General features: G+C 71.3%; 60 protein-coding genes (1 of these 60 running past the window's edge). 37 read left to right on the top strand and 23 right to left on the bottom strand.

Annotated elements, in window-relative coordinates:
• The 8 genes from AC1DU4_RS04855 to AC1DU4_RS04820 all read right to left on the bottom strand — a co-directional run.
• Positions 1-1,319 carry the 5' portion of an Ig-like domain-containing protein gene (locus AC1DU4_RS04855; protein ID WP_477837935.1) on the bottom strand. It extends 145 nt beyond the left edge of the window, so the window shows 1,319 of its 1,464 coding nt (coding positions 1-1,319); its start codon is at positions 1,317-1,319; the stop codon falls past the left edge of the window.
• 157 nt (positions 1,320-1,476) lie between these two features.
• Positions 1,477-2,361, bottom strand: a complete 885-nt coding sequence (locus tag AC1DU4_RS04850; RefSeq protein ID WP_477837934.1) for an Ig-like domain-containing protein — start codon at positions 2,359-2,361, stop codon at positions 1,477-1,479.
• 161 nt (positions 2,362-2,522) lie between these two features.
• Positions 2,523-3,125 carry a hypothetical protein gene (locus tag AC1DU4_RS04845; protein ID WP_477837933.1) on the bottom strand — a complete coding sequence of 201 codons (603 nt, stop codon included), beginning with the start codon at positions 3,123-3,125 and terminating at the stop codon, positions 2,523-2,525.
• 141 nt (positions 3,126-3,266) lie between these two features.
• Positions 3,267-3,980 carry a hypothetical protein gene (locus AC1DU4_RS04840; protein ID WP_477837932.1) on the bottom strand — a complete coding sequence of 238 codons (714 nt, stop codon included), beginning with the start codon at positions 3,978-3,980 and terminating at the stop codon, positions 3,267-3,269.
• 654 nt (positions 3,981-4,634) lie between these two features.
• On the bottom strand, positions 4,635-5,591 hold the full coding sequence (locus AC1DU4_RS04835; protein ID WP_477837931.1) for a LysR family transcriptional regulator: 957 nt from the start codon (positions 5,589-5,591) through the stop codon (positions 4,635-4,637).
• 97 nt (positions 5,592-5,688) lie between these two features.
• Positions 5,689-6,732 carry a tocopherol cyclase family protein gene (locus tag AC1DU4_RS04830; protein WP_477837930.1) on the bottom strand — a complete coding sequence of 348 codons (1,044 nt, stop codon included), beginning with the start codon at positions 6,730-6,732 and terminating at the stop codon, positions 5,689-5,691.
• A gap of 102 nt (positions 6,733-6,834) precedes the next feature.
• The gene (locus AC1DU4_RS04825) at positions 6,835-7,242 is read right to left on the bottom strand and encodes a PaaI family thioesterase (protein ID WP_477837929.1); all 408 of its coding nucleotides are present in this window, start codon (positions 7,240-7,242) and stop codon (positions 6,835-6,837) included.
• 60 nt (positions 7,243-7,302) lie between these two features.
• On the bottom strand, positions 7,303-7,704 hold the full coding sequence (locus tag AC1DU4_RS04820; RefSeq protein ID WP_477837928.1) for a PaaI family thioesterase: 402 nt from the start codon (positions 7,702-7,704) through the stop codon (positions 7,303-7,305).
• A gap of 53 nt (positions 7,705-7,757) precedes the next feature.
• Here AC1DU4_RS04820 and AC1DU4_RS04815 point away from each other — a divergent pair, with 53 nt between their 5' ends.
• The 3 genes from AC1DU4_RS04815 to AC1DU4_RS04805 all read left to right on the top strand — a co-directional run bounded on the left by AC1DU4_RS04815 (position 7,758) and on the right by AC1DU4_RS04805 (position 9,964).
• Positions 7,758-8,399, top strand: a complete 642-nt coding sequence (locus tag AC1DU4_RS04815) for a cysteine hydrolase family protein (RefSeq protein ID WP_477837927.1) — start codon at positions 7,758-7,760, stop codon at positions 8,397-8,399.
• A 226-nt stretch (positions 8,400-8,625) separates the two neighbouring features.
• The gene (locus AC1DU4_RS04810; RefSeq protein WP_477837926.1) at positions 8,626-9,000 is read left to right on the top strand and encodes a VOC family protein; all 375 of its coding nucleotides are present in this window, start codon (positions 8,626-8,628) and stop codon (positions 8,998-9,000) included.
• A gap of 136 nt (positions 9,001-9,136) precedes the next feature.
• A complete protein-coding gene (locus tag AC1DU4_RS04805) occupies positions 9,137-9,964 on the top strand; it encodes an alpha/beta fold hydrolase (protein WP_477837925.1) in 828 nt (275 codons plus the stop codon).
• A gap of 84 nt (positions 9,965-10,048) precedes the next feature.
• Here the strand turns inward: AC1DU4_RS04805 and AC1DU4_RS04800 are convergent, their stop codons facing one another.
• Positions 10,049-10,924 carry an RNA polymerase sigma-70 factor gene (locus AC1DU4_RS04800; RefSeq protein ID WP_477837924.1) on the bottom strand — a complete coding sequence of 292 codons (876 nt, stop codon included), beginning with the start codon at positions 10,922-10,924 and terminating at the stop codon, positions 10,049-10,051.
• Positions 10,921-12,081: an NAD(P)/FAD-dependent oxidoreductase gene (locus tag AC1DU4_RS04795; RefSeq protein ID WP_477837923.1), complete on the bottom strand. Its 1,161-nt coding sequence runs from the start codon at positions 12,079-12,081 to the stop codon at positions 10,921-10,923. The genes AC1DU4_RS04800 and AC1DU4_RS04795 overlap by 4 nt, the downstream gene beginning before the upstream one ends.
• 133 nt (positions 12,082-12,214) lie before the next feature.
• Here AC1DU4_RS04795 and mshA point away from each other — a divergent pair, with 133 nt between their 5' ends.
• The gene (gene mshA / locus AC1DU4_RS04790; protein ID WP_477837922.1) at positions 12,215-13,540 is read left to right on the top strand and encodes a D-inositol-3-phosphate glycosyltransferase; all 1,326 of its coding nucleotides are present in this window, start codon (positions 12,215-12,217) and stop codon (positions 13,538-13,540) included.
• On the top strand, positions 13,537-14,097 hold the full coding sequence (locus AC1DU4_RS04785) for a type III secretion system chaperone family protein (protein ID WP_477837921.1): 561 nt from the start codon (positions 13,537-13,539) through the stop codon (positions 14,095-14,097). The genes mshA and AC1DU4_RS04785 overlap by 4 nt, the downstream gene beginning before the upstream one ends.
• Before the next feature lie 31 nt (positions 14,098-14,128).
• Here the strand turns inward: AC1DU4_RS04785 and AC1DU4_RS04780 are convergent, their stop codons facing one another.
• On the bottom strand, positions 14,129-15,196 hold the full coding sequence (locus AC1DU4_RS04780) for a DNA polymerase IV (protein WP_477837920.1): 1,068 nt from the start codon (positions 15,194-15,196) through the stop codon (positions 14,129-14,131).
• A gap of 113 nt (positions 15,197-15,309) precedes the next feature.
• On the opposite strand from AC1DU4_RS04780, the gene AC1DU4_RS04775 reads away from it, so the two are divergent.
• The 5 genes from AC1DU4_RS04775 to AC1DU4_RS04755 all read left to right on the top strand — a co-directional run bounded on the left by AC1DU4_RS04775 (position 15,310) and on the right by AC1DU4_RS04755 (position 21,441).
• Positions 15,310-16,056, top strand: coding sequence for a phosphoglyceromutase (locus tag AC1DU4_RS04775; RefSeq protein WP_477837919.1), 747 nt, complete (start codon positions 15,310-15,312; stop codon positions 16,054-16,056).
• Positions 16,057-16,213: 157 nt separating this feature from the next.
• A complete protein-coding gene (locus tag AC1DU4_RS04770; protein WP_477837918.1) occupies positions 16,214-17,488 on the top strand; it encodes a sensor histidine kinase in 1,275 nt (424 codons plus the stop codon).
• Positions 17,485-18,174, top strand: a complete 690-nt coding sequence (locus AC1DU4_RS04765) for a winged helix-turn-helix domain-containing protein (RefSeq protein ID WP_477837917.1) — start codon at positions 17,485-17,487, stop codon at positions 18,172-18,174. Before AC1DU4_RS04770 ends, AC1DU4_RS04765 begins: the two co-directional genes overlap by 4 nt.
• 167 nt (positions 18,175-18,341) lie before the next feature.
• Positions 18,342-19,673 carry an MFS transporter gene (locus AC1DU4_RS04760; protein WP_477837916.1) on the top strand — a complete coding sequence of 444 codons (1,332 nt, stop codon included), beginning with the start codon at positions 18,342-18,344 and terminating at the stop codon, positions 19,671-19,673.
• Between the two features lie 82 nt (positions 19,674-19,755).
• A complete protein-coding gene (locus AC1DU4_RS04755) occupies positions 19,756-21,441 on the top strand; it encodes a class I adenylate-forming enzyme family protein (protein WP_477837915.1) in 1,686 nt (561 codons plus the stop codon).
• Between the two features lie 45 nt (positions 21,442-21,486).
• Here the strand turns inward: AC1DU4_RS04755 and AC1DU4_RS04750 are convergent, their stop codons facing one another.
• From AC1DU4_RS04750 to AC1DU4_RS04735, 4 genes are all read right to left on the bottom strand, one after another.
• A complete protein-coding gene (locus AC1DU4_RS04750) occupies positions 21,487-22,383 on the bottom strand; it encodes a LysR family transcriptional regulator (protein WP_477837914.1) in 897 nt (298 codons plus the stop codon).
• Position 22,384: 1 nt separating this feature from the next.
• Positions 22,385-23,260, bottom strand: coding sequence for a LysR family transcriptional regulator (locus AC1DU4_RS04745; protein ID WP_477837913.1), 876 nt, complete (start codon positions 23,258-23,260; stop codon positions 22,385-22,387).
• 112 nt (positions 23,261-23,372) lie between these two features.
• Positions 23,373-23,732 (bottom strand): hypothetical protein, encoded by a 360-nt coding sequence (locus AC1DU4_RS04740; protein WP_477837912.1) that lies wholly within the window; start codon positions 23,730-23,732, stop codon positions 23,373-23,375.
• Positions 23,733-23,837: 105 nt separating this feature from the next.
• A complete protein-coding gene (locus AC1DU4_RS04735) occupies positions 23,838-24,623 on the bottom strand; it encodes a DUF3109 family protein (protein ID WP_477837953.1) in 786 nt (261 codons plus the stop codon).
• A gap of 66 nt (positions 24,624-24,689) precedes the next feature.
• Here AC1DU4_RS04735 and AC1DU4_RS04730 point away from each other — a divergent pair, with 66 nt between their 5' ends.
• From AC1DU4_RS04730 to AC1DU4_RS04720, 3 genes are read left to right on the top strand one after another with little or no spacing between them, the layout of a single operon-like run.
• Positions 24,690-25,640: a Ppx/GppA family phosphatase gene (locus AC1DU4_RS04730; protein WP_477837911.1), complete on the top strand. Its 951-nt coding sequence runs from the start codon at positions 24,690-24,692 to the stop codon at positions 25,638-25,640.
• Positions 25,637-27,004, top strand: a complete 1,368-nt coding sequence (locus AC1DU4_RS04725; protein WP_477837910.1) for a hypothetical protein — start codon at positions 25,637-25,639, stop codon at positions 27,002-27,004. Before AC1DU4_RS04730 ends, AC1DU4_RS04725 begins: the two co-directional genes overlap by 4 nt.
• Before the next feature lie 10 nt (positions 27,005-27,014).
• Entirely contained in the window at positions 27,015-27,896 is an 882-nt protein-coding gene (locus tag AC1DU4_RS04720) for a sugar phosphate isomerase/epimerase family protein (RefSeq protein WP_477837909.1), read from the top strand.
• Positions 27,897-27,939: 43 nt separating this feature from the next.
• Here the strand turns inward: AC1DU4_RS04720 and AC1DU4_RS04715 are convergent, their stop codons facing one another.
• Positions 27,940-28,359 (bottom strand): hypothetical protein, encoded by a 420-nt coding sequence (locus tag AC1DU4_RS04715; RefSeq protein ID WP_477837908.1) that lies wholly within the window; start codon positions 28,357-28,359, stop codon positions 27,940-27,942.
• Between the two features lie 132 nt (positions 28,360-28,491).
• Between AC1DU4_RS04715 and AC1DU4_RS04710 the strand changes: the two genes are divergently transcribed.
• The 7 genes from AC1DU4_RS04710 to AC1DU4_RS04680 all read left to right on the top strand — a co-directional run bounded on the left by AC1DU4_RS04710 (position 28,492) and on the right by AC1DU4_RS04680 (position 34,069).
• Entirely contained in the window at positions 28,492-29,139 is a 648-nt protein-coding gene (locus AC1DU4_RS04710) for a MerR family transcriptional regulator (protein WP_477837907.1), read from the top strand.
• The gene (locus AC1DU4_RS04705) at positions 29,136-29,996 is read left to right on the top strand and encodes a thioesterase family protein (RefSeq protein ID WP_477837906.1); all 861 of its coding nucleotides are present in this window, start codon (positions 29,136-29,138) and stop codon (positions 29,994-29,996) included. The genes AC1DU4_RS04710 and AC1DU4_RS04705 overlap by 4 nt, the downstream gene beginning before the upstream one ends.
• A 51-nt stretch (positions 29,997-30,047) precedes the next feature.
• Positions 30,048-30,884, top strand: coding sequence for a pyrroline-5-carboxylate reductase (gene proC, locus AC1DU4_RS04700; protein WP_072842617.1), 837 nt, complete (start codon positions 30,048-30,050; stop codon positions 30,882-30,884).
• 190 nt (positions 30,885-31,074) lie between these two features.
• The gene (locus AC1DU4_RS04695) at positions 31,075-31,308 is read left to right on the top strand and encodes a helix-turn-helix domain-containing protein (protein ID WP_072842822.1); all 234 of its coding nucleotides are present in this window, start codon (positions 31,075-31,077) and stop codon (positions 31,306-31,308) included.
• 186 nt (positions 31,309-31,494) lie between these two features.
• Positions 31,495-31,596, top strand: a complete 102-nt coding sequence (locus tag AC1DU4_RS04690) for a 30S ribosomal protein bS22 (protein WP_003402602.1) — start codon at positions 31,495-31,497, stop codon at positions 31,594-31,596.
• 401 nt (positions 31,597-31,997) lie between these two features.
• Positions 31,998-33,029: an NAD-dependent epimerase/dehydratase family protein gene (locus AC1DU4_RS04685; protein WP_477837905.1), complete on the top strand. Its 1,032-nt coding sequence runs from the start codon at positions 31,998-32,000 to the stop codon at positions 33,027-33,029.
• Positions 33,026-34,069, top strand: a complete 1,044-nt coding sequence (locus AC1DU4_RS04680) for a lysophospholipid acyltransferase family protein (RefSeq protein ID WP_477837904.1) — start codon at positions 33,026-33,028, stop codon at positions 34,067-34,069. The genes AC1DU4_RS04685 and AC1DU4_RS04680 overlap by 4 nt, the downstream gene beginning before the upstream one ends.
• Before the next feature lie 60 nt (positions 34,070-34,129).
• Here the strand turns inward: AC1DU4_RS04680 and AC1DU4_RS04675 are convergent, their stop codons facing one another.
• A complete protein-coding gene (locus tag AC1DU4_RS04675) occupies positions 34,130-35,131 on the bottom strand; it encodes an HAD family hydrolase (RefSeq protein ID WP_477837903.1) in 1,002 nt (333 codons plus the stop codon).
• Positions 35,132-35,280: 149 nt separating this feature from the next.
• Between AC1DU4_RS04675 and AC1DU4_RS04670 the strand changes: the two genes are divergently transcribed.
• The 15 genes from AC1DU4_RS04670 to thrS all read left to right on the top strand — a co-directional run bounded on the left by AC1DU4_RS04670 (position 35,281) and on the right by thrS (position 46,009).
• Positions 35,281-35,541: a glutaredoxin family protein gene (locus AC1DU4_RS04670; protein ID WP_072842621.1), complete on the top strand. Its 261-nt coding sequence runs from the start codon at positions 35,281-35,283 to the stop codon at positions 35,539-35,541.
• A 168-nt stretch (positions 35,542-35,709) separates the two neighbouring features.
• On the top strand, positions 35,710-36,516 hold the full coding sequence (locus tag AC1DU4_RS04665; protein WP_477837902.1) for a redox-sensing transcriptional repressor Rex: 807 nt from the start codon (positions 35,710-35,712) through the stop codon (positions 36,514-36,516).
• Positions 36,513-37,916 (top strand): glutamyl-tRNA reductase, encoded by a 1,404-nt coding sequence (locus AC1DU4_RS04660; protein ID WP_072842623.1) that lies wholly within the window; start codon positions 36,513-36,515, stop codon positions 37,914-37,916. The genes AC1DU4_RS04665 and AC1DU4_RS04660 overlap by 4 nt, the downstream gene beginning before the upstream one ends.
• Positions 37,913-38,884 (top strand): hydroxymethylbilane synthase, encoded by a 972-nt coding sequence (hemC, locus tag AC1DU4_RS04655; RefSeq protein ID WP_072842624.1) that lies wholly within the window; start codon positions 37,913-37,915, stop codon positions 38,882-38,884. Before AC1DU4_RS04660 ends, hemC begins: the two co-directional genes overlap by 4 nt.
• 114 nt (positions 38,885-38,998) lie before the next feature.
• Positions 38,999-40,570, top strand: a complete 1,572-nt coding sequence (locus tag AC1DU4_RS04650) for a bifunctional uroporphyrinogen-III C-methyltransferase/uroporphyrinogen-III synthase (protein ID WP_072842625.1) — start codon at positions 38,999-39,001, stop codon at positions 40,568-40,570.
• 76 nt (positions 40,571-40,646) lie between these two features.
• Complete coding sequence (gene hemB, locus AC1DU4_RS04645; protein ID WP_477837952.1) at positions 40,647-41,621, top strand: porphobilinogen synthase; 975 nt, start codon at positions 40,647-40,649, stop codon at positions 41,619-41,621.
• Complete coding sequence (locus AC1DU4_RS04640; protein WP_477837901.1) at positions 41,618-42,256, top strand: hypothetical protein; 639 nt, start codon at positions 41,618-41,620, stop codon at positions 42,254-42,256. Before hemB ends, AC1DU4_RS04640 begins: the two co-directional genes overlap by 4 nt.
• Positions 42,253-42,684: a hypothetical protein gene (locus AC1DU4_RS04635; RefSeq protein ID WP_477837900.1), complete on the top strand. Its 432-nt coding sequence runs from the start codon at positions 42,253-42,255 to the stop codon at positions 42,682-42,684. Before AC1DU4_RS04640 ends, AC1DU4_RS04635 begins: the two co-directional genes overlap by 4 nt.
• Positions 42,677-43,162, top strand: a complete 486-nt coding sequence (locus tag AC1DU4_RS04630) for a hypothetical protein (protein WP_477837899.1) — start codon at positions 42,677-42,679, stop codon at positions 43,160-43,162. Before AC1DU4_RS04635 ends, AC1DU4_RS04630 begins: the two co-directional genes overlap by 8 nt.
• Positions 43,159-43,386: a hypothetical protein gene (locus AC1DU4_RS04625; protein WP_477837898.1), complete on the top strand. Its 228-nt coding sequence runs from the start codon at positions 43,159-43,161 to the stop codon at positions 43,384-43,386. The genes AC1DU4_RS04630 and AC1DU4_RS04625 overlap by 4 nt, the downstream gene beginning before the upstream one ends.
• Before the next feature lie 32 nt (positions 43,387-43,418).
• Entirely contained in the window at positions 43,419-43,700 is a 282-nt protein-coding gene (locus AC1DU4_RS04620; protein WP_072842629.1) for a metal-sensitive transcriptional regulator, read from the top strand.
• A 13-nt stretch (positions 43,701-43,713) separates the two neighbouring features.
• Positions 43,714-43,917 carry a heavy-metal-associated domain-containing protein gene (locus AC1DU4_RS04615; protein WP_477837897.1) on the top strand — a complete coding sequence of 68 codons (204 nt, stop codon included), beginning with the start codon at positions 43,714-43,716 and terminating at the stop codon, positions 43,915-43,917.
• Between the two features lie 46 nt (positions 43,918-43,963).
• On the top strand, positions 43,964-44,218 hold the full coding sequence (locus AC1DU4_RS04610; RefSeq protein ID WP_477837896.1) for a hypothetical protein: 255 nt from the start codon (positions 43,964-43,966) through the stop codon (positions 44,216-44,218).
• Positions 44,215-44,574, top strand: a complete 360-nt coding sequence (locus AC1DU4_RS04605) for a DUF4180 domain-containing protein (protein ID WP_477837895.1) — start codon at positions 44,215-44,217, stop codon at positions 44,572-44,574. Before AC1DU4_RS04610 ends, AC1DU4_RS04605 begins: the two co-directional genes overlap by 4 nt.
• Before the next feature lie 211 nt (positions 44,575-44,785).
• On the top strand, positions 44,786-46,009 hold the full coding sequence (gene thrS, locus AC1DU4_RS04600; protein WP_477837894.1) for a threonine--tRNA ligase: 1,224 nt from the start codon (positions 44,786-44,788) through the stop codon (positions 46,007-46,009).
• A gap of 28 nt (positions 46,010-46,037) precedes the next feature.
• Here the strand turns inward: thrS and AC1DU4_RS04595 are convergent, their stop codons facing one another.
• Positions 46,038-47,957, bottom strand: a complete 1,920-nt coding sequence (locus tag AC1DU4_RS04595; RefSeq protein WP_477837893.1) for an acyl-CoA dehydrogenase family protein — start codon at positions 47,955-47,957, stop codon at positions 46,038-46,040.
• A 145-nt stretch (positions 47,958-48,102) separates the two neighbouring features.
• Here AC1DU4_RS04595 and AC1DU4_RS04590 point away from each other — a divergent pair, with 145 nt between their 5' ends.
• Complete coding sequence (locus AC1DU4_RS04590; protein ID WP_477837892.1) at positions 48,103-49,581, top strand: flavin-containing monooxygenase; 1,479 nt, start codon at positions 48,103-48,105, stop codon at positions 49,579-49,581.
• A gap of 13 nt (positions 49,582-49,594) precedes the next feature.
• Here the strand turns inward: AC1DU4_RS04590 and AC1DU4_RS04585 are convergent, their stop codons facing one another.
• Genes AC1DU4_RS04585 through AC1DU4_RS04570 form a run of 4 tightly spaced genes read right to left on the bottom strand, consistent with a single transcriptional unit; the run spans position 49,595 to position 52,727 of the window.
• On the bottom strand, positions 49,595-50,695 hold the full coding sequence (locus tag AC1DU4_RS04585; RefSeq protein WP_477837891.1) for a sulfate/molybdate ABC transporter ATP-binding protein: 1,101 nt from the start codon (positions 50,693-50,695) through the stop codon (positions 49,595-49,597).
• A 10-nt stretch (positions 50,696-50,705) separates the two neighbouring features.
• Positions 50,706-51,518 carry an ABC transporter permease gene (locus AC1DU4_RS04580; RefSeq protein ID WP_477837890.1) on the bottom strand — a complete coding sequence of 271 codons (813 nt, stop codon included), beginning with the start codon at positions 51,516-51,518 and terminating at the stop codon, positions 50,706-50,708.
• Positions 51,519-51,543: 25 nt separating this feature from the next.
• Positions 51,544-52,329 carry a molybdate ABC transporter substrate-binding protein gene (gene modA / locus AC1DU4_RS04575; RefSeq protein WP_477837889.1) on the bottom strand — a complete coding sequence of 262 codons (786 nt, stop codon included), beginning with the start codon at positions 52,327-52,329 and terminating at the stop codon, positions 51,544-51,546.
• Positions 52,326-52,727 carry a TOBE domain-containing protein gene (locus AC1DU4_RS04570; RefSeq protein WP_477837888.1) on the bottom strand — a complete coding sequence of 134 codons (402 nt, stop codon included), beginning with the start codon at positions 52,725-52,727 and terminating at the stop codon, positions 52,326-52,328. Before AC1DU4_RS04570 ends, modA begins: the two co-directional genes overlap by 4 nt.
• A 216-nt stretch (positions 52,728-52,943) precedes the next feature.
• Here AC1DU4_RS04570 and AC1DU4_RS04565 point away from each other — a divergent pair, with 216 nt between their 5' ends.
• Positions 52,944-54,314: a class I SAM-dependent methyltransferase gene (locus AC1DU4_RS04565; RefSeq protein ID WP_477837887.1), complete on the top strand. Its 1,371-nt coding sequence runs from the start codon at positions 52,944-52,946 to the stop codon at positions 54,312-54,314.
• A gap of 170 nt (positions 54,315-54,484) precedes the next feature.
• On the opposite strand, the gene AC1DU4_RS04560 is transcribed toward AC1DU4_RS04565, so the two are convergent.
• Positions 54,485-54,964 carry an Lrp/AsnC family transcriptional regulator gene (locus AC1DU4_RS04560; RefSeq protein ID WP_477837886.1) on the bottom strand — a complete coding sequence of 160 codons (480 nt, stop codon included), beginning with the start codon at positions 54,962-54,964 and terminating at the stop codon, positions 54,485-54,487.
• Positions 54,965-55,006: the final 42 nt, after the last annotated feature.

Genomic DNA, 55,006 nt, shown 5'->3' with positions numbered 1-55,006 from the left:
ATCTGGCCCGCCGCCGCCGGGGTCCACTCGGTGGTGGCGGTGCCGTCGGCTCCGACCTGCGCGGTGCCGACGACGGTGTTGCCGTCCTTGAAGGTGACGGTGCCGCCGGCGTCGGCGGGGTTGACCTTCGCCGTCAGGGCGGTCGCCTTGCCGACGGTGGCGCCGCCGACAGGACTGAGCGTGGTGGTCGAGTCGGTGCTCGAGGCGGGTGCCTCGGCCACGGTCACCTGTCCGGTGGTGGTCGACCCGATGACGCCCTCACGGCCGGAGAAGGTGGCGGTGAGCGTGTGCGCGCCGGCCGTGGCGGGCACCCACTGGTAGGTGACCTTCCCGTCGTTGCCGACCGGCAGCGTCGCCAGTGAGACGGCGCCGTCACGGAGTTCGACGGTGCCACCGGCCGCGGCCGGGTTGACCGTGGCGGTGACGGTGGAGGCGCGGCCGACCTGAGCATCGGTGACCGGTGCCAGTGCGATCGTCGAGGCGCCGTTCTGTTCGGCGACCTGCACGGTGATCACCGCAGACTGGGACGTGGTGGCGAATGCGGTCCCGGCGAACTGCGCGGAGAGGGCGTGACTGCCTCGGATGGTGGGGGTCCAGGCGAGGGTCGCGGTCCCGCCGGCGTCAAGGGTGGCCTGGCCGATCGGGGTTGCGGCGTCGAGGAATTCGACGGTGTCGCCCGGCGCGCCGCCGGTGACGGTGGCGGTCAGGGTGCTCGGCACGCCGACGCGGGCGCCGGTGACGTCGGCCAGGGTGGTGGTGGTGCCGGTCTTGGCCATGTTGATCGACGGACCCTTGGTGCCGTAGCCGCCGCTGCCGAGCGATCCGCCGTAGTCCATGCCGGTGGCCAGGGCGGTGTCACGGGCGCAGTTCTGGCCGACCTTGTAGCTGACGCTGAACTCGGGTGAAGCGTGGAATCCCGGGCGATTCTGGACCACCCAGGAGGTGACGCCCCAGGAGGCGCGGACGTAGCCGGTCCCGTTGCCCTCGTCGGCCTTGACCTCGTCGGTGTTGGTCGGGGAGCCGCCCATCTTGGCCGAGCCCGGGACGTAGGTCAGGCAGGAGGGGTGGCGGTCCTTGACGTTGTAGATGAACTCGTCGACCCAGCTGGTCCGGTCGAACTTCGTCGTCACGGTGATCGTGTCGCCGACCGCGGGGGCGGTGTTGCTGACGGTCCGGGTGAACCGGGAGCTGCCGTCGTCCCAGGTGATCGAGCCGGGGGCGGCGCCGGCAATGCCGGCGCCCAGGAATGCGAGTGCTCCGACCGCGAGTGTGGTGGCCGCGGTGGCGGCGACGCCGCGTGTGGTTGCTCGTTGTGTCATCGGTGTCTCCCTTGTGAACGGTGCGGCCGTGGGTGTCGCCGCAGAGGTTGCGTGTGACCGGGGTCGGCGCCGCGCGGGCGCGGCGCCGGGAGGTTCGATCGCGGGGGCCTGTCCCCGGCCGCATCGGCCGGGACAGGCCCTCGTCGTGGGGTGGCTACTAGCTGGAGCCGAAGAGGGAGCCGAGGCTGCCGGCGCCCTCGTTGCCGCCGCCACCGGCGCCTTCAGGTGCGACGGTGATCGACGCCTGGTTGGACGATGCGGTGACGGTGGCGGTGCCGGAGTAGTCGGCGATGATGGTCCGAGTGCCCACGGTGGCCGGGGACCACTGGGCGGTGGCGGTGCCGTCGGCGCCGACGGGGGCCGTGCCTACGACATCGGCCCCGTCCTTGAAGGTGACGGTGCCGCCCGCGTTGGCGGGGGTGACGTTCGCCGTCAGGGTGGTGGTCTTGCCGATGGCGGCACCGGTGATCGGGGCCAGGGTCGTGGTGGAGGTGGTCTTGGCGACCGTGACGGCGGGGCCCTGGGTGTAGTAGCCGCCGAAGCCGAGTGATCCGTTGTAGTCCATGCCGGTGGCGAGGGCCGCACCCTGGGCGCAGTCGGCGCCGACCTTGTAGCTGATGCTCAGGACGGGATTGAACGCGGCCTGGTTCTTGACGATCCAGTCGTTGGGGCCGAAGTCGGCGCTGACGAGAGGGTCGCGGCTCGGGTCCGAGCCGTCGTCGACCTGCGGGAAGAGCACGGTGGCGTTCATCTTGGCCGAGCCGGGGACGTAGGTCAGGCAGGCCGGATGCCGGTCCTTGATGTTGTAGAGGTGTTCCTCGGTGCCGTTGGTCCGCTCGAATTTCGTGGTGATCGTGATGGTTTCGCCCACCGCGGGAGTGGAGTTGCTGACGGTGCGGGTGAAGTGGGAGTAGTAGTCGTCCCAGGTGATCGTGGCGGGGGCGGCGCCGGCAACGCCGGTGCCGAGGAGGGCGAGTGCTCCGACCGCGAGTGCGGTGGCCGCGCCCGCTGCGACGCCGCGGGTGGTTGCTCGTCGTGTCATGGTGTTCCTTCGGTCGCTGCAAGTGCGACCGTCGACATCGCGGTCGCAGCTTCGGGTTGGTGGTCGTGCCGCGGCGGTCGCGGCGGTCAGACGTCGAGCACTGGAAGGGCCTGCCCCCGGCCGGTTACCCGGGGAACCGGCCCTTCACCGTGCGGTGACTACTAGCTGGAGCCGAAGAGGGAGCCGATGCTGCCGCCGGCGCCGGCGCCACCACCGAGGTAGCTGACCGTGACGGCAGGGCCCTGGGTGTAGTAGCCGCCGAAGCCGAGTGATCCGTTGTAGTCCATGCCGGTGGCGAGGGCGGCGCCACGGGTGCAGTCGGCGCCGACCTTGTAGCTGACGCTGAAGATCGGGGAGAAGCCGGGCTGGTTCTTGACGATCCAGTCGTTGGGACCGAAGTCGACGCTGACGAGCGGATCGCGGCCGTTGATCGAGCCGTCGTCGACCTGCGGGTTGAGCGGGGTGTTGTTCATCTTGGCCGAGCCGGGGACGTAGGTCAGGCAGGCCGGGTGCCGGTCCTTGATGTTGAGGAGGTGTTCCTCGGTGCCGTTGGTTCGTTCGAACTTCGTGGTGATCGTGATGACCTCGTCCGCCGCCGGGGTGGAGTTGCTGACGGTGCGGGTGAAGTGGGAGTAGTAGTCGTCCCAGGTGATCGAGGCGGTGGCGGCGCCGGCGGTGCCGGTGCTGAGGAGGGCGAGTGCTCCGGCCGCGAGTGCGGTGGCCGCGGTGGCGGCGACGCCACGTGTGGTTGCTCGTTTTGCCATGGTGGTCYTTCAGTCGCGGAAAGTGCGACCGTCGGCATCGAGGTCGCAGCTCTGGGTTGGTGGCCGTGTGCTCGGCGTCGCGGCGGCCGCGACGCCGAGCCCACGGGTCCGGCCGCCGGTGTCGGCGGCCGGGCGCTGGGTCTAGCTGCCGTTCTGGAGGACTCGGGTGATGGTGTCGCCGAGGACGTCGCTGACCGAGCCGGTGGAGCTCATCTGGCCCTCGGCAGAGCCGAGCCCGTTGTCGTCGAGGCTGCCGAGGGCGGCCTCGCCCGGGTTCTGGCCCCGCACGGTGAAGCACGCGGTGAGATTCGGGCGGTAGGCCCCGACGCCGACGGTGCCGCTGATGTCGATGCCGCCGCTGGTGATGGTCACGCCGGGCGCGGCGCCGTCCGGGACCTTGTAGGTGAACTCGGCGGTCACACTGTTGCCGGAGTTGACGAACCAGCCGGTGCCGCTCACGCGCCAGGCGCCGTCGCCGTTCGGTACGGCCTGGACTTCCTCGGTGACCTGTCCCTGACCGAAGTGGTAGGCGGTGACCTTCGTGGACACGGGGGCGCCGAAGCCGGCGGGGGCGTAGTCGCGGAAGGTGTTTACGTACGGGTTACCGATGCCGGTGGTACCGACCACGATCTTGTAGGTGACGTTGGTCCCGGCGGCGGCCTCGGCCACCGTGACGCTCTTGTCGTAGGTGTGGGTCACCCACACGGTGCTGGCGTCGTTCTTGGTGGTGTGGCTGGACTGTTCGCAGGGGGCGGCGTTCGCGACGCCGGCTCCGACACCGGCCACGAGCAGGGCTGCGGGGAGAGCGGACACCGCCGCGAGAGCGGCGATGCGGCGGACTGTGTTCGAAGACATGTGTTCCTAACTGTTCGCTGTTGCGGTCACGCCGGAGTGCCGACCGCGTACTCGCCGCGTGACAGGGTCGGATCCCCTGTCAGCGTTCGAACCTGTCACCCGACGCCTGTGGCGCGGCGACAAACCACGACCGAACAGAGCCGGGCGGATGCACGCCGTCTGTGCACCAGCCCGGACCAATCAGCTGGGGGCTGCAGAGATTTCGCCGCCGAGGACGGCCCCCGATGGTGCCGGGGATCGAGACGACGGCGGACAGCGCGGCCGTATTTCTCCTGGCATCTGTTTTGGGAGAAATGGCTCGCGGGGAGGAGTGATTCCGTTGTGTGGGTCAGTCCTATCACGCACACTCCGCTTCTCGGACGCGAAATTGGAAATCCCGGCGCCCTGCCGGACGGACGCCGTCAGTGCCGCAGCGTATTTGACGAAAATGGCATTCGGGTGGCATTCGCCCGGAATTCACCCGACGTTCGAACCGGATCGGATGCATGGGGCATATGGCCAGGTGGTCGCAGGTTTCCGTAATTCGAATTCGGGCTGAGCGTGCCCCGGTGGGCCGCGCCCAGGTCAGGTTTCATTTCCGGACCCAGGAAGCCTAGGCGCGGGCGAATCGGAACAGAAACACTTTGTTCCGGACCGATTGACAAGCTTCCGTTGTCACTGGGGGATTCGGGTGGRCACCGCGCGGTCGTCGAGGTCCGGTTCCTGCAGTGTCGCAACCAGGTCGGGTCGCGAATCGCGCACGTGCCGGGCGATGTCGAGGAACGAGCGGACCAACGCGGAGTCGTTGGTGCGCTGCCACGCCACCGCGACCTCGTTCGGTGCGTCGTGGGAGATCGGCACCAGTTTCACTCCCGGATAGGGGATCCAGCGGGCACACGCGGCCGTCACCACGATGCCGACGCCGGCCGCCACCTTCTGGTACTCCTCGAGCACCGTGGTCGACCGGGATGCCACCCGTGCCGGCACTCCGTCGCGATGGGCGTCGAGTTCCCAGTACGCATTCCACGTCGGGTCGGTGCACGCCGCCCCGAGTATCGGCTCGTCGATCAGCTCGGCCACGCCGACCGAGACCCGGTCGGCGAGCGGATGGTCCGCGCGGAGCATCACCACTCGGGGCTCGGTGAACAGCGGCTCGAACTCGACGCCGTCCGTCGTGAGTGGTCGCCGGACGAACGCCACGTCCACCGATCGGTCGGTCAGTCCGGCCGACGGATCGTCGTAGTTGAACTGGCGCATCTCCACCGTCACGCCGGGGTGACGATCGCTGAAGGCCGACAGGATCGGCTCGGTCAGCATCAGGGCCGCGCCCTCGAGGAATCCCAGCACCAGCCGCTCGCGTTCGCTGCGCTGCATCGACCGGACGCGCTCGGTCGCGTCGTCGAAGGCCGTCAGCAACGCGCTGGCATCCTCGAGGAAGGCGGCTCCGGCCGCGGTCAGGGCCACGCTGCGCGTGGTCCGGGTCAGCAGCACCACACCGAGGGCCTGCTCCAGCTGCTTGATCTGCGCGCTCAGCGCCTGCTGCGCGATGTGTAGCCGCTGGGCGGCTCGGGTGAAGCTCAATTCCTCGGCCACCGCAACGAAGTAGCGAAGCTGACGTGTCTGGCGCTCCATGGCGCGAGTGTATGCAGATTCAACGGTCGTGGGGCGGGGGTTTCGTGGTTCGGTGAGCCGCGGTTCACTGGGCTGTTGTGCGCTGCCGAGAAACAGGTCACCGCGGCCGGGGCGGCAGGGGAGCGGCGTCGGTCGCGTCCGGCGCCCCGCCCCGCCGGTCGGTCTCGGCCCTCGCCAGGCCGAGGCCGCCGTGCTCGAGCGCGGCGAGCGTGGACTGTCCCGACCAGACCTCCCGGCCGCGTCGGCGCACCGTGACGCGCATCCGGGCGCCCAGGTGCTCGATCGCGCCCGCGATGTTGCGACGCTCGGTGGGCAGCGGCACCGGCAGCACGTGCGCGTCGCCGACGGGGCCGTGGCCCTCGATGTCCACGCTCCAGTTCGGACTGCGCCCTCGCAGGATCCAGTGCTCGTCGGTGACGGCGGCGCGGACCGGCGAGAGTGCCGGGTGGACGAGCCGCAGCAGCCGGCCGTCCGGCAGGCGCACCACCACGGCGGTGACCTCGGTGCGCAGCGGTCCGGCGGTCACCTGCCCGCCCGCGAACGCCACGCAGGCCTCGGGTTCGGCGAAACCCTGCGCCTGGCCCCACCACCACGATTCCGGGAATCCGCCTCGGCCCCAGTTCTTCTCGGCGTACACCTGGGCTCCGTCGAGGTCCCACTCCTCGCCGTCCAGCACGGCGTGGCCCTCGGCCCGGCCGCCGAGCAACCAGGGGTGCCAGTACTGGTTGAGACCCGGAACCGACTGGAAGACACCGGAACCACCGAACCCTCGGCGCGGCCAGGCCGTCGGATTCGTTATCCGCACGTCGAGTCGGGCGTCGGGCCCGAGGTCCACCCGCAGGCCGCCGCGCTCGCCGTGGAACTTCTCGCCCGCATGCGCGCCGAGACGGTGCGGATCGGCCCACCCGGTGGGGTGGGCGGCGGTGCGCAGGAAGCGGTTCGGATGGCCGGCCAGCCCGAGGGTGGCCCACCCGCCGTCGGCCGCGCGGTTGACCCCGCACAGGGCGATCACCACCCGGCCGGACTCGGGGAGAGTGAACCGCCAGAAGTAGCCCTCCATGGCGACGCCGTGTGCGGGGAGGAGGTCTCCGAAGGGCAGGTCGGCGCCGGTGGCGCGGTATCGGTCGAGCAGACGCGACATCGCCCCACGGTAGCCCGCGGCGCGGCGATCGGCAGGGCATCGAGCGCGAACCGACCCCCGCCGGTCAGTTCCCCGATGTCACATCGGGTATCCCCGAGGCACTCACTGTGACATCGGGGAACCGGCGAGGACGGCCTGCGACTGGGTGACCTGGGCGACCAGTCGGTCCTCGTCGTCACGGACCTCGATGACGATCGCGACCGTGCTGCGGCCCACGTGCAGCGGGCGGGCGGTGGCGGTGACGGCGCCCTTGCGGACGCCGCGGGTGAAGACGGTGTTCGAACTGGTCGTGGAGGTGGCGGCGCCCGCCGGGAGGTTGAGGAAGGCGCAGACGGCGCCGACGGTGTCCGCGAGGGTCATCAGCGCGCCGCCGTGCATGCCGGGCCCCGCGGTGGTCCGGTGCTCGCTCCAGTCGAGCGTGCCGACCGTCTCGGCGGGCGTGGCCGCGGTCAGCGTGACGCCGGTGTGCAGCGCGAAGGGCATGGTGGCGAGCAGTTCGTCGGGTGTCATGGTCGCAGGCTACGTCGGATGTCGATGTGGCACAGCCTGTTACACGCGACGTAAGGGAATCTACGGCCCCAGTTCGCCGAGGACGGCGTGCGACTGGGTCACCTGCGAGACCAGCCGGCCTTCCTCGTCCATGATGTCGATCGACACCAGCACGGTCTTGCGGCCGACGTGCAGCGGTCGCGCGGTGCCGGTCACGACGCCGCGGCGCACCTGGCGTGCGAACACGGCGTTGGACGCCGTCGTCACCCGGGACGCCCCCGACGGAATGTTGAGGTATGCGGAGACGGCGCCGACCGTGTCGGCGAGGGTGGTGAGGGCGCCGCCGTGCATGATTCGATCCGTCGTGGTGACGTCCTCGCTCCAGGCGAGTCGGCCGACCACCTCGGCGGCGTTCGCCGACACCAGTTCGACTCCGGATTTCGCCGCAAACGGCATGGTCGCCAAGATCTCTTGCAGGTCCATGATTCGATGCTAGACCGGCGCGGATTGCAACCCCGGGTAATACGCTCGATGCCGTGAGTCGCCTGACGCGAGACCTCGACCGCTGGACAGCCCCGCATCTTGACCGGTCGGCGTTGCTGGTGATCGACACCCAGCGTGACTTCGTCGACGGCGGGGCGAGTCCGATCGGCGGGACCACCGCGGTCGTGCCCGCGATCGCCCGGCTGGTGACGGCCTACCGCGCCGCGTCGCGCCCGATCGTCCACGTGGTGCGGCTGTACGCGGGCGGGGACGTGGACCTGGTCCGGCGCACCGCGCTGGCGGTGGGTGCGGGATTCGCCCGACCAGGCACGGCGGGGTCACAGGTGGTGCCGGAGTTGACGGTGCCGGACCTGGATCCCGCACTGCTCCTCGCCGGCGGTCTGCAGATGGTTTCGCCGACCGAGTCCGTCCTGTTCAAGCCGCGGTGGAGCGCCTTCCACCGGACCCGCCTCGAGGAGCATCTCGCCGGGCTCGGCGTCGACACGGTGGTGGTCGCCGGCTGCAACTACCCGAACTGTCCGCGCGCGACGATCTTCGGGGCGAGCGAGCGCGACCTGCGGGTGCTGATCGCCGCCGACGCTGTCTCCGGCGTCGACGACCGGCACCTCGAGGAGGCCGGGCGGATCGGCGCGGTGCACGCCGACGTGGACGAGATCGTCGCGGTGCTCGGCTGAGTTCCACGCTGCCGAACGTGCCCGAATCACCTTGCCCGCCACCTCTTCACACTGAGGCCGCGCCGGGCTATCGTTCACTCGTGATGACCGGTCAGGCTTCGAGCCGTACACAGACGGGCGAACCGGTCGATCCCTGACGGCGCAATCGGCGCAGCAGCGCCGATCCCGGGCACCTCCGAAGCGCGTGGAATTCCCTCCGTCCACTGCTCACTACTTTGGAGACCCCATGCCTGCACGCTTCAACCACACGATCATCGCGGCCAGGAACGCTTCCGAATCGGCCGCCTACTACAAGCACCTGCTCGAGGCCGCGGACGCGCCCTCCTGGGGAGTGTTCACGAATCTGACCATCGCCGACGGCGTGCTGCTTCAGTTCGCCGAACCGCCGATCGACTTCCCGCCGCAGCACTACGCGTTCCTCGTGACCGACCGGCATTTCGCCGAGGCGCGAGAGTGGCTGGTGGACGCTGATCGGGACTACTGGGCGGACCCCCAGCGCACCAGGGCCAACGAGATCAGCGACGAGGACGGCGGCCAGCGGCTCTACACGCTCGACCCCGCCGGCCATTTCCTGGAGTTGCTGACCAAGCCCTACCTGTGACGTCTTGACGAGGGACGACGCCGCGTCTCCAGACGCCGCATCGACGGGCCGAGCCCGGTGTCCGATTTGCGACGAATCTGCCCCATGCGCGTGCCGCGTGCCGGGTCTGCCCGCCGACACTCGTAGTGTGCAACGCATGAGCATCCGAGAGGCAGCCGGCATCGACGGCACGTCCATCGTCTACCGCGTCACCGGATCCGAGGACGCCCGCCCGCTCGTGCTGCTGCACGGCTGGGCGCAGTCCCTGGACTGCTGGGGCGACAGGGTCCTCGACGCCCTCGCCCAGCGTTACCGGGTGATCGCCGTCGACCTGCGCGGTCACGGCTACTCGGGCGCGCCCGAGACAGGCTACGACGACTCGAAGGTCTGGGCAGGCGACGTCGCCGCCGTGCTCGCCGCCGAGTCGGTGGACTCCGGCGCGGTCCTGCTCGGCTGGTCGTACGGCGGGCTGGTGATCTGCGACTACCTCGCCGAGTGCGGTGTCGACGCGGTGGCGGGGCTGGTCCTGGTCGGCGCGATCACCAGCATCGGTCCCGGTCAGAAGGGCGGACGCGTCGGGTCGGCGATGCGCGAGGCCATCCCCGCGGCGATGTCGGAGGAGGCGGGCGAGGCCATCCGCGCGCTCGGCAGCTTCGGCACCGCGCTGACCGGCCAGGCCGACGGCAAGGGCGCGCAGTCGCAGGCCCTGTTCGGCGCGAGCCTGTCCACCCGGCCGCGGGTGCGGGCCGCCCTGTTCGACCGCGCGGTCGGTCACGACGAACTGCTGGCCGGGCTGGACCTGCCGGTACTGGTCCTGCACGGCACCTCGGACACGGTGGTCGACGTGTCCGCGGCGCGCCACGCCGTCGACCTGCTGCCCCGTGCCACCGCGTCGTTCTGGGAGGGCTGCAACCACGGCCCCTTCGTCGAGGACCCGGAGCGGTTCGTCTCCGAGGTCGGCGCGTTCGTCGACGCGTTGGGCTGATCCGCACCCCGGGCGCACGCGTCGCACCCGCAATTGCCGGTGCGACGCGTACAACCCGGGTGCGGATGTTCGCCCGGGCGGTCCTCAGCGGGTCAGGGGCCGTGCCTGCGCCACGGTCGCCAGCTTGTCGGGGTTGCGCACCAGGTAGATCCCGGAGACCAGGGCGTCGGTGACCTCGAACATGGCCACGGTGTCCAGGTGCTCGCCCGAGTAGAGCAGGACCGACGGCAGGGCGTTGAACACCCCCACCTCGAACCTGAGGTCGGCGGGGGCGCTGCGGGCGAGACCGGCCATGAACCGGGCCACCCGCTCGCGGCCCACCACGGGCCTGCGCGCCGCGCTGATCTTCCCGCCGCCGTCCGAGATCTCGACGACGTCGGGCGCCATCAGGTCCATCAGGGCCTGGATGTCGCCGGTGACCGCGGCGCTGAGGAACTGCCCGGCCACCTCCTGCGCCGCCGCGGAACTCGGCTCGAACCGCTTGCGCCTGGACTGGACATGGGACCGGGCGCGATGCGAGGTCTGCCGCACCGCCGCCTCCGATCTGCCGACCGCCTCGGCCACCTCGCGATGGCTGAACCCGAACACCTCCCGCAGCACGAACACCGCGCGTTCGTCGGGGCTGAGCGTCTCGAGGACCAGCAGCATCGCCATTGACACCGATTCGGCGAGGAGCGTGTCCTCGGACGCGTCGGGTTCCGTGCGGATCGGTTCCGGCAGCCAGCTCCCCACGTAGTCCTCGCGCCTGCGCTGGGCCGACCGCAGCTGGTTCAGCGCCTGCCGGGTGACGATCTGCGCGAGATAGGCGCGCGGGTTGTCGATGCCGGCCCGATCCACCTCCGACCATCGGATGTAGCTGTCCTGCAACACATCCTCGGCGTCGGCCGCGCTGCCGAGGATCTCGTAGGCGACGGTGAACAGCAGCGGGCGGTACTCGTTGAACTCCTCGGCGGTATTCATGCTGACACCTTCTGCTCCTCCCGGGCCGGCTGCGGCCCCCGCTGCCAACCGTACGAGCCGGCCTTGTCGCGCACCCACCTGACGGTGTACCGGCAGATCTGCTCCTTGACGAACGCGCCGGTCCGTCCGCGCAGTGCGAGGCCGCGCGGGCTGTCGTCCTTGCGGACGAACTGCACGACCCCGGCCCCTCGGCCGAGGCTGACGCACTGCAGCAGGAAGCCCATCGAAAGCGGTTCGGGGCGGTTTCCGTCGAGTCGTGCAAGCACGGTGTCGGCGCCGTGCGCGCCCATCGGCAGCGCGGCCTGGCAGCTCATCCGGATGTGCCCGGCCACCCGATCGGGCGGCGCGACGGCGTCGCCGACCCCGACGATCTCCGGGCGGCCGAGACACGCCAGCACTTCGTCGGTGCGCAGGCGTCCGCTCGCGTCGACCGGCAACCCGCTTCGCCGGGCCAGGTCCGGGACCGAGAAGGCACCCGCCCACACCGTGGCGCCGGCGGCCAGTTCGGTCGCGTCGTCGAGGACGACGCGACCGGCCTCGACCCGTTGCACCCGTGTGCCCTCGCGCACCTGCACCCCGAGTCGGTGGAGGGCGCGCGCCACCGCGCGGCGACCGCCCGGCGCTAGACCCTCCGCCACGGGGCCCGCGGAAACCAGGTGCACCCGCAGGTCCGTGCGCTGCTCGGCGATCTCCGCGGCCGTCTCGATGCCGGTCAGCCCGCCGCCGACGATCACCACCGTCGAACCCGGTTCCAGCTCACGCAGCCGCACCCGCAGCCGCTCGGCGTCCTCGAGGTCGCCGACCGCGTACGCGTGCTCGGCGCCGGTCTCGCCGCGGTCGGTTCGGCTGCCCACCGCGTAGACGAGGTAGTCGAAGTCGAGAGTGCCGCCGTCGGCGAGGGCCAGCCCCCGGTCGCCGATCCGGTCGACCGTCCCGACACGCAGCCGGACGCCGGCGTGCAGCACCTCGGCGAGCGGGACGGTGGCGCCGCCGCTGCCGGTGGCGTGCTGGTGCAGACGGACCCGCTCGACGAAGTCCGGCCGCGGGTTCACGACCGTGACCTCCACGTCGGTGCGCCCGGCCGCCTGGATCCGGTTGGCCGCCATCACCCCCGCGTAGCCGGCCCCCACAACCACCACGCGCGATGTCCTGTTCATGTCGATTCCTCTCGTCTCGGGTGGATCTCACTCCTGGGACACCGGCCGCACGGCGTTTGTGACAGCGGGCGCAGTCGTGCTGGTCGGCGGTGCTGGGTGCGGCCGTCTCTCCCGCAGGGGGCAAGATGGGGTCGTGACGCCAGCGCATAACCATCGGTTGAGGAGGGTGGCCGTTCTCTCGGTCCACACCTCCCCATTGGCTCAACCGGGGACCGGGGACGCGGGCGGGATGAACGTCTACGTCCTGCAGAGCGCCCTGCGACTCGCCGAGCGCGGCGTCGAGGTGGAGATCTTCACCCGGGCCACGTCCTCCGCGGACGCCCCGGTGGTCGAGGCCGCGCCCGGCGTCCTGGTGCGCAACGTGGTCGCCGGACCGTTCGAGGGCCTCGACAAGCACGACCTGCCCACGCAGCTGTGTGCGTTCACGGCCGGGGTGCTGCGCGAGGAGGCGCACCACCCGCCGGGCTACTACGACCTGGTGCACTCGCACTACTGGCTCTCCGGGCAGGTGGGCTGGCTCGCCCGCGACCGGTGGGGCGTGCCGCTGGTGCACACCGCGCACACCCTGGCCGCGGTCAAGAACGCGGCGCTCGCCGAGGGCGACACCCCGGAACCGGCCGCCCGGCAGATCGGCGAGCAGCAGGTGGTCGCGGAGGCCGACCGGCTGATCACCAACACCGCCGACGAGGCCGACAAGCTGGTCGAGGTCTACGGCGCCGACCCCGGCCGGATCGACGTGGTGGCGCCCGGCGCCGACCTCTCGCGCTACCGGCCGGGCGACCGCGCCGCGGCCCGCGCCGAGGTCGGCCTGGACCCGGACGAGTTGATCGTCACCTTCGTCGGCCGGATCCAGCCGCTGAAGGCTCCCGACGTGCTGCTGCGCGCCGCCGCGGAGCTGATGGCCCGTCAACCGGGGCTGCCGGTGCGGGTGGTGGTGGTCGGCGGGCCGTCGGGCACCGGGCTCGACCGCCCCGACTCGCTGATCGAGCTCGCGGCCACGCTCGGCATCGCCCCACGGGTGACGTTCCTGCCGCCGCAGCCGCCCGACCGGCTCGCGCAGGTCTACCGGGCCTCGGACCTCGTCGCGGTGCCCAGCTACTCGGAGTCCTTCGGTCTGGTGGCTCTCGAGGCCCAGGCCTGCGGGACCCCGGTGGTGGCGGCCGACGTCGGCGGTCTCGGCGTCGCGGTCCGCGGCGGGGAGACGGGACTGCTGGTGCCCGGGCACCGCACCGACGACTGGGCCGACGCGTTGCAGTCGCTGCTCACCGATCCGGGCCGGCTGACGGAGATGGCGCGCCGGGCGCCGCTGCACGCCGCGAACTTCTCCTGGGAGCACACCGCGGACGGGCTGCTGGAGAGCTACCGGCGGGCGGTCGCCGGCTACCGCCCGCAGCCGGACCTCGCGCCGCGCCGCGGCCGCGGACTGTGGAAGCTGCGACGACTGGGAGTGCGCGCGTGAACGAGACCGTCAGCCTGATCGAGGCCGCCCTGGCCGAGCGGGAACTGGACTACACCCGGCAGGGCGAGAACCAGTTCGTCGTCGAACTGCCGGGGGAGCGCAAGCTCAAGACGGCCTGCCTGCTCAGCGTCGGCAACCACGGTGTGCGGGTCGAGGCGTTCGTCTGCCGCAACCCCGACGAGAACTTCGAGGGCGTCTACAAGTACCTGCTGCGCCGCAACCGCCGGCTCTACGGCGTGCACTACACGATCGACCGGGCCGGCGACATCTACCTGGTCGGCCGGATCTCCACGCACGCCGTCACCGGCGACGAGCTGGACCGGGTGCTCGGTCAGGTGCTCGAGGCCGCGGACGGCGACTTCAACCTGCTGCTCGAGCTCGGGTTCGCCGGTTCGATCCGGCGCGAGTGGGCGTGGCGGGTCTCCCGCGGGGAGTCGCTGGCGAACCTAAAGGCCTTCGAGCACCTGATCGACGACGACGGCGCCCGGCCCGACGGCGCACCCGCGGGCGAGGACGCACCCGAACGCGTGCCCGGCGCCGTTCCCGGCCTCGACTGACGGCCGCTCCCCGGCTGCCACCAACGCCCGCTCAACCGGGTGCGTCGGGCGGCGTCATGTCGAGTCGTACGCCCAGCAGGCGGACCTCGCGGTCGTGGTCCAGCCGCTCGGTCAGCGCGGCGGCGGCGTCCGCAATCACCGCCGGGTCCAGTGTCGGCTCGGCCAGCGGGCGGCCGGTGGTGTGCGTGTCGAACGGCGCGTACCGGACCTTCAGCGTCACCCGCACCGCCGCTCGCCCCTCGGCCCGCAGGTCCTCGGTGACCCGCCCGGCCAGCGAGCGCACCTCGGCCGTCACCTGATCGGGGTCGGTGAGATTGTGCTGAAAGGTCGTCTCCCGGCCGTGGCCGCGGGCCACCCAGGGCTCGGCGGTGACCACCTCGTCGCCGATCCCGCGGCCGAGCCGGTGCAGCCACGGCCCGATGGTGGGGCCGAGCGCGTCGGCCAGCTCGCCGTCGGCGGCGTCGGCCAGCTCGCGAACGGTGTGGATGCCGAGGGCGGCAAGCTTCTTCGCCGTCTTGTCGCCGATGCCCCACAGCGCGTCCGTGCTGCGCTCGCCCATTACCTCGAACCAGTTGTCCGCGGTCAGCAGGTACACCCCCCGGGGCTTGCCGAAACCGGTCGCGATCTTGGCGCGCAGCTTGTTGTCGCCGATGCCCACCGAACAGTGCAGCGACGTCGCCGCGAGCACCGCGGCCTGGGCTTCGCGGGCGAACGCCACCGGGTCCGCGGTGGCGACGCCGAGAAACGCCTCGTCCCAGCCCAGCACCTCGACCACCGCGTCGAGTTTGCGGAGGGTGTCCATCACCGACCCCGACGCCGCCGTGTACGCCTCGCCGTCGACGGGCAGGAACACGGCATCGGTGACGCCGCGGGTGACGAGCCGGCGGGCGGCGACCCGCAGCGGCATCCCCGACCCGATCCCGAACTCGCGGGCCTCGTACGACGCCGTCGAGACCACGCCGCGCTCGGTGGGGTCACCCCGTCCGCCGACGATCACCGGCCGGCCGCGCAGCTCGGGGTGGCGCAGCACCTCGACCGCGGCGACGAACTGGTCGAGGTCGACGTGCAGCACCCAGCGGTCGCGCGGCGAGGCACCCATCCACCCAGTGTGCGGTCCGAGGCGGACGGCGGCCAGGGCCCGTGGCCGTCCGATCGGCGGGCTCCGGCAGACGCTCGTCGCAGGGGCGTCGGCGGGCGTGTCAGGATTGACACATGAGTACTGGAACACTTGTGCTGCTCCGCCACGGCGAGAGCGAATGGAACGCCCTCAACCTGTTCACCGGCTGGGTGGACGTTCACCTCACCGACAAGGGCATCGGGGAGGGCAAGCGGGCCGGCGAGCTCCTCAAGGAGCACGACCTGCTGCCGGACGTGCTGTACACGTCGCTGCTGCGTCGCGCGATCAACACCGCCAACCTGGCCCTCGACGCCGCCGACCGGCACTGGATCCCGGTCGTGCGCGACTGGCGTCTGAACGAGCGGCACTACGGCGCCCTGCAGGGCAAGAACAAGGCCCAGACCAAGGCGGAGTACGGCGACGACCAGTTCATGCTCTGGCGTCGCAGCTACGACACCCCGCCGCCGGCCATCGAGGCCGGCAGCGAGTACAGCCAGGACACCGACCCGCAGTACGCCGGCATCGGCGAGGTCCCGCTGACCGAGTGCCTGCTCGACGTGGTCAAGCGGCTCATCCCGTACTGGGAGGACACCATCTCCCAGGACCTCAGGGCCGGTAAGACCGTCCTGGTCACCGCCCACGGCAACTCGCTGCGCGCGCTGGTCAAGCACCTGGACGGCATCTCCGACGAGGACATCGCCGGCGTGAACATCCCCACCGGGATCCCGCTGCGCTACGACCTCGACGAGAACCTGAAGCCGATCAACAAGGGCGGCACCTACCTCGATCCCGAGGCCGCCGCGGCCGGTGCCGCGGCCGTCGCCAGCCAGGGCGCGAAGTAGCCGACGATGTTGCTGACCCGGACCCTCCCGTCACGGCGGAGGGTCCGGGCGAACGCCAGGTGAACAGCCGGGAAACGGGGCTCGGCATGCCCGTGACGTGCGGAGAAATGCCCGCACCCGGGTTCGGTGGGGGTTCACCGAACCGTACGATTCAATTGTGAACATCGTTCAGGCCGTGTTGCTGGCCGTGGCCGCCGCTGTCGGTGGCTATCTGGTCGGTGGCGTCCTGGTCCCATGGGTGCGGCGGCGCTTCGCCCGCCGGGAGGCGGAACAGTCCGGCCTCACCATGTCCCAGGTGCTCGACCTGATCGTCCTCGCCTCCCACAGCGGCATCGCGGTGGTCGACGCCTTCCAGGACGTGGTCCTGTTCAACCCGCGTGCCGAGGAACTCGGACTGGTCCGCAACCGGCTGGTCGACGAGCGGGCCTGGGTCGCCGCGAACCGGGTCCTCGACACCGGTGAGACCGTGGAGATCGACCTGAGCCTGCGCGGTTCCGGCCGTGGACGCGGCAAGATCGCCGTCCGCGGGATCGCGCGCCTGCTCAGCGAGGAGGACCGCCGCTTCGTGGTGCTCTTCGCCGACGACGACTCCGAACAGGTCCGGATGGAGGCCACCCGCCGCGACTTCGTGGCGAACGTCAGCCACGAACTGAAGACCCCGGTCGGGGCGATGGGCCTGTTGGCCGAGGCGCTGCTCGAGTCCGCCGACGATCCCGAGTCGGTGCGACACTTCGGCGAGCGCGTCCTCACCGAGTCGAAGCGGCTCGGCAACATGGTCGGCGAACTGATCGCGCTGTCCCGGCTGCAGGGCGCCGAGAAGCTGCCGGACCTCGACGTCGTCGACGTCGACGAGGTGGTCGAGGAGGCGATGCGCCGCTCGCGGGTGACGGCCGAGGCCGCCGGCATCGAGGTGACCGCGGACCGGCCGAGCGGGCTCGAGGTGCTGGGCGATCGCACCCTGCTGATCACCGCGCTGTCGAACCTGGTGGAGAACGCCATCGCCTACTCGCCCAAGGGCTCCCCGGTGTCGGTCAGCCGCACCCGCCGCGGCGACGAGGTGGCGATTGCCGTCACCGACCGCGGCATCGGTATCGCCAAGGAGGACCAGGAGCGGGTCTTCGAACGCTTCTTCCGGGTGGACAAGGCGCGGGCCCGGGCCACCGGCGGCACCGGTCTGGGCCTGGCGATCGCCAAGCACGTCGCGGCCAACCACAACGGCTCGATCACGCTGTGGAGCAAGCCGGGCACCGGTTCCACGTTCACCCTGTTCATCCCGGGCCACCAGGAGACGGCCGTCGACGACGAACTCCTCGACGACGAGCCGCCGGTGCATCCCGCGATCCCCGAACCCACCGTTACACCAGGCAAGACCGTATCGATCGACAACACTGTGCGGCCGCAGGCCGCAACGAATTTGGAGGCCAACCGGTGACGAACGTGCTGATCGTGGAGGACGAGGAGTCGCTGGCCGACCCGTTGGCGTTCCTGCTCCGGCGGGAGGGCTTCGAGGCGACGGTGGTCGGCGACGGCCCGTCCGCGCTGGCCGAGTTCGACCGGGCCGGTGCCGACATCGTCCTGCTCGACCTGATGCTGCCGGGCATGAGCGGTACCGACGTCTGCAAGCAGTTGCGGGCCCGGTCCGGGGTGCCGGTCATCATGGTCACCGCCCGCGACWGCGAGATCGACAAGGTGGTCGGGCTGGAGCTCGGCGCCGACGACTACGTCACCAAGCCCTACTCGGCGCGCGAGCTGATCGCGCGGATCCGTGCGGTGCTGCGCCGCGGCGCCGACAACGACGTGGACGGGGCGCTCGCCGACGGCGTGCTCGAGGCCGGTCCGGTGCGGATGGACGTGGACCGGCACACCGTGCTTGTCAACGGGGATGCTGTCACCCTGCCGCTCAAGGAGTTCGACCTGCTCGAGTACCTGCTGCGCAACTCCGGCCGGGTGCTCACCCGTGGTCAGCTGATCGACCGGGTGTGGGGCTCGGACTACGTGGGCGACACCAAGACCCTCGACGTGCACGTCAAGCGCCTGCGCTCGAAGATCGAGGCGGACCCTGCCAAGCCGGAACACCTGGTCACGGTGCGCGGGCTGGGGTACAAGCTCGAGGGCTGATCCGACGGAGCSGCCCGCCGCGGATCCATAGGCAGACGTGTTCGGTCGCTTCGTCGACTGCGTATTGATCGGGCGTGAAACGGGCCGTTGAATAGAACGTGATGTGATCCACGGCACTACGGGGTGGGTCGGGCGATTGGCTCACCCCGCGACCGAAGAGGGGCAACATGACGTCTATCCCGGCGCTCGACAAGTCGGAGGCAACTCCGGCCGAGCAGGACTTCCGGCCAGGTAAGGCCGGTGGCCTGTTCACGCGACGCCGGGCCTGGGGCCTGACCGGGCTCCTGGTCACGCTCGGCACGATCAACAACGCCGACAAGGCAGTGCTGGGCATCATCGCGCAGCCGCTGGCGAAGGACCTGGGCCTCACCGCGTCCCAGATCGGCCTCGCCGGCAGCCTCTTCTTCCTGACCTTCGCCATCGGCGGGTTCTTCGCGGGTACCGTCAATCGCCTTGTCTCGCTGCGCTGGGCGCTGGTGATCCTCGCGCTGGGCTGGTCCCTGACGGTGCTGCCACTGATCGTCTCCGCTTCGTTCGCGGTTCTCATCGTCAGTCGGCTGGTGCTGGGACTGTTCGAGGGTCCTGCCGCCGCGCTGAGCCTCACCGCGGCGTACTCCTGGCACGAGCCGTCCAAGCGTGGCCTGCCGGGCGCGCTGATCGCGGGGGCGCAGTCCATCGCAAAGATCGCGATCGCGCCGGCGCTGGCCGTGGTCACCGCGACATTGGGGTGGCGCGCCGCGCTGAGCGTCCTGGCCGTGGCCGGCCTGATCTGGTGCGTCGTGTGGATATTCACCTGGCGCGAGGGTCCGTACATCCGACGGGAGTCGGCGAAGGCCGAGCCGGTGGAGACCGAGGCGAGCGAACCCACCGTCCCGTGGCGCAAGATCTTCCTCAACCGGACGTTCATCTCTGCGGCGGTCCTCATCACCAGTTGCTACGCAATGGTCGCGGTGGTCCTCACCTGGCTGCCGTCGTACTTCGAGCTGGGTCTCGGTTACAGCCGGCTGCAGGCGGGCCTGATGTTCGCGATCCCGAGCGCCGTCGGCCTGGTCCTGATGCTCTCGATCTCCACGATCAGCGACCGGCTGCTGGTCCGCGGCGCCTCCCTCCGCACGGTTCGCATCGTGATGCCCGTCGTCGGCGTCTTCATCTGCGGACTGCTGCTGTTCCTGCTGCCCTCGATCGGTTCGGCGCCGCTGGCGGTCGTCGTGGTCTCCGTCGGGTACGGCTTCTGCACCCCGGTGATGCCGCTGTTCAGCGCGATGATCTCGGACCTGTGCCCGCCGCGACAGACGGCAGGCACGCTCGGCTTCTTCCTGGCGATCATGGCGACCGGTGGCCTGGTTGCGCCGTACGCCACCGGCGTCATCGTCGACCACGCCCCGACCGCGGCACAGGGGTACGCCCTCTCGTTCCAGATCCTCGGCGCGATCGCCGCGGCCTGTGCGGTGCTCGTCCTGATCCTGGCGAATCCGGCCCGGGACCGCCAGCGCGCCTGACCCGTTCGCCGCGGCGGCCGCCGACCAGCGGCGGCCGCGGCCGCCGTGTTCGCCGAGTTCCCCGGGTGATTGGAGAGCAACAATGCTGATTACGAGAACCGACTTCTTCGCCGGGTCCGTCGACTACCCGGAGGTCACCACGGCCCGGCTGCCGGAGACCGCGGCCCGGCACTACGGGGACCGGGTCGCATTCGTGCTCGGCGACACGACCCTGACCTACGCGGAGTTCGGTTCGCGTACCGGATGTTTCGCCGCCGCGTTGCACGGCGCCGGGATCGGCCGAGGCGACGTGGTGCTGATCCACCTGACCAACGGCATCGAGTTCGTCGTCGCGTACTACGGCTCGCTGCGGGCCGGCGCGACGGTGTCCCTGGTCAACCCGGTCCAGCCGGTCGCCGGGCTGCGGCACCAGCTGTGCGACACCGCCGCCCGCGCCGTGGTGACGCAGGCCGCGCAGTACGAGAACGCCGCCGCGGCCGCCGCGGGCACCGCGGTGGAGTTGACGATCGTGCATCGGCCGGCCGGTGCGTCCGCGACCCGGTCTCCGCATTCGGGCGGCGTCGTCGACTACGACGAGTTCGTGTCCGGGGCGCCTGTGGAGTACACCTGCCTCGACGTGACGGGCGAGGAGGTCGCGCACCTCGCCTACACCGGCGGCACCACCGGCGTCTCGAAGGGCGTGCGGGTGCTGCATCGCAACATCGTCGCGAACCTGGCCCAGACGATGATGGCGAGGTCGGGTCTGACACTGGTGCGTGAGCCCGACGGGCTGATCGGGTTCGCGGACCGGGTTCGCGAACCGTCCTGGGACTTCGGCCTCGGTACCGACGTGTCGATCGTGGTGTCCCCGCTCTTCCACGCGCATGCGCTGATCGGGATGAACACCCAGTTGCTGGCGGGGGCCACCAACGTCTTCGCCGGCAGGTTCACCCCGGCCGGGATGCTCGAGCTGATCGAGCGGCACCGGGTCACTGCGATCGCCGGCAGCCCGGCGATGTGGCACGCGCTGACCGCACATCCGGACGCCGTCCGCCGCGACCTGACCTCGGTGCGGCTGGTCACCTCCGGCGCGGCACCGATCGACCTGTCGACCCTCGCGGCGCTGCGTGCCACCTTCCCCCGGGCCCGGGTGGGCGAGGGGTACGGGATGACCGAGGCGACCGCGCTGGTGACGGGGTCGCCGATGATCGGGCGATACCCGGCCAAGGACGGCAGCGTCGGGGTCCCGATGTTCGACACCGAGGTCCAGGTCCGGGCCCTGGACGGCTCGGGAGCGGTGCTGGGCGCGAACGAGCCTGGCACGCTGTGGGTCCGCGGACCACAGGTGGCCGCCGGCTACCTGAACCGGCCGGACGAGACCGCCCAGCAGTTCGTGGACGGCTGGCTCGACACCGGCGACGTCGGGCACATCGACGAGGACGGATTCGTCTTCATCTCCGACCGGATCAAGGACATGCTGATCTACAAGGGGTACAACGTCTATCCCCGCGAGATCGAAGAGGTGCTTCTCACCCATCCGGGTGTGCGCTCGGCCGCTGTGGTGGGCCGCGCGACGGCAGGGGTCGGGGAGGAGCCGGTCGGCTTCGTCGTGCCGGCGCCCGGCTCACGGGTGGCACCCGAAGAGCTGATGGACTTTGTTGCCGCACAGGTGCTTCCGTACAAGAAGCTCCGCGAGGTGGTGCTGCTGGACGAGCTTCCCATCACGCCCACGGGCAAGATCGTCAAGGCTGCGCTGCGCGAGCGACTGCGCGAGCAGGTCGCGGTCTGACCCGGGGCCGTCCGGCCGGCTGCAACCGGCGGCCGGGGGCGCCGGCTAACCGGGTGGGTCGGAGAACGGCGAACGCTCCCGGACCACCGCCAGGAACTCTCGGGCGACGACGGAGAGTCGGTCCGGGTCGAACGTGAGGCCCATGGCCCGGTTCAGCGGCGGCGCGATGGGCCGCACGACCGCCTGCTCGGCCATCGACTCGGCGGTCGACCGTTCGACCACGGCGCCACCGACTCCCGCGACGACGAGCGGAAGCCGGGACTCGCGGTGCTCGACCATCGCGGCGCTCGGCGGCGCCTGACCGACCTTCTGGATCTCGTGCTGGACCCGTCGGGCGACGACGGTACGGTCGTCCGACAACCAGACCATCGGGATCCGGGGGAGCACCGCGAGTGGAACCGGGCCCGGCGGCAGCACGGTGCCGGGCGGGTACGCCAACCAGTACTCGTGCACGGTCAACGTGAGGGACTGCAGGGCCTCGGCCTCGGGCAGCGGGATGTGGCTCGCAACGAACTCGCAGTGGCCGTCCCGGATCAGTTCGACCGGCGCGGTGTCGTCACGAAATTCCTTGATGTGCACGATGACCCGCGGGTGCAGGGCTCGGAACGCGGCGATCGCCTCGGCCAGCGCGGTCAGGCCCAGCATCGGCATCGCCATGATGTCGAGGCGTCCGACCAGCGACGCACTGGTCGAGGCGAGGTTGTACTTGGCCGCGGCCGTGTCACGCAGGATCTGACGCCCGGGTCCGAGCAGCGCACGACCGGCGGRGCTGAGGACCATGCCCCGGCCCAGTCGGTGAAACAGCGGGACACCGAGGGCCCGCTCGAGGCTCCGGATGCCGGTCGAGATCGTCGGCTGTGCGACGCCCAGGGTCAGCGCCGCGCCCGCGATCCCGCCGTGGTCGACGACGGCCAGGAAGTACTCGATCTGTTTCAGGTCCACGTCATTCGCCCCAGTCCTGGGCGCCGGCCAGTTGCAGGAACGCCTCCGCGGCCGGCGACAGCGGCGGTTTGCGCGTCAGCAGTGCGACCGTCTGGGTCAGCGGAGGGTCCAAGGATCGCACCGTGACGGCGGGCAACTGGCTGGCGGCCACGGCGCGCGAGACGATGGTGGCGCCGGCGCCGAGGCGGACCAGGTCCCAGGTCAGGCTGGGGCGGGTGGAGTCCACCACGACGTTCTCCGCGTTCTCGGCCAGCAGGTCGGGGGTGACTCCGTTGCCGGGCACGCTGCCCAGGTCGACGATCAGGGGTACCGACCGGACCGCTTCTCGCGGAACGGGATCCGGCAGTGTTGCGGCGAGGGCCTCGGGCAGTGCGAGCATCAGTTCCTGTTCGCCGAGCGACACCGCGTGCAGGGGGCTGTGGTCGCCGACGAGGCTGCTGATGCCGACCTCGGCCCGCCCCTGTCGGAGCGCGGTGAACACGCCCTCGGGTCCGGCTGTGTCGAAGATGGTCACGGTGATGCGGGGATGCCGCTCGCGGAAGCGTCGCACCAGGTCCACCGTCGGGTCGATGGCGAAGGTCGAGTACGTCACCAGTTCCAGTGAACCCGCACGCAATTCGCGGACGGCGTCGACCTTGTCGCGGGCGGCACCGAGGTCGGCGAGCAGGCGGCGGGCGGCGGCGTCGAAGTCCCGGCCCGCGGGTGTGAGCACGAGCCGCCTGCCGACCCGTTCGAAGAGGGGGCTGCCGAGGTTCCTCTCCAGGGTGCGGATGGCCTGCGAGAGCGACGGCTGGGTGATGTAGAGCGACCGCGCCGCCGCGGTGACGCTGCCATGGTCTACCACCGCTACGAAGTAGTTGACCAGGTGAAGTTCCACCGGTCGAGCATAGTGCGGCGGACCGGTCCGCCCGGTCCGCCCGGCGTGGGGTACTGGCGGGACGTGCTGCACGAGTCCTGGCCGGTCCTGGCGGGCCAGGACCGGCAGGCCGTCAGCTGCTGGGGGCGTCGAACGGGTTGTAGACCCACACGGCGCGCATCGGGGCCTTCATCACCGGGACCAGGTCGTGTTGGACGCCGGCGGGGTCCGACTGCCGGCAGGCTACGCCCACATAGTGGCCGTCGCCCTTGCACTCGATGGTCCGGGTGGTGCCGAACGGGCTCAGCACGATCGCCTTGTCTGCCTTGTCGGTGAAGGCACCGGGATCCAGCGGCGCGACGAAGGTGCTGGTCTTGTCGTTGTAGGTGTTCCAGCCGTACGGGTCGTCCGGACTGACCGCGGAGGCGGCGGGCACCAGCGTCAGTGCGGCGCCTGCGGCCAGGGCCGCGACGGCGACTACGTGCTTGAACATGATGTCCCCTCACCGGGAACACCGGCGTGCCCCTCGCAGGGTGTGTCGGACGGGGACGAGGTGGGCGTTACCGGCTCGGTGCCGGCTGCGCGCGGGTCTGCCGGCTCAGCGACCGCGGGCCTCGCGGGCGGCCGTCGTCGCGGGGTGCACCGCGATCAACCCGAGGCCGGCCCGGCGGCGGCAGTGCTTGGCCAGTTCCTGGTACACCTCGTCGCCGAGCAGTTCGGTCAGCTCCGGGGCGTAGGACTGCCACACCGGCTTCGCGCCCACGTGTGCGTCGGGCGAACCGGAGCAGTACCAGCTCAGGTCCTCGCCGCCCTCGCCCCAGCCGCGTCGGTCGTACTCGGTGATGGTGGTCTTGAGCACCTGCTCGCCGTTCGGCCGGTCCACCCACTCCTGGGTGCGGCGGATCGGGAGCTGCCAGCACACGTCCGGCTTCACCTCGAGCGGCTCGATGCCCTTGCGCAGCGCCATCGAGTGCAGCGCGCAGCCGATACCGCCGTCGAAGCCGGGTCGGTTGAGGAAGATGCAGGCGCCCTTGTAGCGCCGGGTCCGCACGGCCGGCTCGTCGTCGAGGTCGTCCTCTTCGACGTAGCCCTTCTTGCCCAGGCCCTTGTCGATGAACTGCCAGTCCTGCGCGGTGAGCAACTTCACTGACTTGTCGAGCTTGTCCCGGTCCTCGGCATCGGAGAGGAAGGCGCCGTGCGAGCAGCAACCGTCGTCCGGCCGGTCGGCCACCGTGCCCTGGCACGCGGGGGTGCCGAAGACGCAGGTCCAGCGGGAAAGCAGCCAGGTCAGGTCCGCGACGACGACGTGCTCCGCGTTCGACGGATCGACGAACTCGATCCACTCGCGGGGGAAGTCGAGGTCGACTTCGGGGGTCGGCACCATCTTGTCCGAGGGCGCGGTATTGCCTGCTGTCACAGTGCCCGACGGTAGACCCAGTACCGTGGTCACGTGCGTTTAGGGGTGCTCGACGTCGGAAGCAACACAGTTCACCTGCTCGTGGTGGATGCCCACAGGGGCGCCCATCCCACGCCGATGAGCTCAACCAAGTCCACGCTGCGGCTCGCGGAGAACACCGACGACCGTGGCGACATCACCGAGGCCGGTGCCGACCGCCTGGTCGCCGCGGTCGGCGACTTCGCCAGCATCGCGTCCACCTCGGGGTGCGGCGAGCTGATGGCCTTTGCCACCTCGGCGGTGCGGGACGCGAACAACTCGGAGGCCGTGCTGGCGCGGGTCCGAGAGGAGACGGGGGTGCGGCTCGAGGTGCTCTCGGGCGTCGACGAGGCCCGGCTGACCTTCCTCGCGGTGCGCCGCTGGTACGGCTGGAGCGCCGGCCGGATCATGAACTTCGACATCGGCGGTGGTTCGCTCGAGCTCACCAGCGGCGGCGACGAGGACCCGGACGTCGCCTTCTCGCTGCAGCTCGGTGCCGGCCGCCTGACCCGGGACTGGCTGTCCGCCGACCCGCCGGGCAAGCGTCGGATCGCGGTGCTGCGGGACTGGCTGGACGCGGAACTGGTGGAGCCGGCGAAGGAGCTGCGGGCCGCGGGGACGCCGGACCGCGTGGTCGGGACGTCCAAGACCTTCCGGTCGCTGGCCCGACTCACCGGCGCCGCGCCCTCCGCCGCCGGACCGCGTGTGCGTAGGACACTGACTTCGAGTGGTTTGCGGCAGCTGATCGCGTTCATCTCGCGGATGACGACCGCCGACCGCGCCGAACTGGAGGGAGTGAGCGCCGACAGGTCGCAGCAGATCGTGGCCGGCGCACTGATCGCGGAGGCGACCATGCGGGCACTGTCGGTGGACGAACTGGAGATTTGTCCGTGGGCGCTGCGCGAAGGACTGATCCTGCGCAAACTGGATACTGAGATGGGCGGCGAACTGGTGGTGGCGCGATGAGCGAGGGTTCGGAGAACACGGGCCAGATCTCCGTTGCGGAACTTCTTGCCCGCAACGGACAGCAGGTCGAGTCTCGTGGCGGTCGGCGGCGTCGTGGCGTCGCCGGTGGCATCACTGTGGCGGAACTGACCGGCGAGATCCCGGTGGTGCGGGACCGCCCGGAGCCTCCCGAACCACCGGCCCCCGCGCCGGCCCCCGAGCCGGTGGTGGTGGCCGTGCCGGAGCCGGCTCCCGCGCCGGCAGTGGTCGAGCCCGCGCCGCCGGTGGCGGTCGAGTTGCCGGCCACGCCCGAGGCGGCCCCGAAACCGGTGGCGGCCCCGAAGTCCGAGTCGGCTCTGAAGTTCGAGGCGGCGCTGAGGTCCGGCGCGGCCCCGAAAGCGGAGCCGACGGCGCCCGCGGTGCCGGCCGCGAAGCCGGAGGTGGTCGCGAAGCCGGTGGCGGCCCCGAAGTCCGAGTCGGCCCTGAAGTTCGAAGCGGCGCTGAACTCGAAGGCGGTGCCCAAGGTCGAGACGCCGGCCAAGACCGAGACGGCGGCCAGGCGCGAGGCGGCGGCCAGGCCCGAGACGGCGGCCATGCCGCTGACGGCGGCCATGCCGCAGATGCGGACGATCACGCCCGCGGCGTCCCGCGCGGCCACCCCGACGGCGCCGGCCGAGGAAGACCACACGCAGGCGATCCCGGCTCTGGACAAGGCTGTACTGGCCAAGGCTGATGCCGCGCGCAAGTCCGGCCCGGCCAAGAGCGGGGCGGCGGCAGAGAAGGCCGCGGCAGAGAAGCCGGCGGCGAAGGCGCTCGGGAACTCCGCCCGCACGGCGGGCGCGTTCACGCCGTTCGCCGGCAGCGAGCCGGCCCTGCTGTCCGGGGCCTCGCCCCAGGACGAACCGCTGCGGAAGTCCGGGGCAGGGCGCACCGCGCGCAACGAGACGCTCGACGACGCCCGGGCGCAGGTCCACACCACCGGCGAGTTCCCGCGAATCACCGACGCGGACGAGGGCCGCAGGTCACGACGCGGCAAGTCTGCCGACGACGCCGCACCGCAGGCCGAAGCGGACAGCGCAGCGGACGACTCCGGGTCCGACGACGGCGAGGCGGCCGAGGGCAGCCCGGCTCGCCAGTGGGCGGTGCTGGCCGGGCAGGCGCTGGTCGCGGTCGTCGCGGGCGGACTGCTGTTCAAGGGCTTCGAGACGCTGTGGGAGATGCTGCCCTGGGTGGCGCTGGTGCTCGCAGTGCTGGTGATCGCCGGACTGGTCGCGGTGGTCCGGATCCTGCGCCAGACCGACGACATGGTGAGCCTGCTCATCGCGGTGATCGTCGGGGTGTTCGTGACGATCGGCCCACTGGCCTTCGTACTCAGCTCGAGTTGACGGGGTAGACATGGCGACAGACGGCGGCCGGAACGGTAACAGGCAAATTCTGGTGGGGCTGTCGACCGCCTCTGCCTACCCGCAGAACACCGAGGCCGCCTTCGAGTTCGCGGCCGAGCTCGGCTACGACGGCATCGAGCTGATGGTCTGGGCGGAGTCCGTCAGCCAGGACATGAACGCGGTCAAGCGACTGGTCCGCAAGTACGCGGTCCCGGTGCAGGCCATCCACGCGCCCTGCCTGCTCATCTCGCAGCGGGTGTGGGGAGCGGACCCGGTCGCCAAGCTCGAGCGTTCGGTGCGGGCAGCGGAGGCGCTCGGCGCGCGGACCGTGGTGGTGCACCCGCCGTTCCGGTGGCAGCGGCGTTACGCGGACGGCTTCGCGGACCAGGTGCGTGACCTGGAGGAGCGCAGCGACGTGGTGGTCGCGGTGGAGAACATGTTCCCGATGCGCACGGACCGGTTCTGGGGCACCAAGACGGCCTCGGCGCAGCGTCTGGAGAAGCGCGGCGGCCCCGGTCGCGGGGTGTCCGCCTTCGCGCCGTCGTACGACCCCACCGACACCGGGCACGCCCACTACACGCTGGACCTCTCGCACACCGCGACCGCGGGCATGGACGCGCTGGAGTTGGCCGGGCGGATGGGGAGCGGCCTCAAGCACCTGCACCTCGCCGACGGTCGCGGCGCGTCAGCGGACGAACACCTCATCCCAGGGCACGGGACCCAGCCGTGCGCGCAGGTGTGCCGGCACCTGACCGAGAGCGGGTTCGACGGTCAGGTGGTGCTCGAGATCAACACCCAGAACGCGCGGACCCGCGCCGAGCGGGCGTCCATGCTGGGGCAGTCGTTGAGCTTCGCCCGCGAACACCTGGCGGTGCGGCCCGCCACCGCCTGACGCACCCTCGCGGTACCCCCGATCTCGCGTGCGGGGTATCGGCTCAACCCAGTGCGCTGACGCCGGCGACGGTTGTCGCGACGCCGGCGACGATCAGTCCCGCCACCAGCACCGCGAACCCGGCCCACACCGAGCGGATCCACGCGTTGGGGCGCTGCGGGTCCTCGCCGAGCACGGACAGGAAGAACCCCGCCGGCACCAGGATCGCGGCGGAGAGCACCAGGATCGAGCCGACGGCGGACCACGTCGCGGCCACGCCGGCGGCCTGGGTGAGCAGCGCGACCACCAGGCCGAGGGTCACCAGCACACCCGCGTGCGCGTGGCCGGCCCGGAACATCGTCTTCTGCAGGGCGTTCGCGCCCCGGCTTCCGGTGACGATGCGGAGCATGAACGTGCCGCCGAAGGCGATGCCCACGACGGTGAGAACGGTGACACCCGCGACGACGGTGAGAACGGGATCCATGACAGGGCTCCTCGATCGGTGGCAGATTGACCCGGAGTAGCAATGGATAGCTCCGGTATCTAGTATTGGATACTAGAACTGTCCAATAGGGTCGTCAACGGCCGACGATCCGACCGCCCGTCCGGAGGTTCGATGCGTGTATCCGAGCTGGTCGAGCGGTCCGGACTGCCGCTCGCGACGATCAAGTACTACCTCCGCGAGGGCGTCCTGATGCCCGGCGAGGCGACCAGCGCGACCCAGTCCCGGTACGACGAGAGGCACTTGCGCCGCCTGGCGCTGATCAAGGCGCTGGCCGGCGCCGGTCTGCCGATCCACAAGATCCGCGTCATCGTCCGGCTGACCGAGGATCCGGGAGACGACCTGTTCGAGACGCTCGGCCGGGCCGTCGCGGCGCTTCCGCCGTACCCCGACCCGGACGTCCCGGCCCCGCGAGAGAACCCCCGGGCGCAGTGGGCGCTCGAGCACCTCGGCCAGGTCTACGACCCGCGTTTCCCGGCAGTCGGGCAGCTCGACCGGGCGCTCGCGGCGGTCGAGGCGGTCGGCATCCCGATGACCGTCGAACGCCTCGACAACTACGGCCGGCACGTCCAGGCGATCGCCGAGTTCGACCTCGCGCACATGCCGGTCGGGTCCACGGAGGCCGCGGTCGAGTACGCGGTGCTCGGGACCGCGGTCTACGAACCCGTGCTCGCCGCCATGCGCCGCCTCGCCCACCAGGACATCGCGTCCCGAACCCTGACGGCCGAGCCGTCGCAACTGCTCCGAGAGGACACCCCATGAGCGCTCCCTCCATCCTCACCTCCACCCGGCCGTTCGCGGACCTGACCACGCTCACCGACCTCGGGGAGGGCAACTTCGGCGCCGTCGTCGACGCGGTCTGGACGATCGGCCCCAAGGTCCACGGCGGCTGCATGATGGCCGTGTGCGCCGCCGCCGCCCGCGACGCGATCCGTGCGTCGGGCGACGACGCCGGCGCGATGCAGCCGATCTCGGTCAGCGCCAGCTACGTCAGCGCGCCGGACCCGGGCGAGGTGCGCCTGGCCACCACCGTCCGCAAGCGCGGCCGGCAGGTCTGCCTGGTCGACGTGGACCTGTACCAGGGGGACCGGCTCGCGGTCTCGGTCGCCGTGACCCTCGGCGTCCTGGACGTCGGCGAGCCCCGGCACCAGGTTCCGCTCGCGGTGGCGGACCTGTCCGCCGAGCCGCCCGCGGACGCCGTCCACATCGTCCCGGACCACCCGATGGGTCAGATCGTGCACGTGGCCAAGGGATGCGACCTGCGGGTGGACCCGTCCGCCGCGCGGTTCCTGGCGGGCGAGCAGGGCGACCCGGTGAACCGGATGTGGGTCCGGCCCTTCGCCGAGGACGAGGCCGATCCCGACGTCGCGCTGCTGTTCGCGCTGATGACCGGCGACCTCAGCGCCCCGGTGACGATGAACCGGGGCATGTTCGGCTGGGCGCCGACCGTCCAGCTCACCACCTACCTGCGCCGGCGCCCGGCACCCGGATGGCTGCGGGTGATGGCCAGCGCTACCGTCCTCGGCGATACCTGGTTCGAGGAGGACCACGTGGTGCTCGACCAGACCGGGCAGACCGTCGTTCAGAGCCGTCAGCTCGCGATGATCCCGAAGGGCTGACGGGCGGACCTGCGTGGCCACACCCGTGGGTGGGCTGGCAGGCTGGCGGGCATGACGAGAATTGCAGTGATCGGTGGCGGCCGGATCGGCGAGGCGCTGATCTCGGGGCTGTTGAAGGCCGGGCGCGCGGCTCGGGACCTGGTTGTCGCGGAGTCGTTCCCGGCCCGCGCAGCCGAGCTGGCGGAGCAGTACGCGATCCGGGTGACGACCGTCGCGGACGCGGCCGAGGGCGCCGACGTGGTGGTCATCGCGGTCAAGCCGGGCGACGTCGACCCGGTGGTCGCGCAGCTGGCGGCMGGTGACCTCGACGGCGAGCGCGAGCAGCTCATCGTGACGCTGGCCGCCGGCCTGCCGACCTGGCGGTACGAGAACAAGCTGCCCGCCGGCGTCCCGGTGGTCCGGGTGATGCCGAATACCCCCATGTTGGTGGGCGAGGGTGTCAGTGCGATCGCCGCGGGCCGCTTCGCCAAGGCCGAGCACCTGGAGACAGTGCGGGAGCTGCTCGGGTCCGTGGGCAAGGTGGTCACCGTGTCGGAGGCGCAGATCGACGCCGTCACCGCGGTCTCGGGTTCCGGCCCGGCCTACTTCTTCCTGGTCGCGGAGGCGATGGTCGACGCGGGCGTGAGCCTCGGGCTCACCCGGGCGACGGCGTCCGAGCTCGTGGTGCAGACGATGGTGGGCTCGGCGGCCATGCTGGCGGAGTCCGGGGAGTCGGCGACCGAGCTGCGCGCGGCGGTCACCTCGCCCGGCGGCACCACCGCCGCCGCGGTGCGTGAACTCGAGCGGGGTGGGCTGCGTACGGCGTTCTACGACGCGCTCACGGCCGCGAAGGTGAAGTCGGCGGCCCTGGGTGCCCCGACGGAGAAGGCGGGCGTGTCGGCCGAATAGGGCCGCGGCCTCCCSTGGCTCGCCGCGACGCGGGAGGCCGGCCGGTGTCGAATCCGGAATTCACAGCCGTTTTCGCTCACACCCGTCGCATCAACACCATCTGTCCCGGTAAACTGCGGTTAGCACGTGCGTGTCTGTACCGCCGGAGGGGAAGCCGGCGGCGCGACATGTGCCGGAGGTATACAAGTTAATGGTGTCTACAAGTAAGTCGAAGGGATCGGCCGGAGACGGTCAGCCCGTCCTCGGTGGCACGCAGTTCCTCACGGTCGCCGAGGTGGCGACCCTGATGCGGGTTTCCAAGATGACGGTGTATAGGTTGGTGCACAGCGGCGAACTGCCTGCGGTTCGGGTCGGTCGCTCGTTTCGGGTACATGCGAAGGCAGTGCACGACTACCTGCAGACGTCGTATTTCGACGCGGGCTGAAGTCTCGTAAGCCACGCTCGGTTTCGGCGGAGCAGGGCGACACCGGTACGATGACTAATCGTCGTGCCAGCCGGTGTCGTCAGGCGCTGGGCTAGTGGATGGTGGCTACAGCGCCAGATTCGTAACGCACGCGTACGTAACCGGCGTGCGCAGGAACGCTAGAGAAGAACGTGAGGGACACCCGCCATGGGTTCAGTTATCAAGAAGCGACGCAAGCGCATGTCGAAGAAGAAGCACCGCAAGCTGCTTCGTAGGACGCGGGTGCAGCGTAGGAAGCTCGGTAAGTAGTTCGCCGAGCTGCAGGCACGCCGATCCGGCGTGTGGGCCGAGTGCCCAATCGATGCCCGTCACCGTAAGGTGGCGGGCATCGCTGCGTTCGGGGTGCCGCGTTTCTGGGGTACCGCGTTTCGGCGGTGCCCGGCCGCCGTGTGACGGGTCTCGGGGTGGGTCCGCCGGAATCGTCGTATTCGTCTCGATCGATTCCGGCCGGCCCGTGAATTGATGCGTCTTCGTCAGTAAAACGGCAGGTGGATGGCGTGTTTCAGTAGCGTTAATCTTTCTCGGACCCGGCGTCGTCGGGGTTAGGCTCGCAGGGGAGCGGGTCGTGGCGTCAGCCACAGTTGGTCGATCACGAACGGGGTGTGGGAGTGGTGGCAGTTGGCGATCGAGGGGTGCAGCCCCCCGGGGTAGTGCTGGTGACAGGGGCGAGCAGGTTCTTCGGCGGCTACCTGGTGACCAGGCTCGCGCAGGATCCGAGCATCGAACGAGTCATCGCGGTCGACGCCGTCTCCCCGAGCAAGGACATGCTCCGCCGGATGGGGCGCGCCGAGTTCGTCCGTGCGGACATTCGCAACCCGCTCATCGGCAAGGTGATCCGCGGCGCCAAGGTCGACACCGTCGTCCACGCGGCGACCATCGACAAGGCGCCCAAGTCCGGCAACCGGACCGCGATGAAGGACATGAACGTCCTCGGCGCCATGCAGCTGTTCGCGGTGTGCCAGAAGTCCCCGGACGTCCGCAAGGTGGTGGTGCGGTCCTCGAGCGCGGTCTACGGCTGCAGCGCGAAGGACCCCGCGAGGTTCACCGAGGAGATGAGCGCCCGGACGCCGCCGCGGGGTGCCTTCGCCCAGGACACCATCGAGATCGAGGGGTACGCGCGCGGGCTGGGCCGGCGGCGCCCGGAGATCGCGGTGTCACTGTTGCGGATGGCGCCGCTGGTGGGCCCGCGACTGCACGGCGCGGTCTCGCAGTTCCTGAACTCGCCGGTCGTCCCGATCATCATGGGGCGCGACGCCCGGATGCAGTTGCTGCACGAGGAGGATGCGCTGGCGGCCCTGGAACGGGCCACGGTGGCCGGGCCGGCCGGCACCTTCAACGTAGCCGCCGACGGCGTGGTGATGCTCTCCCAGGCGATCCGCCGCGCGGGCGGCGTCGCGGTCCCGGTGCCGTACCCGCTGTTCCGGACCCTCGGCCGCGCGATGATGGGATCGGTGATGCGGGACTTCACCAACGAGCAGCTGGACTACTACCACTTCGGCTGCGGCCTCGACACCCACCGGATGCGCGCGGAGCTGGGATTCGAGCCGCGCTGGACGTCGCTGCAGGCGATGGACGACACGATCCGGGGCGCGGGCTTCAGTCCCGTCATCAGCAGGGAATGGCTGCGCTCGGTGGAATCCGGCGTGGGCCGGCTGGTTGGGGCTACGGGGGCGACGCGATGAGTGACGCGGCGAACGAGGCGAACGAGGTGGCGAAGGTCATCCCGCTGCACAGCGACTCCGGGCCGCGTCGGGTGCGTGCCCGGCACGGCGGCGGACCGGTCACCCCCTCCGAGCCGACCGAACTGTTCACGGTTCCGCCGGCGTCGGCCGACACGGATGCACCGGGGCTGGCCGGCGCGCTGCTCGACTCCGCGCGGGGGATGGTCGCGGACCAGGTGGTGGCGACGGCCGAGTTCATCCGCCGCCGCCTCACCGGCGACTACCAGGTCGACGAGTTCGGTTTCGACCCGCACTTCACGGAGAACGTGTGGCTGCCGCTGCTGCGCCCACTGTTCGACTCGTGGTTCCGGGTGGAGGTCCGCGGCATCGAGAACGTGCCCGCCGAGGGTGGCGCGCTGGTGGTGGCCAACCACGCGGGCGTGGTGCCGATCGACGGGTTGATGACCTCGGTGGCGATGTTCGACCACCATCCGGCGCACCGGCCGTTGCGGATGCTGGCCGCGGACATGGCCTTCGAGATGCCGGTGGTCGGCAACATCGCCCGCAAGGCGGGCCACACCCTGGCCTGCAATCCGGACGCCGAGCGATTGCTGCGCGGCGGCGAGGTGGCGGCGGTGTTCCCGGAGGGTTTCAAGGGGATCGGGAAGCCGTTCAGCGAGCGCTACAAGCTGCAGCGCTTCGGTCGGGGGGGCTTCGTCAGCGCCGCGATCCGGACCGGCGCCCCGATCATCCCCTGCTCCATCGTCGGGTCGGAGGAGATCTACCCGAAGATCGGCGACATCAAGTCGCTGGCCCGGCTGCTGGGGATGCCGTACTTCCCGGTGACGCCGTTCTTCCCGCACCTCGGCCCGCTCGGGCTGATCCCGTTGCCGTCGAAGTGGTACATCGAGTTCGGTGAGCCGATCGTCACGGACTCCTACGACACGGTCGCCGCGGAGGACCCGATGGTGCTCTTCGAGGTCACCGACCACGTCCGCGAGAACATCCAGCAGACGCTTTACCGGTTGCTCGCCAAGCGTCGCAACGTGTTCATGGGCTGACTCGGCCACGCCGCCCGTGGCGACCCCGCCCTGCGGGGGAGGGATCGCCACGGGTGCAGGTCAGTGCTTGCGACGACCGATCACCGAGGCCAGGGCGCCGCCGAGCGCACCGAGTGCCAGCGCGGTCGGCACGCCGACCTTCGCGGCCTTGCGTCCGGTGCGGTAGTCCCGGATCTCCCAGCCGCGGGTCTTGGCGACTTCCTTGAGATCGGTGTCGGGATTGATGGCGACCGCGGTGCCGACCAGCGAGAGCATCGGCACGTCGTTGTGACTGTCCGAGTAGGCCGTGCACCGCTTGAGGTTCAGGCCCTCGCGCACGGCCAGGGTGCGCACGGCGTGCGCCTTGCCGGGTCCGTGCAGGATGTCGCCGACCAGGCGGCCGGTGAACTTGCCCTGCTCGCTCTCGACGACGGTGCCCAGCGCGCCGGTCAGGCCGAGTCGCTTCGCGATCACCTGCGCCAACTCGACCGGGGTGGCGGTGACCAGCCAGACCTGCTGCCCGGCGTCGAGGTGCATCTGGGCCAGCGCCCGGGTGCCCGGCCAGATCTTGTCGGCGATCAGTTCGTCGTAGATGTCCTCGCCGAGCCGGGTGAACTCCGCGGTCTCGCGTCCGGCGATGAAGGCCAGCGCCTTCTCCTTGCCGCTCGCGACGTCGCCGCTGTTCTCCTTGCCGGTGACCCGGAACTTGACCTGCTGCCAGCCGAACCGGGCCATGTCGCCGTAGGAGATGTACTTGCGGGCGGCCAGGCCACGGGCGAAGTGGATGATCGACGCGCCCTGGACCATGGTGTTGTCGACGTCGAAGAATGCGGCGGCGGTCAGGTCCAGCGGCACCGCGGGCGCGGTGTCCGGGGTCCCGGCGCCCGCCTCGGCGGCGACGGCCTCGGTCTCGGCGGCGTGCAGCGCGATCGCGGCGTCCGCGCTCGCCTCGCCGGCCCGGTTGGCCCGTAGTTGTGCGTCGCTGGGACCGAGCGGAAGCCTGCCGCGCTTGCGGAACGGCACCGCTCCGCCGAGCCAGCCGGTGCTCACCCCCGATCCCGTCGGCCGTGATAGCCCAGGCACTCGCACCTCCTGTGATCGCCGATTCTGCGGTAACCCTATCCCCAGCACCGAGGGTGCACCGGGCGGAACGCACCGGCAACCGACGGCTGTGATATCCGTCTCCGCAGATCGGTGCAGGAGGTGCCCGCGGCCGGTGGCACAGTGGACGCATGACCGCCGTGGCACACACCATCACCCTGCTCACCCGGGCCGGTTGCGGCTCCTGCGAGACCGCGCGGGAGCAACTGCTGCCGTTGTGTGAGGAATTCGGCATTGTCCTCGAATCCGTCGACGTCGACGAGGCGGCCGCGACGGATCCCGAGCTGCGGGCGGAGTACGGGGATCGGCTGCCGGTGGTGCTGCTCGACGATCGGGAGCACAGCTACTGGGAGGTCGACGAGGTCAGGCTCCGCTCGGATTTGACAATCTGAGGCCGACCTGCGAACCCCGGTGGGCGGTCGCTGCGCAGGTCGCAGCGGGTGTTGCCGGGATCCGGCGACTTTGTGCAGAGCTTCACAAGCAGTTACCGTGGTGTCACCAGTCCCCCCGGATCAACCTGATGACCGGCCGTGTGCATGGTCGGACGAGGAGCCATCGAAGTGACCGAACAGCACCAGCCGCATGGGTTCGCTGCCCGTGGTGTCGCGGGAGCTGAGGGGGGCGCTCGACTCGGTGCCGACAGGGCGGGCCGGCCGGCCGACGCGGCACGCTCGGACGCCACCGTGCGCGACCTGCCGCAGGCCACCGTCACCAGGCTCGCGACCTACCTCCGGGTGCTCGGCCAGATGGCCGACGACGGCACGCTGATCGTCTCCAGCGAAGAACTCTCGACGGCCGCGGGCGTCGGTTCGGCGAAGCTGCGCAAGGACCTTTCCTTCCTGGGCCCCAACGGGGTCCGCGGAGTCGGCTACGACGTGTCCCGGCTGCGCGCCCGCATCGAGGAGGCCCTCGGGCTCGACCGCGGCCACCGGGTGGTGCTCGTCGGCGTCGGCAGCCTCGGTCAGGCGCTGGCCCGGTACGGCGGATTCGGACGCCGCGGTTTCACGATGGCGGGCCTGTTCGACCGGGATCCGGAGCGGATCGGCAGTACCGTCGACGGACTCGTCGTGCGCGACGTCGCCGAACTGGAGTCGGCGTGCCGCGCCCTCGGCGCGACGATCGGGGTCATCGCGACCCCGGACGACTCGGCCCAGGAGGTGTGCGACCAGCTGGTGAAGGCCGGTCTGCGATGCATCCTCAGCTTCGCCTCGTCGCCGCTGGAGGTGCCCCGACACGTCGAGATCCGTCGGGTGGACCTGGCCGTCGAGATGCAGGTTCTCTCGTTCCACAGCGCCCGCAACGCCGAGACGGACCCGGACGCGACAAGCTCGACTTCGACAACGAATGGATCGGTGGCTGCTCCGTGAGTGTTCTCCTGGTCGGGATTTCGCATAGAAGCGCTCCCGTGTCCGTCCTCGAGCGGGTCGCGATCGGCGACACGGATCGGCCCAAGCTGATCGACAAGATGCTCGAGTCGTCGCACGTCTCCGAGGTGATGATCGTCTCGACCTGCAACCGGGTCGAGGTCTACGCGGTGGTCGACGCGTTCCACGGAGCCCTCGGCGCCGTCGGCGAACTGCTGGCCGAGCACGCCGGACTGGACCTGACGGACCTGACCAAGCACGCCTACGTCCGCTACAGCGAGGCCGCGGCCGAGCACCTGTTCGCGGTCGCGAGCGGCCTGGACTCGATGGTGATCGGCGAGCAGCAGATCCTCGGCCAGATCCGCACGGCCTACGCCACTTCCGACGGCCAGCAGGCCGCGGGCCGCACGCTGCACGAACTGGCCCAGCAGGCGCTGCGCGTCGGCAAGCGGGTGCACTCCGAGACCGGTATCGACCGGGCAGGCGCGTCGGTGGTGTCGGTGGCGCTGGACCGGGCCGCCGAGCTGCTCGGCGGCGCGCTGACCGGCCGGACCGCGGTCGTGCTCGGCGCGGGCGCGATGGGCGGGCTGTCCGTCGCGCACCTGACCCGGGCCGGCATCGGACGCATCCTCGTGGTCAACCGCACCCGCGACCGCGCCGAGCGCCTCGCCGAGACCGCCCGCGGAAACGGCATCGAGGCGGAGACGGTGGAGCTGAGCGAGCTGCCGTCGGCGATGGCGCAGTCGGACGTGCTGGTGACCTGTACCGGCGCGGTCGGCGCCGTGGTGACCCTCGCGGACACCCACCGCGCGCTGGCCCAGCTCGGCCGCGAGGCGGACCGCCCGCTGGTGATCTGCGACCTCGGCCTGCCGCGCGACGTGGAGTCACCCGTCGCCGGGCTGCCGGGCGTCACCGTGTTCGACATGGAGTCGCTGCAGCGGGACCCGGCGGCCGGGGCCGCGGCCTCCGACGCCGACGCCGCACGCGAGATCGTCGCGGGCGAGCTCGCCACCTACCTGGCCGGTCAGCGGCTCGCGGAGGTCACCCCGACGGTGACGGCGCTGCGTCAGCGCGCGGCCGACGTCGTCGAGGCGGAGCTGCTCCGGCTCGAGTCCCGGCTGCCGGGCCTCGACGACCCGCAGCGCGACGAGGTCGCGCGCACCGTGCGGCGCGTCGTGGACAAGCTGCTGCACGCCCCGACGGTGCGGGTCAAGCAGCTCGCCGCCGCGCCCGGCGGAGACCAGTACGCGGCCGCGCTGCGGGAGCTGTTCGAGCTGGCGCCGGGTTCGGCGGAGGCCGTGGCCGCGCCGATGGAGATCCGGGCCGTCGAGCTCGCGGACGATTTCACCGCCGGCCACGAGGCCGACAGTGCAGAGATTTGGCGTAAGGGGATGCAGGCATGACCGCGACCGCCCAGCCGGCCGGCGAGACCAGGGTGCGGACCCTGCGGATCGGCACCCGCGGCAGCCTGCTCGCGACCACCCAGGCGGGCACCGTCCGGGACGCGTTGATCGCCGCCGGCCATCCCGCCGAACTGGTGATCGTCAAGACCAAGGGCGACGTCACGCCGGGTCCGGTGCAGCGCATCGGCGTCGGCGTGTTCACCGCGGAACTGCGCGAGGAGCTCGCCGCCGGTCGCGTGGATGTCGCCGTGCACTCGTACAAGGACCTGCCCACCGCGCCCGACGAGCGGCTGGTCATCGCCGCGGTGCCGGGCCGCGAGGACCCGCGCGACGCGCTGGTGGCCCGCGACGGACTGGTGCTCGGTGAGCTGCCCGCCGGCTCGAAGGTGGGGACGTCGGCCCCGCGCCGCCGGGCCCAGCTGCGCGCGCTCGGGCTGGGACTCGACATCCAGGAGTTGCGCGGCAACATCGACACCCGCATCGGCAAGGTCCAGTCCGGCGAACTCGACGCGATCGTCATCGCGCGTGCCGGGCTGTCCCGGATCGGTCGCCTCGACGTGATCACCGAGACGCTCGACCCGGTGCAGATGCTGCCGGCGCCGTCCCAGGGCGCGCTGGCCGTCGAGTGCCGGGCGGACAACCCGGAACTGATCGCGATCCTGGCCCGGCTCGACGACGCCCACGCCCGTGCGGCCGTCGTCGCCGAGCGCAGCCTGCTCGCCGAACTCGAGGCAGGCTGCACCGCGCCGGTCGGCGCGATCGCCGAGGTCGTCGAGTCCATCGACGACGACGGCCGGGTCTTCGACGAGTTGTCGGTCCGCGGCTGCGCTGCCGCACTGGACGGCTCGGACTCGATCCGGGCATCGGTGGTGGGCCCGCCCGACCGTGCCGAGGAGCTGGGCCGGGCCTTGGCCCGCGAACTGCTCGACCTCGGCGCCCGCGAGTTGATGGGTGTCGCCGATGTGTAGATCGTCGAAACCCAGGCGGGCCAGGTACCACCCCGGTCCGCAGCACCCCGTCACAGCACCTGACATCGCACGACCCCACACTGCTCGACACTTGAACGCACTGGAGAACAACCGATGAGCCGAGTCCGAAAGAACACTCCCGGACGGATCCTGTTCGTGGGCTCCGGGCCCGGCGATCCCGCGCTGCTCACCGTCCGCGCCAGGGACGTCCTGGCCAACGCGACGCTCGCGTTCACCGATCCCGACGTCGACAAGGGCGTCGCCGCGCTGGTCGGCACGGCGCTGCTGGTCAAGGGCGTCGAGGTCGACCCGGAGCACCCCCTCTCCGAGGTGCGGCCCGCCCTCGGCGAGCCCGCCGAGGTCGCGAAGACCCTGGTCGCCGAGGCCAAGAACGGCCACGACGTGGTCCGCCTGGTCTCCGGCGATCCGCTGACCACCGACTCGGTGATCGCCGAGGTCACCGCGGTGGCCCGCACCCAGGTGGTCTTCGAGGTGCTGCCCGGGCTGCCCGCCGGTTCGGCGGTGCCCAGCTACGCCGGCATGGCGCTGGGCTCCGGCCACACCGAGGCCGACGTCCGCGGCGAGGTCGACTGGGCGGCGCTGGCCGCCGCGCCCGGCCCGCTGGTGCTGCACGCCGGTGCCGCCCACCTCGCGGAGACCGCGAGCGCACTGGTCGAGCACGGCCTGGCGCCGCAGACCCCGGCCGCGATCACCGTCCGCGGCACCACCCGCCAGCAGCGCACCGTCGAGGCCACCCTCGCCACCCTGAACGAGGCGGGCTCCGAACTGGTCGGCTCGCTGATCGTCACGGTCGGCAAGGTCGTCGCGCAGCGCAACAAGATGTCCTGGTGGGAGTCGCGGGCGCTGTACGGCTGGACCGTGCTGGTGCCGCGCACCAAGGACCAGGCCGGCGAGATGAGCGAGCGGCTGGTCACCCACGGTGCCATCCCGATCGAGGTGCCGACCATCGCCGTCGAGCCGCCGCGCAGCCCCGCGCAGATGGAGCGCTCGGTCAAGGGCCTGGTGGACGGCCGCTACCAGTGGGTGGTGTTCACCTCCACCAACGCGGTCCGCGCGGTGTGGGAGAAGTTCGAGGAGTTCGGTCTGGACGCCCGCGCCTTCTCCGGCGTGAAGATCGCCTGCGTCGGCCAGGCCACCGCCGACAAGGTGCGCTCGTTCGGCATCAACCCCGAGCTGGTGCCGTCCGGTGAGCAGTCCAGCGAGGGCCTGCTGGCCGAGTTCGCCCCGTACGACGACGTTTTCGACCCGGTCAACCGGGTGCTGCTGCCGCGCGCGGACATCGCCACCGAGACCCTCGCCGAGGGCCTGCGTCAGCGCGGCTGGGAGATCGACGACGTCACGGCCTACCGGACCGTCCGGGCGGCGCCGCCGCCGGCCGAGACCCGCGAGATGATCAAGACCGGCGGGTTCGACGCGGTGTGCTTCACCTCGTCGTCCACCGTCCGGAACCTGGTCGGTATCGCGGGCAAGCCGCACGCGCGCACCCTGGTGGCGTGCATCGGGCCGAAGACCGCGGAGACCGCGATCGAGTTCGGCCTGCGGGTGGACGTGCAGCCGGAGACCGCCCAGGCGGGACCGCTGGTGGAGGCCCTCGCGGAGCATGCGGCCCGGCTGCGCGCCGAGGGTGCACTGCCGCCCCCGCGCAAGAAGTCCCGCAGGCGCTAGGCGCTGACGCGCTCGTGCGCGGTCGACGGGTCGGTGGACCCGTCAACCGCGCACGAGCCCGACGAAGGAGGGCATGATCTTTCCCGCCGAGCGGCCCCGCCGCCTGCGCAGCACCGCGGCGATGCGCCGCCTGGTTGCCGAAACCTCGCTGGAGCCACGGCATCTGGTGTTGCCGATGTTCGTCGCCGACGGCATCGACGCGCCGCGTGAGATCTCCTCGATGCCCGGCGTCTTCCAGCACACGCTGGACTCGCTGCGCGTCGCCGCCACCGAGGCGGTGGCCGCGGGCGTCGGCGGTCTGATGCTGTTCGGTGTGCCGCGGCCCGAGGACAAGGACGCGACCGGCTCCGGGGCCAGCGATCCCGACGGCATCCTCAACCGCGGTCTGCGGGCGCTGCGCACCGAACTCGGTGACGACACCGTCATCATGGCCGACACCTGCCTCGACGAGTTCACCGCGCACGGCCACTGCGGGGTCCTCACCGCGGACGGCGCCGTGGACAACGACGCGACCCTGGTCCGCTACGTCGACATGGCGCTGTCGCAGGCCGAGGCGGGCGCGCACCTGCTCGGCCCGAGCGGGATGATGGACGGCCAGATCGCGGCGATCCGTGCGGGACTCGACGCCGCGGGTCACCTCGACACCGGCATGCTCGCGTACGCGGCGAAGTACGCCTCCGCCTTCTACGGCCCGTTCCGGGAGGCCGTCGGGTCGTCGTTGAGCGGCGACCGGCGCACCTACCAGCAGGACGCCGCGAACCGCCGCGAGTCGCTTCGCGAGGTGGACCTGGACCTGGCCGAGGGCGCGGACATGGTGATGGTCAAGCCGGCCATGTCCTACCTCGACGTGCTCCGGGAGACTGCCGACCGTTCCACGGTTCCCGTTGCGGCGTACCAGATCTCGGGGGAGTACTCGATGATCACCGCGGCGGCGCAGAACGGCTGGATCGACCGGGACGCCGCCATCGACGAGTCGCTGCTGTGCATCCGCCGGGCCGGGGCGGACATCGTGCTCACCTACTGGGCCGCCGAAGTGGCGGCCCGGTTGTGACGACGCCCTCGCCGCAGGACCCGCAGCAGTCACCGCAGCCGCCGCAGGATCCGCAGCCGCAGTATCCGGCGCAGCAGCCGTATCCGCAGCAGCAGTACCCGTATCCCCAGTCGCCGCCGGTGCCGCCGAAGCCGCAGCCGCCCGTGGACGTGGTCACCGCGTTCCAGTTGCTCTGTGGCGTCGCCGGTCTCGGCGTGGTGAACCTCTTCGCGACGCTGGCGACCGCGCTGGGTGACCGGGCGAACTTCGCCGACCAGTTGGTGCGCGACGTCCGTGCCCAGGACGAGACGGTGGAGATCACCCGTTCGACCGCGGAGGGCCTGCTGCTGATCGGTTTCGGGCTGACCGCGGTGCTCGGGCTGATCCTGACCGGGGTCTACCTGCTCTTCGTGTTCAAGATGCGCGCCGGCCGAAACTGGGCGAGGATGCTCGTCACCATGATCGGTGTGATGACGGTGTTCGTCGCGATCCCGACGGTGTTCGGGCTCGGCGCGGTGGGCGGCGCGGCCGCCGTCGTCGCGGGCGGCGCCGGCATCCTGCAGGCGGTGCTGTCGGTGGGCGCGGTGGTGCTGATGCACCGGGCCGACTCCAACCGGTACTTCATGCCGGGTGTGAAGGCGCAGCAGCAACGGTGACCGACGAGCGCACCCGGCCGCGGCCGGTCACCGTGGCGTACTGGCTGTGGCTGGCCTGCTCGGCGCTGCTGGTGCTCTTCGGGTTGCTGGCCGTCACCAGTTCCGGTGCGGCGCTGCGCGATCAGCTGCTCGGAAACGGCGCGGCGCCCGGCGACCTCGACTCGCTGGTCCTGCTGCTGCGCGGCTCCGGTGCGGTCGCGCTGCTGGTGGGCCTCGCGGTCGGGCTGATGGCCGGTCCCACCCGCGCAGGCGACGGACGCTTCCGCCGGGCGCTGGTGGCGCTGTCGGCGGCGTTCACGGTCCTCGAACTCGCGCTGCTGCCCACCGGGGTGGGCCAGGCGCCGGTGCTGCTGGTGGCGGTGGTGACGCTGGCGGCGGGCATGCTGGTGTACCTGCCGTCGGCGACCGGGTGGTTCGACCGTGGTTGAGCCGGCGGTTTTCGCCGAGCCCGGCGGGAGTTGGCGGCTGGTCGCGGTCGGGCCCGTGCTGTGCCTGGTGGTCCTGATCGGCGACCTCTTCTTCGGTGCCGGGGTGCACTGGCTGGCACTGACGGTGTGCGCGGCGCTGCTCGCGGGTCTGGTCGCGCTGCAGGTGGCCGCGGCCCGGCAGCACGCGAGCGTCACGCTGACCGACACCGACCTGCGGTGCGGGACCGAGACGTTGGCGCTCGCCGAGATCGAGGAGATCCTGCCCTCGGGTGACCCGTTTGCCGCGGACCTGGAACCCTGGGAGACGGCGCGCGCGCTCGGCGAGCTGTCCGGGGTGCCCAAGCGGCGGACCGGGATCGGGCTGCGACTACGCGACGGCGGAATCGTCCGGGCCTGGGCCCGGGACGGCGACGGGTTGCGGGCGGCGCTGGAGCGTGCGGTGCCTGGCGCCGCCGCGGACGAGGGGAGCGGACGGTGACCGGACGCATGCTGCGGGTCGCGGAGGGGTTCCTGGCCGTGCTGGCGCTGGCGCTGGCGGTGTGGTGCTGGACCCGGGGGGTGAGCACCACGGAGTTCGGGCCGCTGGTCGAGGGGGCGCCCGCGTTCACGGGCACCCGCTATTCCGGGTCGTGGATCGGCGGTGCGACGGCGCTGATGATCGCCGCGGGACTGCTGGTCCTCGACGTGGTCCGCCGCCGGTAGCGGACAATACCCTTGGGGGGTACCCTGGGGGCATGAACGGTTACTCCCCCGAGAAGGACGACCTCCTCAAGCGACTGCGTCGCATCGAGGGGCAGGTCGCCGGGATCTCGCGCATGGTCGACGACGACCGGTACTGCATCGACATCCTCACCCAGGTGTCGGCGGCAACCAAGGCGCTGCAGTCGGTTTCGCTGAAGCTGATGGATGCGCACCTGGCCGGCTGCGTCGTCGAGGCCGCCAAGAAGGGTGGACCCGAGGCCGACGCCAAGGTCAAGGAGGCGTCCGACGCCATCGCCCGGCTGGTCCGGTCGTAGGGGAGGGGTGACGATGCAGAGCACGTTCGCCGTCGTCGGCATGACCTGCGGGCACTGCGTCGCCGCGGTCATCGAGGAGGTCGGCGCGATCGCCGGCGTCACCGACGTCCGGGTGGACCTGGCGTCCGGTGCGCTCGAGGTGACCGGTGACTCGCCGGTTGCACGGCAGTCGATCGCCGAGGCGGTCGAGGAGGCGGGCTACCGGCTGGCCCCCTGAGTTGGGATTTCCGGCGTTCACCGGGCAGTCGTCGGCTGGACCCGCCGTGGCGCGGCCGTGCCGCTGGGAGGCCGAGAGCGTCGTCGAGGTGGAGTCGGTGGATGCGGCGACGGCGGACCGGGTGGGCACGCTGGTGACCGCCGCGGCCGCCGGCCCGCGCGACGACGGCGAGGGCCCGCTGCGGGTCGAGTCGGTCTACGACCCGACCGGCGAGCGACTCAAGGTCATCGTGGTCGGTTCTCTCGCCGCGACCGCGCACGTGCTCGGACTGGTCGACGCGGTGCTCGGAAGCGCCGCGTGAGCGCCGCCGTGATCGCGGGGACGTCGACGTGGGTGTGCCCGCCGGAGGGGCCCGAAATCGGCTCCGAGGCCGACGCGCTCGACGTGATCGGGCAGACGTACGGCACCGACGTCGAGTGCGTCGTGCTGCCCGTGACCCGGTTGGCCGCGGACTTCTTCGACCTCCGAACCAGACTGGCGGGCGAGATGCTGCAGAAGTTCGTCAACTACCGGTTGCGGGTGGTGATCCTCGGCGACATCGACGAACACATCGGGCGCAGCGGCGCCCTCGCGGACTTCGTGCGCGAGTCGAATCGGGGCAGGCAGGTGTGGTTCCTGGCGACCAGGGCCGAGCTGGAGTCCCGGCTGGGCGGGTGAGCGCGAGCGCGGCCGGGTATTGATCAACGGAAAAGTCGGATGTACGCTGCCACCGTGATTTGCATTCAGCACCTGACGACGACGCCGGACACCTTCCGGCGCGCTGTCTAGCATCTGCTGACCGACCAAGCGAGCTCCGGGAGTCATTGTCCCGGGGCTTTTTTCGTGTTCGGGCATCGATTCCCTCTCGCGTCACGAGAGTGGGCACCCCATGACAACCGATCATCGCGTTCTGGGCCGTGAGCTCGAACTGTTCGACACCGCACCCGTCGTCGGCGCGGGCCTTCCGCTGTGGCTGCCGGACGGCGCGACCATTCGCGCCGAACTCGAGGCGCTCGCGGCGGATGAGGCGGCCCGCACCGGCTGCCGGGGCGTCTACACACCGGTACTGGCCAAGAAGGACCTCTTCGAGAGGTCCGGCCACTGGTCCAAGTTCGCCGCGGACATGTTCCCGGAGATGCGGATCGGCGGCGAGAGCTTCGTGCTGAGGCCGGCCAACTGTCCGCACCACGCGCAGGTGTTCGCCGCACGTGGACGTAGCTACCGCGACCTGCCGTTCCGGCTCTCCGAACTGGGATCGATGTTCCGCAGCGAAATGTCCGGCGTGCTGGGCGGATTGAGCAGGGTGCGCCAGATCAACCTCGACGACGCGCACGTGTTCTGCGCGCCGGAACAGGTCGGCGACGAGGTCGAACTCGCGCTCGGCGCGATCGAGCGCTGCTACCGGATCCTCGGTGTCACCGAGCGCCGTTACCGACTCTCGCTCCGCGGCGCGGCCGGGCAGTACCTCGGCACCGACGAGCAGTGGGCCCGCGCACAGGACCAGCTGCGCGGTGCGCTTGCCGCGCTCGAGCTCGACTTCGTCGAGGCGGACGGGGAGGCAGCCTTCTACGGCCCGAAGATCGACGTCCAGGTCGTGGACGGCCAGGGCCGCGAGGAGACCCTGTCGACGGTGCAACTCGACTTCAACCAACCCGAGCGCTTCCGGCTCGAGTACACCGGCGAGGACGGCGCCAGGCACCGCCCGGTCATGATCCATCGGGGCCTGCTCGGGTCCATGGAGCGGATGGTGGCGCTGCTGGTCGAGCGCTTCGAGGGCCGGATGCCGCCGTGGCTGGCGCCCAGACAGGTGGCCGTCCTGCCGGTGTCAGAGCGGCACCGTGACGAAGCGGACAAGCTGCGGGTCGAGTTGCGGGAGAACAAGATCCGCGCCGAGGTCCTCGGCGCGGGCTCGCTGGGCGCGCGCATCCGCGAGTCTCGTCGACGCCGCGACCCGTACATCGCGGTCGTCGGCGACGCGGAACTGGAGAACCGCACGGTCAGTGCCGTGGTCCCCGCGTCCGGACAGCGGGGCAGCGTCGACCGGGAGGTGTTCGTCCGGTGCGTGCTCTCCGACGTCCGGACCCGGGCGCTGCGGCCGGGCGAGCTCGGGTGAACCCCGCCCGCGCCCGGCCGGTCCACGGTCAGCCCTCGAGCATCGCCGCGCCCAGCGTGGACCCCGGCACCGCGAACCCCTCGACCAGTTCCAGCGCGTGCGGGCGCAGGGTGCGGCAGCGCTCGTTGACGCCGCGGGTGACGGCCTTGGCCCGCTCGACGGACAGGTGCCGGTGCTCCATGAACCAGGCCTTGTCCTCCTCGATCACCGTCAGGGCGTAGAGGTCGCACAGCTCGCCGAGCAGGTCCGCCGCGGCCTCGTCCGGGCACGAGTCGATGCCCGCCACGAACGCCTCGAGCACCACCCGGTCGATGTGCGCCTCGGCGGCCCGGAGCACGTGGTCCTGGACGAAGTTGAACGCGTCGAACGGGTCGTCCTCGCGCTTCTGAGCGCCCTGCAGTCGCCGGGCGGCGGTGGAGAGCAGGTACTCCTCGCGGTCGGAGAACATCCTCAGCTGGGTGCCGCGGTTGAACAGGCTGCCGTCCTCCTCGTTGTCCTGCCGGGTGTCGAGGATGGTCTGGATGATCTGTTGCGCCGCGGTGCGCTTCTTGACCACGTCGCCGACGGTGGTGGCGGCGAACCGCATCCAGTCCACCGGACCCATCCCGCGCACCTCGTCGGCGTAGGCGGTGAGCAGTTCCTTCGCCACCAGTTGCGTGAGCACGTGGTTGTCGCCCTCGAAGGTGGTGAACACGTCGGTGTCGGCCTTGAGCGCGACGAGCCGGTTCTCGGTGAGGTAGCCGGCGCCGCCGCAGGCCTCGCGGCACTCCTGGATCGTCCGGGTGGCGTGCCAGGTGTTCGCGGCCTTGAGCCCGGCGGCGCGGGCCTCGAGCTCGCGCTGTTCCTGCGGGTCCGCCTTCGGTGCGCTCTGGATCTCGTGCAGCCTGGTGACCAACTCGTTCTGCGCGAAGTGCAGGGCGTAGGACTTCGCGATCAGYGGCAGCAGCCGGCGTTGGTGTACGAGGTAGTCCATGATGAGGACCTCCTCGCTGCTCTTGGGTTTGTCGAACTGCCTGCGCTGCAACGCATACCGGGTGGCGATGGACAGGGCGACGCGGGCCGCCGCGCCGGCCGCCCCGCCGACGGTGACGCGGCCCCGCACCAGGGTGCCGACCATGGTGAAGAACCGCCGGTTCGGGTTCTCGATCGGCGAGCTGTAGCTGCCGTCCGCGGCGACGTCGCCGTACCGGTTGAGCAGGTTCGCCCGCGGTACCCGCACCCGGTCGAAGACGATCCGGCCGTTGTCGACGCCGGGCAGGCCGCCCTTGTACCCGCAGTCCGAGGTGGTGACGCCGGGCAGGTCGTCGCCCCGCTCGTCCCGGATCGGGACCAGGAAGCAGTGCACGCCCTTCGATTCCGTTTCCTCGCCGGGGCCGGCGGTGACCAGCTGCGCGAACACGGCCGCCATCCGGGCGTGCCGGGCCGCGCCACCGATGTAGTCCTTGCGGGCCGACGGGGTGGGGGAGTCGATCACGAACTCCCCGGTCGCGGCGTCGTAGGTGGCGGTGGTCTCGAGTTCCTGCACGTCGCTGCCGTGCCCGGTCTCGGTCATCGCGAAGCAGCCGAGCAGGTCCAGGTCGATCAGCGGCCGGACGTAATCCTCGTGGTGGGCGGCGGTGCCCAGGTTCTCGACGGCGCCACCGAACAGGCCCCACTGCACCCCGGCCTTGACCATCAGCGACAGGTCCGACATCGCGAGCATCTCGATGCTTGTGACCGCCGCGCCAACGTCGCCGGTGCCGCCGTGCTCGACGCTGAAACCGTTGGCAGCGTAGCCGGATTCGGCGAGAACCTGCATCTGCTCGAGCGTCTTGGCTCGGGCGGCGTCGAGGTCCGGCGTGAAGTGCGGCGCGAACTCGGGGCGGGTGAGGTCCACCCGGACCTTCTCCCGCACCTCCCGCCACCGGCCGTCGAGGGTGGTCCGCAGGTGATCCGCTGTGGTTGCCATGCCCCGACGGTAGCGACCTCGCGGTGCGCCTGCCGGGTACGGCGCGGTCGCCCGGTCGGCCGTCACCTCTGCGAACAGGGCGATTTGCGTTAAACGGTAACCAACTTGAACACTGTTCAAGTTGGTGGGTGAGAGGTGGAGTTCGATGACACAGGCAGACGAGGCAGCGCTCGGCGCGGAGACGGTCCGGCGCACCCGGGTGCTGGTCATCGGCGCGGGATTCGCCGGGCTCGGCATGGCGGTGGGCCTGGCCCGGGCCGGTGAGGGCGAGTTCGTGGTGCTCGAGAAGGCCGACGAGGTCGGTGGCACCTGGCGGGAGAACACCTATCCGGGCTGCGAGTGCGACGTGCCGTCGGTCCTGTACTCGTACTCGTTCGCACCGCACCGTCGCCGCGGCGGCGACCGGGCCTCACAGCCCGAGATCCTGGACTACCTCCGGCGGGTGAGCGACGAGTACGGCGTCCGCGCGAAGATCGAATTCGGTGCCGAGGTCGGCGGCGGACGATGGGACGAGGCCGCCCGGCGTTGGCACGTCCGGACCGTGGACGGCCGCGAGTACGTCGCGCAGTTCCTGGTCGTCGGGACGGGCGCCCTGCACCAGCCCGCGCTGCCCCGGATCCCCGGCGCCGGGACCTTCGGCGGACCTTCCTTCCACTCGGCGCAGTGGGACCACACCGTCGACCTCACCGGCAAGACGGTGGCGGTGATCGGCACCGGTGCGAGCGCGGTCCAGCTGGTGCCCGAGCTCGCCGCTCGCGCCGGCGCGCTGCAGCTCTACCAGCGCACGCCGCCGTGGGTGCTGCCGCGACGCAGGTCCCGCCTGTCAGCCGCGCGGGTGCCTGCGACCGGGCGGATCGCCCGAGCGCTGACCTACTGGAACGCGGAGCTGCTGGCGCTCGGGCTCAACGGACCGCCCGCGCTGACCCGGCCTCTCGAACGTCGGGCACGGGGGCACCTGCGCCGTCAGGTCCCGGACCCCGAACTCCGGCGGGCGCTGACGCCGGACTACCGCATCGGCTGCAAACGGATCCTCCGGTCCGACGACTACTACCCGGCCCTGAGCCGGCCGGGCACGGAGGTGGTCACCGACCCGATCGTCGAGATCCGCCCGGACGCCGTCGTGACCGCCGACGGGACGGTGCGCCCGGTGGACGTGATCGTCTACGCCACCGGATTCCGGGTGGCGGGCCCGCTGGCCCGGCTGCCGCTCGCCGGGCGGGGCGGCGTCACCCTGCAGGAGCTGTGGTGGCGGGACGGGATCGCGACGCACCTCGGCATCACGGTCTCGGGCCTGCCCAACGCGTTCCTGCTCACCGGGCCGAACACCGGCCTGGGGCACAGCTCCCTGGTGTTCATGATCGAGTCGCAGGTCCGGCACGTGCTCGCGGCGATGGCCCTGGTGGATCGGGACGGGGCGGGTGCGGTCGACGTCCGCGCGGACGCGCAGGCCGACTACCACGCCGACCTGCACGACCGGCTCGCGTCCGCCGTCTGGAGTACCGGTGGATGCGCGAGTTGGTACGTCACAGCGGACGGCACCAATCACTCACTGTGGCCGGGCTTCTCGTGGCGGTACCGGCTGCGTACGCGCAGGGTGCGGCGGCGCGACCACGAGTTGTTCTGACGGTTGCCGCGGCTCAGCCGGCGGGTGCCGGCAGCGCCGGGTGCAGCTCCACCTCCTGGGTCTTGACCACGAAGTACACCTGCCGCCCTGGTGCGAGGTCGAGGTCGGCGACGGCCGCGGCGGCGACGTCCGCCGCGAGACCGGCGCTGCCGTCCGGGTTCTCGGCGCCGCGCACCCGCACGGTCGTCCCGTGCACCTCCATCTCGGCAATGGTCACGGGGAGCGCGTTGCGGGGGCTGGCATGCGGCGGTTCGAGGTGCACCGCCACCGCGGCCGACCGGAACAGGGCGACCGCCGCCGCGCCGGGGTGGAGGTCGCCGCCGGGCTCCTCGATCCCGGAAACGGTGGTGCCCCAGGGCGTCTCGAGTGAACCGGTTGCGGCCATCGTGCCGGCGAGCAGGTCCACCCCGGCGATCCGGGCGCCGAAGGCGCTGCGCGGCGAGGTGAGGACCGAGCGCACGGTGCCGGACTCGACGATCCGGCCCGCGTCGACGATCGCCACCCGGTCGGCCAGGGCGAGCGCGTCGAGGAGGTCGTGGGTGACGATCACCGCGGTCCGCGACTGCTCACGCAGGACGGTCCGCAACAGCCGGCGCACCACGGGCGCGGCGGTCACGTCCAGCGCGGACATCGGCTCGTCCAGCAGCAGCAGTCGCGGCTCGGCGGCGAGGGCCCGCGCGATCGCGACCCGCTGGGCCTGGCCGCCCGAGAGTCGGGCGGGCCGGCGGCGGGCCAGGTCTTCGGCGTCGACGGCCTGCAGCCACTGCCGGGCCAGCACGCGGGACGCCGCCCGGCCCGTCCCGCGGCTGCGGGGTGCGAAGGCGACGTTCGCGGCGACGCTGAGGTGTGGGAACAGCAGCGGCCGCTGGGACAGCAGCGCCACGCCGCGCGCGTGCGGCGGGACGAACACGCCGGCGGCCGTGTCGGTGAGGGTCGCGTCGCCGAGCGTGACGGTGCCGTGGTCGGGCCGCACCAGCCCCGCGATCAGCGACAGCAGCGTGGACTTGCCGGCCCCGTTGGGGCCGAGGACGGCCAGCACCTCGCCGTCCGCCAGGTCGAGGTCGAGGTCGACGCCGCGCCGCTCGATCCGGGCCCGCACCGACAGCGCGCTCACCGCGGGCCCCTCACGGCGCGCCACTGGTGAGACGCCGGCCGTGGACCGCGACCACGATCACGGCCGCGACCACGATGAGCAGCAGTGACAACGCGACCGCGGCGTCCGGGTCGGTCTCGCGTTGCAGGTAGATCTCGAGTGGCAGCGTGCGGGTGACGCCCTGCAGCGAGCCGGCGAAGGTGATGGTGGCGCCGAACTCGCCGAGTGCCCGGGCGAAGGCGAGCACCGCCCCGGAGAGCAGGCCGGGCAGCACCAACGGCAGCGTCACCCGGCGCAGCACCGTGGTGGGGCGGGCGCCGAGGGTGGCGGCGACCCGCTCGAAGTCGCGGCCGGCCACGCGCAGTGCGCCCTCGAGGCTGACGACGAGGAACGGCAGCGAGACGAAGGTCTGCGCCAGCACGACGGCGGTGGTGGAGAACGCGATCCGGACGCCGAAGGCCTCGAGGTGCTGGCCCAGCAGGCCGTTGCGTCCGAAGGTGTACAGCAGTGCGATGCCGCCGACCACCGGCGGCAGCACCAGCGGCAGCAGCACGAGGGCGTGCAGCAGCGAGCGCCCGCGGAAGTGTCCGCGGGCCAGCACCAGGGCCATCGGTACCCCGAACACAATGCACAGCAGCGTGCTCGCGGCGGCGGTCTTCAGGCTCAACGCCAGTGCTGTGCGGGAGGATTCGGAGGTGACCAGCGGGACGAAGTTCGCCCAGTCGATCTCGACCAGCACCGCGACCAGCGGCAGCAGCAGGAAGGCCGCGCCGATCGCTGCGGGCAGGTAGGCCCACGCGGGCAGGCCCACCCCCGCCGCGGTGCCCCGGCGCAGGCCGGTCACCGAGCCGGTCCCGCCGACCGGTGGGTCACGGCGCCGCGAACCCGGCCTCGGCCAGCACCTGCCGACCGTCCGGTCCGATCACCAGCTCGACGAATTCTGCTGCGGCGGAGTGGTTCTGTGACTCGTTCAGGACGGCGATCGGGTAGGTGTTCACCGCGCGGGACGCCTCCGGGAACGCCACCGCGGTCACCTTCTCGCCCGCGTTGGCGGCGTCGGTGACGTAGACCAGGCCCGCGTCGGCCTGCCCGGAGGTGACCTTCCCGAGGACGTCGGTGACCGAGGACTCCTCGCTGACCGGCGCGAGGTCGACGCCGGTGGCCTGCTCCACCTTGACGGTCGCCGCGCCGCAGGGCACCTGCGGCGCGCACACCACCACCTGGTTGCCGGGCTCGGCCAGGTCGGCGAACGATGTGATGCCCCGGGGGTTTCCGGGAGCGGTGACGATGGTGAGGGTGTTGGTGGCGAAGTTGACGGGGACTCCGGCGACGAGCCCGCCGTCGGTGGCCTCGGTCATGTTCGCGGTGTCGGCGGAGGCGAACACGTCGGCGGGCGCGCCCTGGCTCAGCTGTGCCACCAGGTCGGAGGAGCCGGCGAAGTTGAACCGCACCCGGCTGCCGGGGTGTGCCTCCTCGAACTGCGCGCCGAGTTCGGTGAACGTGGGCTTCAGCGAGGCCGCGGCGAAGACGGTGACGTCGCCGGTGACCGCCGCACCGGTGGTCGGGGCGGCCGGGTCGTCGGACGAGCCCCCGCAGCCGGCCACCAGGGCCGTGGCGGCCAGCACGGCCAGCAGGCCGGGAACGGTGCGGGTCACGATGTACCTCCGGGTGTTTCGACGACGACAGTGGTGGCCTTGACCATCGCGACGGCGACCTTGCCGGGCACCAGCCCGAGTTCGGCGGCCGACGTGCTGCTCATCAGCGAGACGACGGTGAAGGGCCCGCACTGCATCTGCACCTCGGCCATCACCTTGTCGGTCGTCACCTTGGTCACGAGCCCGACGAACCGGTTGCGGGCGGAGCTGCCGGTGCCGAGGGGGTCCGGTGGTGGCGTGGCGTGCTCGCGGGCGAACTCGGCGAGGACCTCGCCGTCGATGACCTTGCGTCCCGACTCGTCCTTGCCCGCGACCAGCGTGCCGGCGTCGATCCAGCGCCGCACCGTGTCGTCGCTGACGCCGAGCAGTGCCGCGGCGTCCTTCACGCGAATTGACATGTGACCCCTCCGTCATCCGCGTATGCGGTTGTTTCGAGATGTTAGACCAGTGGATGCCGATAATGCACCGCGAAGTATCCGCGTTCGCGATTCTTTCGCCGTCGCGGTTCCCCGGCCCGGTCCTGGGTCCGGAGGTACCGTGAGGTGGTCACCTGCAGGCGCGGCGCCGCTCCTGCCGACGCCGCTCGGCTTCGCCCCGGAAACGGAGGCCGATTCATGTTGTCGTCGTCGGTGTTCGCGTCGAGAAGTGCAGCACCGCAACTGTTGTCGGTATTCGAGTCCGTCGCGGGCGCACCGCTGCCGGTACGGGTCCGCTGCTGGGACGGGTCGGTGGCGGGGCCCGAGTCCGCCGCCGTGACCGTGACCTTCCGCAACCGGCGGGCGCTGCGGCGAATCCTCTGGTCCCCGAACGAGCTGGGGCTGGGCCGCGCGTACGTCGCGGGCGACCTCGAGATCACCGGCGACCTGTTCGCCCTGCTGGAAGACCCGGACGTCATCGGGCGGGTGGCCCGACGGGACGTGCGCGCGCTCGGGTGGCGCGAGCTGGCGGGTCACGCGGGTACCTTCGTGCGGCTCGGCGCGCTTGGCCCGCGTCCGAAACCTCCCGCCGAGGAGCTGAAACGGCGCCGCGGTGCCAAGCACAGCAAGGCGCGTGACGCGGAGGTCGTCTCCCGGCACTACGACGTCGGCAACGACTTCTACCGGTTGCTGCTCGGCCCGAGCATGGTCTACTCCTGCGGCTACTGGGAGCGCGGCACCGCCGGGACGCTCGAGGACGCTCAGCACGACAAGCTGGACCTGGTCTGCCGAAAGCTGGGGCTGCGGCCGGGCATGCGCCTGCTCGACGTCGGCTGCGGCTGGGGGTCGATGGCGATCCACGCCGCCCGGCACTACGGCGTCCGTGCGGTGGGGGTGACGGTGAGCGGGCAGCAGTGCACGCTGGCGCGGGCCCGCGTCGTCGAGGCCGGGGTCGCGGACCGCGTCGAGATCCGGCTGCAGGACTACCGCGACGTGACCGACGGCCCCTACGACGCGATCGCGAGCATCGGCATGTCGGAGCACGTGGGCGACGCCCAGTTCGACACCTACCTGGCGGGCATGGCGCGACTGCTCCGGCCGGAGGGGCGGTTGCTCAACCAGGCGATCGCATCCGTTGCGCCACTGGCGGATCCATCCCACGAGCCGCCGAACTTCGTGGACCGGTACGTGTTCCCGGACGGGGAACTGCTGCCGCTGAGCCGGGTGCAGGGCGCGGTCGAACGCGCGGGGCTCGAGACCCGGGACTGCGAGTCGTTGCGCGAGCACTACGGCGTCACGTTGCGGCACTGGGTGGACAACCTGCGCGGGTCCTGGGCCGAGGCGACCGCGTTGGCAGGGCCGGAGCAGGCCCGGATCTGGCTGCTCTACCTGGCGGCCAGCGCCGTGTCCTTCGAACGGGGGCGGATCACCGTCAACCAGGTGCTCGCGGTGCGCCCCGGCGACCGCGGCGGCAGCGGGATGCCGAGCACCCGCGAGGAGTGGCTCGGCACCGTCGGGCACGCGCCGTTCGACCCGGCGGCGGGGTCCGCCGGCAACGCCGCGCCGTAACTTACCTTTGGGTAGACTTACCGATCAGTCAGTACTACCCTGACAGCGTCTGTGACGGTCGCTTCGAGGGGTGTGGCCGTCCGGAGTGCGCGCCGGGATCGGCAAGGGCAGTTGCCTGTCCGGCTCGGCTCGGCGCCCCACCGACCTGCGGACCCCGGGTGATCCCGGGCTCAGCGGTCCCGGGCGCCGGCCGCGGCCTGCGCCAGCTGCAGCAGGCGCAGCGGGATCTGGGTCTGCAGCGCGATCGCGGTCGACGAGCGTAGCACGTGCTGTCCGTCGACGATCTGGTTGATCACCCGCTGCAGGTCCGCGTGCGTGCGGGCGACCACCCGCACGAGCAGGTCGCCGGCGCCGGTGATGGTGAGGGCCTCGAGCACTTCCGGGATCGCGGTCAGGTGCTCGACCACGGCCTCGTGGCCCTGGCCCTGGACGATCTCGAGGGTGGCGAAGGCCGTGACGGGAAATCCGAGCGCCTCGGGGTCGAGGGTGGGGGAGAGGTCGGCGATCACGCCGCTGCGTTCGAGGCGCTCGAGCCGGGCCTGCACCGTGCCCCGGGCAACGCCGAGCCGGCGGGAGGCCTCGAGCACCCCGACCCGGGGCTCGGCGTGCAGCAGCGCCAGCAGGTCCGCGTCGAGTCGGTCGATACTCATCCCGGCACCTCGCTCACACACGGCCACTCGCCCTGGTCAACT

The sequence above is a fragment of the Rhodococcus sp. P4_F5 genome (assembly GCF_056401315.1).
The sequence above is the reverse complement of the archived record's forward strand: the minus strand, read 5'-3'. Positions and strand labels throughout refer to the sequence as shown.

Coding starts and splice junctions, on each gene's coding strand:
- AC1DU4_RS04775 (WP_477837919.1), top strand. CDS start 15,310: ATGAGTACTGGAACACTTGTGCTGCTCCGCCACGGCGAGAGCGAATGG.
- AC1DU4_RS04560 (WP_477837886.1), bottom strand. CDS start 54,964: ATGAGTATCGACCGACTCGACGCGGACCTGCTGGCGCTGCTGCACGCC.
- thrS (WP_477837894.1), top strand. CDS start 44,786: ATGACAACCGATCATCGCGTTCTGGGCCGTGAGCTCGAACTGTTCGAC.
- AC1DU4_RS04720 (WP_477837909.1), top strand. CDS start 27,015: ATGGCGACAGACGGCGGCCGGAACGGTAACAGGCAAATTCTGGTGGGG.
- AC1DU4_RS04845 (WP_477837933.1), bottom strand. CDS start 3,125: ATGGCAAAACGAGCAACCACACGTGGCGTCGCCGCCACCGCGGCCACC.
- AC1DU4_RS04690 (WP_003402602.1), top strand. CDS start 31,495: ATGGGTTCAGTTATCAAGAAGCGACGCAAGCGCATGTCGAAGAAGAAG.
- AC1DU4_RS04710 (WP_477837907.1), top strand. CDS start 28,492: ATGCGTGTATCCGAGCTGGTCGAGCGGTCCGGACTGCCGCTCGCGACG.
- AC1DU4_RS04755 (WP_477837915.1), top strand. CDS start 19,756: ATGCTGATTACGAGAACCGACTTCTTCGCCGGGTCCGTCGACTACCCG.
- AC1DU4_RS04840 (WP_477837932.1), bottom strand. CDS start 3,980: ATGTCTTCGAACACAGTCCGCCGCATCGCCGCTCTCGCGGCGGTGTCC.
- AC1DU4_RS04810 (WP_477837926.1), top strand. CDS start 8,626: ATGCCTGCACGCTTCAACCACACGATCATCGCGGCCAGGAACGCTTCC.
- AC1DU4_RS04760 (WP_477837916.1), top strand. CDS start 18,342: ATGACGTCTATCCCGGCGCTCGACAAGTCGGAGGCAACTCCGGCCGAG.
- AC1DU4_RS04830 (WP_477837930.1), bottom strand. CDS start 6,732: ATGTCGCGTCTGCTCGACCGATACCGCGCCACCGGCGCCGACCTGCCC.
- AC1DU4_RS04850 (WP_477837934.1), bottom strand. CDS start 2,361: ATGACACGACGAGCAACCACCCGCGGCGTCGCAGCGGGCGCGGCCACC.
- AC1DU4_RS04825 (WP_477837929.1), bottom strand. CDS start 7,242: ATGACACCCGACGAACTGCTCGCCACCATGCCCTTCGCGCTGCACACC.
- AC1DU4_RS04780 (WP_477837920.1), bottom strand. CDS start 15,196: ATGGGTGCCTCGCCGCGCGACCGCTGGGTGCTGCACGTCGACCTCGAC.
- AC1DU4_RS04650 (WP_072842625.1), top strand. CDS start 38,999: ATGAGCCGAGTCCGAAAGAACACTCCCGGACGGATCCTGTTCGTGGGC.
- AC1DU4_RS04590 (WP_477837892.1), top strand. CDS start 48,103: ATGACACAGGCAGACGAGGCAGCGCTCGGCGCGGAGACGGTCCGGCGC.
- AC1DU4_RS04740 (WP_477837912.1), bottom strand. CDS start 23,732: ATGTTCAAGCACGTAGTCGCCGTCGCGGCCCTGGCCGCAGGCGCCGCA.
- AC1DU4_RS04570 (WP_477837888.1), bottom strand. CDS start 52,727: ATGTCAATTCGCGTGAAGGACGCCGCGGCACTGCTCGGCGTCAGCGAC.
- AC1DU4_RS04795 (WP_477837923.1), bottom strand. CDS start 12,081: ATGAACAGGACATCGCGCGTGGTGGTTGTGGGGGCCGGCTACGCGGGG.
- AC1DU4_RS04670 (WP_072842621.1), top strand. CDS start 35,281: ATGACCGCCGTGGCACACACCATCACCCTGCTCACCCGGGCCGGTTGC.
- AC1DU4_RS04705 (WP_477837906.1), top strand. CDS start 29,136: ATGAGCGCTCCCTCCATCCTCACCTCCACCCGGCCGTTCGCGGACCTG.
- AC1DU4_RS04615 (WP_477837897.1), top strand. CDS start 43,714: ATGCAGAGCACGTTCGCCGTCGTCGGCATGACCTGCGGGCACTGCGTC.
- AC1DU4_RS04695 (WP_072842822.1), top strand. CDS start 31,075: ATGGTGTCTACAAGTAAGTCGAAGGGATCGGCCGGAGACGGTCAGCCC.
- AC1DU4_RS04620 (WP_072842629.1), top strand. CDS start 43,419: ATGAACGGTTACTCCCCCGAGAAGGACGACCTCCTCAAGCGACTGCGT.
- AC1DU4_RS04680 (WP_477837904.1), top strand. CDS start 33,026: ATGAGTGACGCGGCGAACGAGGCGAACGAGGTGGCGAAGGTCATCCCG.
- AC1DU4_RS04800 (WP_477837924.1), bottom strand. CDS start 10,924: ATGAATACCGCCGAGGAGTTCAACGAGTACCGCCCGCTGCTGTTCACC.
- AC1DU4_RS04735 (WP_477837953.1), bottom strand. CDS start 24,623: ATGGTGCCGACCCCCGAAGTCGACCTCGACTTCCCCCGCGAGTGGATC.
- AC1DU4_RS04805 (WP_477837925.1), top strand. CDS start 9,137: ATGAGCATCCGAGAGGCAGCCGGCATCGACGGCACGTCCATCGTCTAC.
- AC1DU4_RS04565 (WP_477837887.1), top strand. CDS start 52,944: ATGTTGTCGTCGTCGGTGTTCGCGTCGAGAAGTGCAGCACCGCAACTG.
- AC1DU4_RS04725 (WP_477837910.1), top strand. CDS start 25,637: ATGAGCGAGGGTTCGGAGAACACGGGCCAGATCTCCGTTGCGGAACTT.
- AC1DU4_RS04715 (WP_477837908.1), bottom strand. CDS start 28,359: ATGGATCCCGTTCTCACCGTCGTCGCGGGTGTCACCGTTCTCACCGTC.
- AC1DU4_RS04820 (WP_477837928.1), bottom strand. CDS start 7,704: ATGGACCTGCAAGAGATCTTGGCGACCATGCCGTTTGCGGCGAAATCC.
- hemC (WP_072842624.1), top strand. CDS start 37,913: ATGACCGCGACCGCCCAGCCGGCCGGCGAGACCAGGGTGCGGACCCTG.